The sequence below is a fragment of the Pseudomonas sp. AC463 genome (assembly GCF_979253585.1).
This window is the reverse complement of record NZ_CEEDDZ010000010.1, coordinates 169,026-224,547: the sequence shown is the minus strand read 5'-3', so window position 1 is coordinate 224,547 and position 55,522 is coordinate 169,026. Positions and strand designations below refer to the sequence as shown.

Sequence of the window (55,522 nt, the reverse complement as noted above, 5' to 3'; positions counted from 1 at the left end):
AGCTCCATCGAGCCATAGAGCTTGATGATATCGACCTGGCGGCCTTGTTCGGCGTAGTAGCGTTTGGCGACGTTGACGAACTTGGTGGCCACGCGCAGGCGGCCTTTGGGCTCGACATCACCGACACGGCCGGCGGTCATCAGCTTGCACAGGGCAATACGCAGGTCCAATGGCTCGTACAGGCCCTGGCCACCGTATTCCATCAGCACGTCTTTACCGGCAACGCCGAGGTCGGCCGCGCCATGCTCAACGTAGGTCGGCACGTCGGTAGCCCGCACGATCAACAGGCGAACGTCGTCCTGGGTCGTAGGGATGATCAGCTTGCGGCTCTTGTCCGGATTCTCGGTCGGCACGATGCCCGCTTCAGCCAGAAGCGGCAAAGTGTCGTCAAGGATGCGGCCCTTGGACAGTGCGATGGTCAACATGGGAAACGTCAGTCCTTCATCAGGCTATTGCGGTCCGGTCGCAAACGGCGCCAGACACAGATCGAGGCCATTACAGCCTCGATTTGAAACAAATTCGTCACAGCAAACACAGCTTTGCGGAGAGGGCACAAGCCCCCTCCACATCTGCAACCCGGAGACTAGCCCGGTACGCGGCGGATTTTCGCGCCGAGCATCTGCAGTTTTTCTTCGATGCACTCGTAACCACGGTCGATGTGGTAGATGCGGTCGATCAGCGTGTCGCCTTCGGCACACAGCGCCGAGATCACCAGGCTGGCAGAAGCACGCAAGTCGGTGGCCATCACTGGCGCGCCCTTGAGCTTCTCGATGCCGGTGACGATGGCAGTGTTGCCTTCGACCTGGATCTTGGCGCCCATGCGGTGCAGTTCATACACGTGCATGAAGCGGTTTTCGAAGATGGTCTCGATTACCGCACCGGTGCCTTCGGCAATCGCGTTCAAGGAAATGAACTGCGCCTGCATGTCGGTCGGGAATGCCGGGTAAGGAGCGGTACGCACGTTAACGGCTTTTGGCCGCTTGCCGTGCATGTTCAGCTCGATCCAGTCTTCACCGGTAGTGATTTCGGCACCGGCTTCGCGGAGTTTTTCCAGCACGGCTTCGAGGATGGTCGGATCGGTGTCCTTGACCTTGACGCGGCCACCGGTAACGGCAGCGGCAACCAGGTAGGTGCCGGTCTCGATGCGGTCCGGCATCACTTTGTAGGTGGCCGGGTGCAGGCGCTTCACACCGTCGATGGTGATGGTGTCGGTGCCGGCGCCGGTAATGTTGGCACCCATGGCGATCAGGAAGTTGGCCAGGTCGACCACTTCAGGCTCGCGCGCAGCGTTTTGCAGGACGCTGCGGCCGTTGGCCAGGGCAGCAGCCATCATGATGTTCTCGGTACCAGTCACGCTGACGGTATCGAAGAAGAAGTTGGCGCCACGCAAACCGCCTTCCGGCGCCTTGGCCTTGATGTAGCCGCCTTCAACGTCGATGACCGCGCCCATGGCTTCAAGACCACGGATGTGCAGGTCCACCGGACGCGAGCCGATGGCGCAACCGCCAGGCAGGGCCACTTCGGCTTCGCCGAAACGGGCAACCATTGGGCCGAGTACCAGGATCGACGCACGCATGGTTTTCACCAGCTCGTACGGAGCGATCAGGGTCTTGATGGTGCGTGGGTCGATTTCGACGGCCAGTTTCTCGTCGATAACCGGCTCAATGCCCATGCGACCGAACAGCTCGATCATAGTGGTAATGTCGTGCAGGTGCGGCAGGTTGGCCACGGTCACAGGGCCATCGCACAGCAGGGTCGCCGCCAGGATCGGCAGGGCGGAGTTTTTCGCACCGGAAATGCGGATCTCGCCATCAAGGCGGCCACCGCCGGTAATAATCAATTTATCCATAAGAATCTCGACGCCTTGGGGGCTCAGGTGCGCTCGGCCCAGGCCGCGCGGCTGAAAAATTTCATAGTGACCGCATGGATGCTGCCATCGGTGATCCACGGGTTCAAATGGGCATAGATCTGCTGCTGACGCTTGACCGGGCTCAGTGCCGCCAGTTCATCGCTAATCACGTTCAGCTGGAAATTGCAGCCTTCGCCTTCAACTTCTACAGTCGTTTCCGGCAGCTTTCCTTCAAGGAAGCTCTTAACTTCTAGGGCCTGCATGCTCAACCTCTATCGGCGCCCAGTGCGCACGGGTCGCACATCATACAAAAAAGCCCCGCGCCTGCGAACCCCGCATAGCAGGACTCTGACGGGGGGCCTCTCAATAATGTGTATTAAGGATGCGCCAACAGCTCGGTCAAACCGGATACCTGGGCAATTTCGCGCATGTCTTCGGGCAATGCACGGATGCTGACGGGCTTTCTGGCCGCCTGGGCATCGCGCATGAAGCACAGCAACAACGACAAGCCAACGCTGCTGGACTTGGTCACCGCCGAACAATCCAGCACCAGTGCAGGTGCGGTGCTGGTCTTGATCAGCGCCTGGCCCCGCTTGCGCAGGTCAGGCCCGGTGCGGTAATCCAGCACGCCGCTGATCAGCAACTCGCCGGCATCGCCGAGACGAACAGCCGACTCGGTCATTGCGCGGGCTTCCCGGCAGCTTTATCGGTTTCTTCCTTGGCCTTGGCCACTTCACCGGCCCAACCATTGATGGTTTTGTCCAGGTCGTTGCCATTGCGTTGCATTGCATCAGCAAACTGGTCACGGAACAGCTTGCCGATGTTGATGCCGTTGATGATCACGTTGCGCAGTTTCCACTCGCCGTTGATCTTCTCCAGGGTGTACTGCACAGGGTAAACCGCGCCGTTGTTGCCCTTGACGCTCATGTTGACGCTGGTGCGATCCCCCGACTCATCCCCGGCAGGAGCGACGGTGATGCCCTGGTTGTTGTACTCAAGCAAAGCATTCCCGTAGAACTGGAACAGGCCGCGCTTGAAGTTTTCCTGGAAGGTCTGCATTTGCGCAGGTGTGGCTTTACGCGAATATTTGACCGTCATGATGCTGCGGGAAATGCCTTCGGCATCAACCACCGGCCCCACAATGGTGTTCAGTGCGTCATAGAACTTGGTCGGATCTTGCTTGTACTGCTCTTTATTGGCAGTCAGGTCAGCCAACATCTTGTTGGTAGTGTCCTGCACCAGTTCGTGGGCAGAACCTGCCGCGTTGGCCATCAACGGCAGCGCTGCCAGCAGTACCAGGAGGCCACGTCGCAAGGTAGAGATCATGTACAGATTCCTCATTTAGCGTCTTTATTGACCGTATTGAGCAGGAATTTACCGATCAGGTCTTCAAGTACCAACGACGACTGTGTGTCGTGGATTGTCGAACCATCCTTGAGCAGGGCTGTTTCCCCACCCACGCTGACACCGATGTACTTCTCACCCAGCAGACCCGCAGTGAGGATAGATGCAGTGGAGTCGGTCGGCAGATTATCTACCTTCTTGTCCAGTTGCATGGTCACTCGCCCGGTGAAGCTGTCGCGATCCAGATCGATTGCCGTGACCTTGCCGATGGTCACACCGGCCATGGTCACTTTAGCTCTGACAGTCAAACCGGCGATATTGTCGAAGTACGCGTAAAGTTTATAAGTATCGGCGGTGGGGCTGGCCGACAGGCCACTGACTCGCAGGGCCAGCAACAATAAAGCCAGGATGCCAGCCAGCAAGAAAAGGCCGACACCGATTTCCACAGTGCGGTTTTGCATCAGAAATCTCCAAACATCAAGGCGGTCAAAATGAAGTCAAGGCCCAGTACCGCCAGCGAGGCGTACACAACGGTCTTGGTGGTGGCGCGACTGATCCCTTCTGAAGTGGGCTCACAGTCGTAGCCTTGGAATACGGCGATCCAGGTCACTACAAAGGCGAAGACGATGCTCTTTATGATGCCGTTGAGCACGTCACCCGTGAAGGTCACGCTGTTCTGCATGTTGGCCCAGTAGGAGCCGTCATAGACGCCCAGCCAGTCCACCGCCACCCACGAACCGCCCCAGATACCCACCACGCTGAAGATCATCGCCAGCAGCGGCAGGGAAATGAAGCCGGCCCACAGGCGCGGGGCAACAATGTATTTGAGCGGGTCCACGCCGATCATTTCCAGGCTGGACAACTGCTCGGTGGACTTCATGTTGCCGATTTCGGCGGTCAGCGCGGAACCCGCACGCCCGGCGAACAACAACGCAGTGACCACCGGCCCCAGCTCACGCAGCAGCGTCAGGGCGACCATCTGCCCCACCGCCTGCTCCGAACCGTAGCTGGACAGGATATTGAAGCCCTGCAACGCCAGCACCATGCCGATGAACACCCCGGAGACCACGATGATCACCAGGGACATCACGCCCACCGAATGCAGTTGCTTGATCAGCAGGCCAAAGCCGCCGCCAATGCCGCCGCGACCGAGCAGGGCGTGGAACAGGAAAATCGTCGAACGGCCCAGCACTTCGACGATGTCGATGCCGGAGCGACCGAAAAGGCGGACCTTTTCGATTAGAGATGTCTTGCGCATCAGCGCTTCCCCAGAAGATCTGAGCGGTAATCCGCTGCCGGAAAGTGAAAAGGCACAGGGCCATCGGGATCGCCGGTCATGAATTGGCGAATACGCGGGTTGTCGGCGTTCATCAGTTCTTCAGGCGTGCCTTGCCCCAGTACCTGGCCATCGCCTACTACATAGAGGTAATCGGCAATGCTCGCGGTTTCTGCAAGGTCGTGGGAAACAACGATGCTGGTGATGCCCAACGCATCGTTGAGCAGGCGGATCAGGCGTACCAGCACGCCCATGGCAATGGGGTCCTGGCCAACGAAGGGCTCATCGTACATGAGGATCTGCGGGTCGAGGGCAATCGCACGGGCCAGGGCCACACGGCGCTTCATGCCGCCAGAGAGTTCGTCGGGCATCAGGTCGATGGCACCGCGAAGGCCCACGGCCTGGAGTTTCAGCAACACGATGTCACGAATCATTTCATCGGACAGCTGGGTATGCACCCGCAGCGGAAACGCTACGTTCTCGAATACATCCAGGTCGGTGAACAGCGCACCGCTCTGGAACAGCACGCCCATGTGCTTGCGCGCATCGAACAGATCGCTGCGCGACAACGTCGGCAGGTTCTGGCCGTTGACCCACACTTCGCCGGCGGTGGGGCGCAATTGCATGCCCATCAGACGCAACAGGGTGGTCTTACCGCAACCGGAAGGCCCCATGATGCCCGTGACCTTGCCGCGGGGAATGCGAATATCGACGTTATTGAAGATGCTGCGCGTCCCGCGCTTGAAGGTCAGTCCCTTCAGCTCGACCGCGTAGGCGTTATCGGCACTCATCTAAACTCCTTGGGATGCAGCCTCTCACTCAGACACCACGCTTGCGACAAACGTTTGCAACGCCTGCGCAATAAATAGCCATATGGGCTGGGCGGACCGGGCTGGCGGCGAACTATATCACTGCTGGTACAACGCGCCCAAGGCCGGAACAGCGCTTGTTCAGATCCAGGACAGGGAAAAAACGTTGCTGGCTGTGTTAATGAGAATGGAATCTCGGGCAGTCGGTAAATAAAGCCTGACGAACTTGCGTGAGGGAATCGATCATTACCGCTATAATCGCCGACTTTTCGTCAGGCTATACGATTTCAGACATGAGCCAATCCAGCGACCTTATTCAATCCGCACAACGCACCATCCGCCTAGAGCTTGAAGCCGTAGAAGGCTTGCTGGCCCATATCGACGCGGATTTCGTACGCGCCTGCGAGATGATTCTGGCCAGCAAAGGCCGCGTTGTCGTAGTCGGCATGGGCAAGTCGGGCCACGTCGGCAACAAGATCGCCGCCACCCTGGCGAGCACCGGGACCACCGCTTTTTTTGTGCACCCGGCCGAAGCCAGCCATGGCGACATGGGCATGATCACCAAGGATGACATCATCCTGGCCCTGTCCAACTCCGGCACCACCAACGAAATCGTAACCCTGCTGCCGCTGATCAAGCGCCTGGGCATCAAGATGATCAGCGTCACCGGCAACCCGGAATCGACACTGGCCAGGGCCGCCGAAGTGAACCTGAATGTTCACGTGGCCCACGAAGCCTGCCCGCTGAACCTTGCACCGACCTCCTCCACCACCGCCGCCCTGGTCATGGGCGACGCCCTGGCCGTGGCGCTGCTGGAAGCCCGTGGTTTTACCGCCGAAGATTTCGCGTTTTCCCACCCAGGCGGCGCACTGGGTCGCCGCTTGCTGCTTAAAGTGGAAAACGTCATGCACTCGGGCGATGAATTGCCCCACGTCCAACGCGGCACGTTGCTGAAGGACGCGCTGATGGAAATGACCCGCAAGGGCCTGGGCATGACCGTCATCCTGGAAACCGACGGCAGACTGGCCGGGGTCTTCACCGACGGCGACTTGCGCCGCACCCTGGACCGCACCATCGACATCCATACGGCCACCATCGACGCGGTGATGACCCCTCACGGCAAGACTGCACGCCCCGAGATGCTGGCGGCCGAAGCCTTGAAGATCATGGAAGACCACAAGATTGGCGCGCTGGTGGTGGTTGATGCCAACGACCACCCGATTGGCGCCCTGAATATGCACGACTTGCTGCGTGCGGGAGTGATGTAAATGACCAGCGACCTGATGCAACGCGGCAAAAACATCAAGCTGGCGATTTTCGACGTCGACGGCGTGCTGACCGATGGCCGCCTGTACTTCCTCGAAGACGGCAGCGAATTCAAGACGTTCAACACCCTCGACGGCCAAGGCATCAAGATGCTGATGGCTTCGGGCGTGCAAACAGCGATTATCAGCGGCAGAAAAACCCCCGTTGTGGAACGCCGCGCACAAAACCTGGGGATTCCTCACCTGTATCAGGGCCGCGAGGATAAACTGGTGGTTCTGGACGAGCTTCTTGGCCAACTCAACCTAAGCTATGAGCAGGTCGCCTATTTGGGTGATGATCTGCCTGACCTGCCGGTCATTCGCCGAGTCGGCCTGGGCATGGCCGTCGCCAATGCGGCGTCGTTCGTGCGTGAGCATGCCCACGGTATCACCACCGCGCGGGGTGGCGAAGGTGCCGCACGCGAGTTCTGCGAGCTGATTCTGCGCGCCCAGGGCAGCCTTGATGCAGCCCACGCCGCCTACTTATAGAGCGTTTTATGCTGAGTAAAAAGATTCGTAACATCCTGCTATTCGGGGTCATCGCCGCGCTGTTTCTCGCAGTGGGCTACTGGAATATCAGCCCGGAGCGCTTCCTCGACCAGCCTGCGGCGCAGGTTGACGAAGGGGCTATCGATTACTACGCCATCAACGCCAAGAGCGTGCAGTTCCTGCCTGATGGCAAGGTTCAGTACGAGATGACGTCGGACAAGGTCGAGCATTTGAAGGCTACCGAAGTCACCCTGCTGACCAACCCGGACATGAACATTTACCGCGGCACCGAATTCCCATGGCACGTCACCAGCAAGCGTGGCGAGGTCAACCCGGACGGTACCGAGGTGGAACTGATCGACTCGGTACGCGTTGCGCGCACCGACGATAAAAAACGTGAGACCGTGATTACCAGCAGTCGCATGACCGTATTCCCGCAGAAGCAATATGCGCAGACCGAGCAAGACGTTAGAATCGACGGCGCTGGCGGTGTATCGACTGGCAAGGGAATGAAAGCGTATTTGAAAGAAAGCAGGATACACCTGCTATCGAACGTAAGAGGACAGTATGAGGCTCGTTAAAACTCTCCCTATTTTGCTCGGTCTGGGCGCAGCACTGGGAAGCGTGAGCGCCTGGGCTCTGCCGAACGATAGCCAGCAACCGATCCACATCTCGGCTGACGATGCGCAGTTGGATGACAAGCAAGGTGTTGCCACCTACACCGGCGGCGTCATCATCACCCAAGGGTCGATGAAGATCACCGGTAACACCGTGACACTGACGCGCACCCAGAGCGGTGATATCGACGTCGTGACCTCGGTAGGCAACCTGGCTTACTTCGAACAGAAGCAGTCCGCTGCCGACACCGGCCCGATGAAGGGCTACGGCAAGACCATTCAGTACCACGCCCAGCAGAACCGCATCGTGCTGATCGACCAGGCTAAAGTACTCAGCCCCGACGGCAACTCCACGGAAGGTGAGAAAATCACCTATGACACCGTGAAACAGATCGCTAACGCCGGTCGTGCCAATGGCTCCAAGGTGACTGCACCACGCCCACGCATCGACATGGTTATCCAGCCGAAGAAGAAGGCCGAGTAATGGCAACCCTGAAAGCCCAGCATCTGGCCAAGGCCTATAAAAGCCGTCAGGTCGTGCGCGACGTCAGCCTGTCGATCGACAGCGGCCAGATCGTCGGCTTGCTCGGCCCCAACGGCGCCGGCAAGACCACCTGCTTCTACATGATCGTCGGCCTGGTCCAGGCGGACCAGGGTCGCGTGCTGATCGACGACTTGGACGTCAGCCACCAGCCCATGCACGGCCGCGCCCGTGCCGGTATCGGCTATCTCCCACAAGAGGCGTCGATCTTCCGCAAGCTGTCGGTAGCCGACAACATCATGGCGATCCTCGAGACCCGAAAGGAACTCGACCGTGACGGCCGCCGCAAGGAGCTGGAAAGCCTGCTGCAGGAATTCCACATCAACCACATTCGCGACAACCTCGGCATGAGCCTGTCCGGTGGTGAACGCCGCCGCGTGGAGATCGCCCGCGCCCTGGCCACGGCGCCCAAGTTCATCCTGCTGGACGAACCGTTTGCCGGCGTCGACCCGATCTCGGTCGGCGACATCAAGCAGATCATCCATCATCTCAAGGCCAAGGGTATCGGTGTGCTGATCACCGACCACAACGTGCGTGAGACCCTCGATATCTGCGAGACCGCGTATATCGTGAACGATGGCCAGCTGATCGCCGAAGGCGATTCCGCCACTATCCTGGCCAATGAACTGGTCAAGGAAGTGTACCTGGGTCACGAGTTCCGCCTGTAAAGCTGCCTGTTACAACTGGCGGTGGCAGGTCGTTTGCCCGAAGCGCGGGCGTCAATGAAAACCTCCATATTTTTATTGTTACCGCGCTCTAGGCAAAGCCCCCGATATCAGGCATATAATTTGCTTATGTTTGGCGCTCACGCGCCCTGTCGTGGATGGCGCATTGCGCCGGCGAATAAGGTGTTAAGCCCCTGCCATGAAACCATCGCTAGTCCTGAGAATGGGCCAGCAGCTGACGATGACACCGCAGCTGCAACAGGCCATCCGCCTACTCCAATTGTCGACCCTGGACCTGCAACAGGAAATCCAGGAGGCCCTGGAGTCCAATCCGATGCTCGAACGCCAGGAAGAAGGCGACGACTTCGATAATGCAGACCCGCTGGCCGACAACATAGAGCAAAAACCCAACTCCGACGTGCAGGAACCCTCCTACCAGGAAACCGCCCCTACGGTGGATAACCTTGAGGAAGGCGACTGGAACGAACGCATTCCCAACGAACTCCCGGTGGACACCGCCTGGGAGGACGTCTACCAGACCAGCGCCAGCAGCCTGCCCAGCAATGACGATGACGAGTGGGACTTCACCACCCGCACCTCCGTCGGCGAAAGCCTGCAGAGCCATTTGCTGTGGCAACTGAACCTGGCGCCGATGTCGGATACTGATCGCCTGATCGCCGTAACCCTGATCGACTGCATCAACAACCAGGGTTATCTGGACGAAACACTCGAAGAGATCCTTGAAGCCTTCGACCCGGAGCTGGACATCGAGCTGGACGAGATCGAGGCCGTCCTGCACCGTATCCAGCAGTTCGAGCCCGCCGGCATCGGCGCGCGCTCCCTCAGCGAATGCCTGCTGCTGCAACTGCGCCAGCTGCCCGCCAAAACTCCTTGGCTCGCCGAGGCACAGCGCCTGGTCACCGACTACATCGACTTGCTCGGCGCCCGCGACTACAGCCAGCTGATGCGCCGCATGAAGCTCAAGGAAGACGACCTGCGCCAGATCATCGAGCTGGTACAGAGCCTCAACCCGCGCCCAGGCTCGCAGATCGAGTCCAGCGAAGCCGAATACGTCGTGCCTGACGTTATCGTGCGCAAGGACAACGAGCGCTGGCTGGTGGAGCTGAACCAGGAGTCGGTGCCACGCCTGCGGGTCAACCCGCAATACGCAGGCTTTGTACGCCGCGCCGACACCAGCGCCGACAACACCTTCATGCGCAACCAGTTGCAGGAAGCGCGCTGGTTCATCAAGAGCCTGCAAAGCCGTAACGAAACCCTGATGAAAGTCGCCACGCAGATCGTCGAGCACCAGCGCGGCTTCCTGGAATACGGCGACGAAGCAATGAAACCGCTGGTGCTGCACGATATCGCCGAGGCGGTAGGCATGCACGAATCGACGATTTCCCGGGTGACCACGCAAAAATTCATGCATACCCCACGGGGTATTTATGAACTGAAATACTTTTTCTCCAGCCACGTCAGCACCTCCGAAGGCGGTGAATGCTCGTCCACGGCGATCCGCGCGATCATCAAAAAACTGGTTGCCGCGGAAAATCAGAAAAAGCCGTTGAGTGACAGCAAGATCGCTGGTTTACTGGAGGCACAAGGCATTCAGGTCGCCCGTCGAACCGTCGCCAAGTACCGCGAGTCCCTTGGGATCGCGCCTTCCAGCGAGCGTAAGCGTTTGATGTGACGGGCGGGCCACAGCGTTCCAGTGGTGGGTATTCCTGCCCACCGCTTTATGCACTGGCAACGAAGGAGAAGCTGTATGCAAGTCAACATCAGTGGACACCAGCTGGAAGTCACCAAACCCCTGCGTGAATACACCGAGAGCAAGTTGAACAAGCTTGCGGGGCATTTTGACAAGATCACCAACGTGCAGGTCATCATGGAGGTCGATAAGCTCAAGCAGAAAATCGAGGCCACCCTGCACGTACCGAATGCCAAGCTCGTCGCCAATGCGGAACATGAGGACATGTACGCGGCGATTGACTCGCTCTACGACAAGCTGGACCGCCAACTCATAAAGCATAAGGAAAAGAATCTGCACCTGATGCAAGGTACAGGTCGTTAACTCTCCCCCCATGATCCGACTTGAAACCATCCTGACCCCCGGCCGTTCCCTTGTGAACGCGCCGGGCGGCAGCAAGAAGAAAGCCCTCGAACAGATTGCCAACCTGATCAGCCGCGAAGTGCCTGAGCTGGAGATGCAAGATGTCTACGAGGCTCTGATTGCCCGTGAAAAACTCGGCTCCACGGGTTTTGGCAACGGCATCGCCATCCCTCACTGCCGCCTCAAAGGCTGCGATACACCGGTCAGCGCCCTGCTGCACCTGGACGCTCCCATCGATTTCGACGCCATCGACGGTGCACCGGTTGACCTGCTGTTTGTACTGCTGGTCCCGCAGGCCGCCACCGATGCGCACCTGGAACTGCTTCGGCAGATCGCCAGCATGCTCGACCGCAAGGAAGTACGCGACAAACTGCGAGGTGCCAGCAGCAACGAGGCGCTGTACCAGGTTGTCCTGGATGAACAAAGCGGGCAGTAACCATGCGTTTGATCATCGTCAGCGGCCGCTCCGGCTCGGGTAAAAGCACCGCCCTCAATGTTCTTGAGGACAACGGTTTCTATTGCATCGACAACCTGCCCGCCGGCCTGCTGCCGGAACTTGCCGAACGCGCCTTGATCCACACCGAACTGGCGCAGCCGCTGGTTGCCGTTTCGATTGATGCCCGCAACCTACCCAGCCACCTTGAGCGATTCCCGCAATTGCTCGAAGAAGTGCGGGCCAAGCACATTCACTGTGATGTGCTGTACCTGGATGCCGACGAAGAAACGCTGCTCAAGCGCTTCTCCGAAACCCGTCGACGCCACCCCCTCAGCAGCCCCCATCGCTCACTGGCCGAGGCCATCGAAGACGAAACCAAGCTGCTCGGGCCGATCATTGACCTCGCCGACCTCAAGATCAACACCACCAGCCTCAACCTGTATCAGCTGCGCGATGCCATCAAGTTGCGCCTGCTGAACCAGCCCGAGCCCGGCACGGCGTTCCTGGTGGAGTCTTTTGGCTTCAAGCGTGGCATGCCGGTGGACGCCGACCTGGTGTTTGACGTGCGCTGCCTGCCCAACCCCTATTGGAAGCCGGAACTGCGTGAGCAATCCGGGCTGGATCAACCGGTGGCCGAGTACCTGGCCGCACAGCCGGATGTGGAGGAGATGTTCCAGGACATCTCCAGCTACCTGCTCAAATGGTTGCCGCGCTTTGCCGCAAGTAACCGCGCTTATGTGACCATTGCCATCGGCTGCACCGGCGGCCACCACCGCTCTGTCTACCTGACAGAGCGCCTGGGCCAGGTGCTGCAACGAACCCTCAAGAACGTCCAGGTTCGCCACCGCGACCTTAGCTGAAAGGAACACCCCCGCGATGCCCGCTCTGGAAATTGAAATCATCAACAAGCTGGGCTTGCACGCCCGCGCCTCGGCAAAATTCGTCGGCGTCGCCGGGCAGTTTCCCTGCCAGATCCGCGCCGGACGCACCGCAGAGTCCATGGTCGATGGCAAAAGCATCATGGCCATGATGATGTTGGCAGCCGGCAAGGGCACCAAGATTCACCTGAAGACGGAAGGTGAGCAGGAGCAGGAAGCGATGGACGCCTTGGTGGCGTTGATCAATAACTTCTTTGATGAGGGTGAGTAAACCCACCCTTTGAGACAGGTGTGAAGCCCAAGCGCTTCACCCCAACGCTGTATCCATCACCATCATCAAGCAGAACCCGATGCACAACCCGAGGCTGGCGAGCTTTTCGTGACCGTTGCGGCGCGACTCAGGGATCACTTCGTGGGTCACCACCAACAGCATCGCACCAGCGGCCAGCGCCAGGCCCAAAGGCAACAACACCTCGGCCAGGCTCACCAGCCAGGCACAGAGCACGGCGAATACCGGCTCTACCAGGCCTGATGCTGCCCCGATCAGGAAGGCCTTGACCCGCGACATTCCCGCCCCGGCCAATACCAACGCAATCACCAGGCCTTCGGGCACGTCCTGCAAGGCAATGCCCATGGCCAGGCTGTCGGCGTCCGGCATGCCACCGCCGGCGGAGACGCCCACGGCCATGCCTTCCGGTATGTTGTGGGCGATGATGGCAAACACGAACAGCCAGATGCGCGGAGGGATCACCGGTTTGTCCGGCGTACCGACCAGCATTTCCGGGCTGGCGCCGGAGACCTTGCGATCCACCAGATACAGCCCGAACGCCCCCAGCATGATGCCGAAACTGATCAGGCCACTGGCCCCCCAAGGCGACAGCCCCAGGCTTTCAGCGGCAGCAATGCCCGGCACAATCAGCGAAAACGCCGTCGCCGCCAGCATCACCCCGGCACCAAACCCCAGCAATGTATCGCTCAGCGCCACCGGCATCCGCCGGATCACCAGCACGGGCACGGCGCCAAGCGCCGTACCGAGCGCGCAAATTGCCCCGCCCTGCAAGGCGCGCAGGATGCGCGGTTCGAGGTTCAGCCAGGCCAGCCCGTGGGCCACCAGCAATGCAGTACCTGCCAATAGCAGCAGCGAGCCAAACGCATAACGAAACATTCGCCCGCTGCTGATCGCCAGTGTTTCAGTGCCCATAGTCGGCCTTAGATCTTGTTATGGAGATAGATATCAGGCCAAAGCGGCCTGATAGCGCGCGGCAACTTCCGGCCAGTTGATAACACTGTAGAAGGCGTTGATGTATTCCGGACGACGATTCTGGTAGCGCAGGTAGTAAGCGTGCTCCCAGACGTCCAGGCCGAGGATCGGCGTATTGCCGTTCATCAGCGGGCTGTCCTGGTTGCCGCTGCTTTCCACCACCAGGGTCTTTTGCGGAGTAACGCTCAGCCACGCCCAACCGCTGCCGAAACGGGTCAGTGCAGCCTTGGTGAACGCTTCTTTAAAGCTGTCGAAACCACCCACTTGCTCGTCGATGGCCTTGCCCAGCGCGCCCTCTGGCTTGCCGCCGCCTTTAGGCGACATCACCGCCCAGAACAGCGAGTGGTTGGCATGGCCGCCGCCCTGGTTGATCACCGCAGCACGCAGTTTTTCCGGCAATTGCTGGACGCTGGAGACCAGCTTTTCCACCGGCCAGCCGGCGAACTCAGTGCCCTCGACCGCGGCATTGAGGTTGTTGATGTAGGTCTGGTGGTGCTTGGTGTAGTGAATCTCCATGGTTTGCGCATCGATATGCGGTTCCAGGGCATCGTAGGCGTAAGGCAATGCAGGCAAGGTGTAGGTCATATCAGTGTGCTCCGTATTGAGACGTGGTCGGTTGCGTCGCAGTACCGCCCAACAAGCGATGGGTGCGTGGGTACTCACCGTGATCGCTGATGAAGTTCAACAATTCAACGTAGGTCTTGCTGCTCTGGCGCAGGGCCGCCTCACGCAATTGCGGGCTGAGGCGCGGGTCCTGCATGGTCTGCAGCAAGCGCTGGTGAATCGCGCAGAGGTACTCCGCGCTTTCTTCCGGCTGGTTAAGCCGCAGGTGCAGATCCGCCAGGTTGTGATGGGAAATGACGCAAGCCGCCACTGCTTCGTCGGCATCCGCCCAGCGTTCGAACAACACCTGGGCCAGGGCCAGGGCTTGCAAGTAAGCCTCGCGAGCGTCAACCAGCTCGCCCGCCATAAAGCAGCGATTGGCCCGTTCGATCGTGCGTTTCCAGTGCTCCATGGTGAGCCTCCAAAGCAGGGTCGGTGATTACACGCCGCCGGCCGTGAGCTTTTCCGGGTCCAGCAGGATCTCCAGTTGGCTACGGGGCAAGTCGGTGTGCTCGAGTGCCACATCAATCACCGGACGGCCTTGCTGATAGGCCTTCTTGGCGATTTCAGCAGCCTTTTGGTAACCAATGATCGGGTTGAGCGCGGTCACCAGGATCGGGTTGCGCGACAGCGCTTCCTTGAGCTTGGCTTCGTTGACCTTGAAGCTGGCAATTGCCTTGTCCGCCAGCAGGCGGCTGGAGTTGGCCAGCAGTTCAAGGCTGCTGAGCAGATTCTGAGCGATGATCGGCAGCATCACGTTCAGTTCGAAGTTGCCCGATTGACCGGCAACGGTGATCACCGTGTCATTGCCGATAACCTGCGCGGCCACCATGGCGGTGGCTTCCGGGATGACCGGGTTGACCTTGCCCGGCATGATCGATGAGCCAGGCTGCAGGCCTTCCAGCTCGATTTCGCCGAGGCCGGCCAAGGGGCCGGAGTTCATCCAGCGCAGGTCGTTGGCGATTTTCATCAGCGATACGGCGGTGGCCTTCAATTGGCCGGAGACCGCTACGGCGGTGTCCTGGGAACCAATCAGTGCGAACAGATTCTTGCCCGGCGTGAATTTCACGTCGGTCAGGCTGCTCAGCTGCTGGCTGAAACGCGCGGCGAATTCGGGATGTGCGTTGATCCCGGTACCTACCGCCGTGCCGCCCTGGGCCAGGGCTTGCAGGCTTGGCAGCAAGTCTTGCAGATGGCCAATGTTGGCCTTGAGCTGCTGCGCCCAGCCATTGAGTACCTGGCTCATGCGTACCGGCATCGCGTCCATCAGGTGGGTGCGGCCGGTCTTGATGAACGGGTGAACCTCTTCGGCCTTTTGCTCGATCACCTGCACCAGGTGCAGCAGCGCCGGCAGTGTCTGCTCATGCAGCACCAGTGCGGCGCTGACGTGGATGGTGGTCGGGATGATGTCGTTGCTGCTTTGACCACAGTTGACGTGGTCGTTAGGGTTGACCGCCTCACCCAGCAAGCGGCTGGCGAGGGTCGCAATCACTTCGTTGGCATTCATGTTGGAGCTGGTGCCGGAACCGGTCTGGAAGATATCCACCGGGAAGTGCTGCATGAAATCACCTTCCAGCAAGCCTTGGGCGGCATCGACAATCGCCTTGCCCTGCCCTGCGCTGATTTGCTTGAGGTCGACGTTGACCTTGGCGGCGGCAGCCTTGGCCAGGATCAGGGCGCGAATGAATTGCGCCGGCATGCGTTGGTGGCTGATCGGGAAATTGTTCACCGCGCGCTGGGTCTGGGCGCCATACAGGGCCTCGGCAGGTACTTGCAGTTCGCCCATGCTGTCGCGTTCGATACGGGTGTTAGGGTCTGCCATCACTTATTTCCTGTGTCGCGTTGAGGTCTGAAAGCGGGCCAGGCAAGGCGCAGTCCGCTGGTAATGGTTGTTCCCTTGCCAAGGACTGCAACGCAGCCTTGCCCTGCGCGATTGCAGGCCCGGCGCGGCACAGGAAATAAGTGATGGCAGACCCTAATCATCGTTAGATCCTTGCACCAGGTCAGAAACAGAAATGGAGGGCAGCAATTCGCAGGTCGCCAATTGCCAGGCAAAGGTCTGCCAGCGCTTGAGGCGGCAGGCACAGTGAGAGAGTTTTTCCAGGTCGCGCAGGGGGCGCCAGGCCTGGTCGAGGCAGGTGGATCGCCAGTGCCACGGCAGCGCAATATCGCTGGCGGTGTCGATGAGCAGGCGAAATGCCGTTTCGGCGATCGTCCACGGGTGGGTGGCCGTGCAACACGCCAGGTATCGACCCTCATTGAGGTAATGTTCGATCAGGCGAGGTTCATTGGGATCGAGGCCACAGCGAATCTGACGACTCATCCAGCGCCAGCTCTCCAGGTAGGGATCCTCATGCAGGACAGAACTCATGATCCACACTCATTCGGTAATGATATTTATTATTAAATGATATTGAGAATCAACGCAATGGCGGCAATGTGATCAGCCTGAAACTCAGGCATAAAAAAAACGCGCTATCCCAGGGATAGCGCGTCTTTTTTTTGTGCCGTGGAGCGGATCAGCTACCGGCTACGGTCATCCGCTCGATCAGCACCGACCCGGTGCGAATGTTGCTGCGCAGTTCCAGGTCATTACCGACGGCAACAATTTGCTTGAACATATCGCGCATATTACCGGCGATGGTGACTTCCTGGACGGCGAATTGAATTTCGCCGTTTTCCACCCAGAAGCCTGCGGCGCCACGGGAATAATCCCCCGTGACCATGTTCAGGCCATGGCCCATCAATTCGGTTACCAGCAGGCCACGGCCCATGCGACGCAACAGCGCCGCCTGATCTTCATCGCCATGGGTCACAAACAGGTTATGCACGCCACCGGCGTTGGCAGTGCTGGGCAGACCGAGCTTGCGACCGGAGTAAGTACCGAGCACGTAGGACACCAGCTCGCCCTTCTCGACAAACGGCTTGGCATAGGTCGCCAAGCCATCGCCGTCGAAAGACGAGCTGCCCATGGCGCGCATCAGGTGCGGTCGCTCATCGATGGTCAGCCACTGCGGAAACAGCTGCTGGCCGATTGCCCCTTCCAGGAACGACGACTTGCGATACAGGTTGCCGCCGGAAATCGCGCCGAGGAAGCTGCCGAACAAACCGCCGGCCAGTTCGGCCGAGAACAACACCGGCACTTCGCAGGTCGGCACCGGGCGCGCGCCCAGGCGGCTTGCGGCACGTTGCGCAGCACGCCGGCCAATGCTGGCCGGGTCTGCCAGCAGGTCGCCCTGACGGTTCACGTCGTACCAGTAGTCACGTTGCATCTGGCCATTGGCCTCGGCAATCATCACGCAGCTCAAGCTATGGCGGGTGGAGGCGTAACCGCCGATAAAACCATGGCTGTTGCCATATACACGGCAACCTTGATGCGTGCTCAACGTGGTGCCATCGGCGTTCTTGATGCGGGCATCGGCGTCGAACGCCGCCGCTTCACAGGTCAGTGCCTGTTCGATGGCCTGCTCAGGCGTGATGTCCCAGGCGTGGTAGAGGTCAAAGTCCTTGAGGTCCTTGGCCATCAGCGCCTTGTCGGCCAGGCCCGAGCTTTCATCCTCGGAGGTGTGCTTGGCAATCGCCAATGCGGCGGCGACCGTTTCGCGAATCGCGTCCGGGCCACTGGCCGAGGTACTCGCCGAGCCCTTGCGCTGGCCTACGTACAAGGTGATGCCAAAGCCCTGGTCGCGGTTGAATTCGACGGTTTCCACTTCCCGCTGGCGCACCGACGTCGACAGCCCCTGCTCGAGAGAAACCGCGACTTCGCAGGCACTGGCCCCCTGGCGCTTGGCCTCGGCGATGATCTGCTCGACTTGTTCCTGCAGTGCCGGTAACGCTTGCGGACCGACGCTTTGGGCTGCACTCATGGTTTTCTCCACTCAAATTCTGCTTTCGGTTAAGGCCATCGAGCGACCGGGCCGGACAAGCGGCCCCCGACTGGTTATCATGGCGGCGTTTCTTTGCGGACTGCCACCATGGTTGATTCTTACGACGACTCCCTCGATGGGGAGAAAAGCAAAACCCAGGTCAAACGCGAGCTGCATGCTCTGGTTGACCTCGGCGAGCGCCTTACAACGCTCAAGAAAGATTTGATTGCAAAACTGCCACTGACCGACGAAATGCGCCGGGCGCTTGCGGATGCTCCCAAGCACACCGCGAATATCGCGCGTAAACGGCACATCATGTTCATCGGCAAGCTGATGCGCGATCAGGACACTGACGCCATTCTGGCCTTGCTTGATCAAACCGATGCCTCCACTCGCCAGTACAACGAACGCTTCCATAACCTGGAGCGTTGGCGTGACCGCCTGATCGCGGGCGATGACGCGGTGCTGGAGAAATTCGTGCTGGACTACCCGGATGCGGACCGCCAGCAACTGCGCTCCCTGATCCGTCAGGCCCAGCACGAGCAGGCGCATAACAAGGCGCCGGCCACCAGCCGTAAAATCTTCAAGTACATCCGTGAGCTGGACGAGACTCAACGCGGCCTGCGTTGATGCCCTTCCCCGGGTGGCGATCTTCGCCACCCGAAGCTCCACCGCTTACGACCCCGTGCCACCCACGGTGATCGCATCAATTTTCAGCGTTGGCTGGCCGACACCCACCGGCACCGACTGCCCATCTTTCCCGCATGTGCCCACGCCGCTGTCCAGCGACAGATCGTTACCGACCATCGAAACCTTGCTCATGGCTTCCGGCCCGTTACCAATCAACGTCGCCCCTTTGACCGGCGCGGTAATCTTGCCGTCTTCGATCAGGTAGGCCTCGCTGGTGGAAAACACGAACTTGCCGCTGGTGATATCCACCTGGCCGCCGCCGAGGTTGGCGCAGTAGATACCGCGCTTCACCGAGGCGATGATTTCTGCCGGGTCGCTTTCGCCACCAAGCATGTAGGTGTTGGTCATGCGCGGCATCGGCAGGTGCGCGTAGGATTCGCGACGGCCGTTACCGGTGCGCGCAACCCCCATCAGGCGGGCGTTGAGCTTGTCTTGCATGTAGCCCTTGAGCACGCCGTTTTCGATCAGGGTGGTGCACTCGGTCGGCGTACCTTCGTCATCCACGCTCAACGAACCACGGCGACCGGCCAGGGTGCCGTCATCGACAATGGTGCAGAGCTTGGACGCAACCATCTCGCCCATGCGCCCGCTGTAGGCGGAACTGCCCTTGCGGTTGAAGTCGCCTTCCAGGCCGTGGCCCACAGCTTCGTGGAGCAACACGCCGGACCAACCCGACCCCAGCACCACCGGCAATGTACCGGCCGGCGCCGGGATAGCTTCCAGGTTCACCAGCGCCTGGCGCAGTGCCTCGCGGGCATAGCCCATGGCACGGTCTTCAGCCAGGAAATAGCGGTAGTCGGTACGCCCGCCGCCGCCATGGCCACCACGTTCGCGACGACCGTTCTGCTCGACGATCACACTGACATTGAAACGCACCAACGGCCGCACATCCGCCGCCAGCCCACCGTCGGTGGACGCCACCAGGATGCGCTCCCACACGCCGGCCATGCTCACGGTGACCTGCTGGATACGTGGGTCCAGGGCCCGTGTGGCGGCGTCGATACGCTTGAGCAGGTCGACCTTTTCCGCACGGCTGATCACTTCCAGGGGGTTATCCGGCGCGTACAACTGAGCCACATCCTGGGTGCTGAACGCCTGCACGGTACCATTTTGCCCGGCCCGCGAGATCGAGCGCGCGGCACGTGCAGCCAGACCCAGGGCCTCAAGGGTGATTGCGTTGCTGTAGGCAAAACCGGTTTTCTCACCGGACTGCGCACGCACGCCCACGCCCTGGTCCAGGTTGAAGCTGCCTTCCTTGACGATGCCGTCTTCGAGGGCCCAGGACTCGGAAATCTGCCCCTGGAAATACAGGTCGGCGGCGTCGATGCCCGGCCCGGCCAGATCGCCGAGCACGGTTTGCAAACTTTCGATGGTCACGCCACCGGGTGCCAGGAGGTGTTCACTGACTGAGGACAACAACTCGCTCATAGGTTTGGCCTTAAATTCATCGTTCTGAAGCAGGTCGCTGCGCGCCCTGCGAGAAAAAGCGCCGATGGTTGACCACCGGCATGCGCGCCCGTATCGACGCCTGTTCACTGCTGTCGCGTTCGGCCAGTAACACCGCTTCGCCTTGATCCTGTTGTGTGAGCACACGCCCCCACGGGTCGACAATCGCCGCATGCCCGAAGGTTTCCCGTGGCCCCGGGTGCACGCCGCCCTGGGCCGCTGCCAGCAGGTAGCACTGGGTCTCGATGGCCCGGGCGCGAATCAGCACGTCCCAATGCGCGGCGCCGGTCACGGCGGTAAAGGCCGAGGGCGCGGTAATCAATTCAGCCCCCGCTGCGCGTAACTCGCTGTACAGCTCCGGGAAGCGCAGGTCGTAACACACCGTCAGGCCCAACCGCCCCACCGGCGTATCCGCCACCACCACATTGCTACCGAAAGCATAGTCGTCGGATTCACGATAACGACCGCGCGCATCGGCGACATCGACATCAAACAGATGCAGCTTGTCGTAACGGGCTACCACTTCGCCGCGATCATCGACCAGCAGCGAGCAGGCGTTGGGTTTGGCGTTCGGTTGATCCTTGGGCGGCAGCGGCACGGTGCCGGCCACTATCCATAAGGTGAGGTCGCGGGCGGTCTGTTTCAACCATGGCAGGATCGGCCCTTCACCCAACGCCTCGGCGCGACCGATATCCACCGCATCGCGACGGCCCATGGCAGCGAAGTTTTCCGGCAGTACTGCCAGCTTCGCCCCCTTCGCTGCCGCCTGCTCCAGCAAACGCCGGGCCTGGGCCAGGTTAGCCAGCACGTCACTCTGGCTGACCATTTGAATTACCGCAAAGGACATGGGCCGACACTCCGTAATGGGCATGCGGCCATGCTACTCCACAGGCTCTCAGTTTGGTTTTTCAAATGGCTTGTCGAAGGTGATTTTCGGGTCCTTCCACGGGCCTTCCACTTTGTATTGCACGCTGGCAAAGCGCGAAACACGATCGCCGATCAGCTTGTCGATCAGAAACAGCGCGCCACCAATGGCCGGTGCGCCGACGAGCAACGCGGCGATCGGCAGGTTGTTGGTCACCGGCAACGTCACCAACAGCTTGGCATCGACACGGTCCGCCACCAGATCCAGGGTGCCGTTCAGTTCGAGGTTGCTCGACGGCCCGGTGAGGGTGATCGGATCACGGGTCACGAACACACCATTGCTGGCAGCCAACAAACCTTTGACCCGGTCATAGCTCAAGCCTTTGCCGAGCAGATCCGAGAAGTCCAGGCGCAAACGCCGGCCGATGGAGTTGAAGTTAAGCAGGCCGAACACCCGCAGCGCCTGGGCGCCACCTTCCACTTCAACGAACTGGCCTTTACGGAACGCAGCATCCAGGCTTCCGGAAAACCGCTTGGGCCCAACCCAGGCCGGCGAGCCGGGCCAGCGACCGTCCACGTCCACGTGAAACTCTTCACTGGTCACGCTTGGCGCAAACCCCCACCCCTTGAGCACATCGCCGATGTTCTTGCCGTCCAGACGCCCTTTGTACCAGCTGCTGCTGTCGCCGGCAGCGCCTTCCCAGCCACCGGCGCCCTTGAGCTGCATACCCTTGAGGCCCAGGTCCAGGTCATTGAAGGTCAGGCCTTTGGTGGTCGGGCGGATTTTCAGCGACCAGCCGCCCACCAGGTCCGGCCCCTGGAACAGCTGATCAATGCTGATATCCAGCGCCGGGATGTCCTTGGGATCAATGCTGGCAAGCGGGTCCGGGGCGTTTTCGTCAGCCTGCACCGTCGGGTCCACCGCCGGCAGCTTCACGTATTGCAGGTTGATTGCAATCGGCGCGCCCTTGGCGTCCGGCAGGTTCACGCTGCCCTTGGCTTGCAGGCTGTCGAGCTTCACGCCCCAGGCGGCGGGCTTACGGTCCAGTTGCAGGTTGACCTGATCGAACTGCGTGCCCAGGCCGGTAAGCTTTCCGATCTTGAAGTCGGCGCTGCTCAGCAGTTGCTTGGCGCTGCCGCCCGGGTCATTGCCGGCGTATTGATTCACCAGCTTGCGCCACGGGTCGATGTCCAGCTCCGAGAGCACGCCGCGAATACGCAGGCCCTTGGCAGCCGGCAGCACGGCATCGCCGTCGCCGAGGAACAACTCGCCGCGGCCATCGTTGAATTTGTCCGCAGGTGCCGCAAAGGTGAAGTTCGCCAGCTCGCCATAGTCGAACCAGTAACGCCGCTCGGCGCCCTGCAAGGTCATGCGGAATGTGCTGTCGCGCCCCTGGCTCGCCGGCATGCCGAACGGTGCCGGCAGGTCCACCGCCACACCCTTGAGGCTGGAGTTGACCATCAACTGGCTGTCGGCGCCGTCCAGAGTGACTTGCAGCTGGTACGGGATATCCCCGGAAACCGGCAGTGGCTGGCTGATTTTTAACCAGTCGGTCAGGCGTTTGACCGTGACCTGGCCCTTGGCGGTGATGCGCGTGCTGATATTGCCCGGCTTGCCATCGGCAACAATCTGCGCGGTGATCGGCCGGTCGAACGCCTGGGCCGTAATGTTCTGCCCGCTCAGGCCCTTGGCACTGTCGAAGCGGAAATTGCCCTTGAGCTGGCTCAGGTCCAGGGTCGGCTCGGCCAATTGCAGGCGCGCCTTGTCGGTCTGGAAGTCCACCACGATTTTCGGCTCGGCGTCCTTGGCCAGCGGAATGTCCAGGTCGAGCTTGCCTTGCAGGTCGCCCTCGCCTTTCCAGCCGGCAAAAGTCGAGGCGGTGCCGATCGGCGCTTCCTGCAGGATCTTCAAGCCATCGCCCAACCCGCCGGCAAACCCACCGGTGAGCAGCAAATGGCTGTCCTTACCCGCCGGGGCGTGGGGAATATTGACGTAGATATCCTTGACCCTGGTGTCGAGCAACTGACCCTTGCTGGCCAGGATGCGTACGCCAGTTTCCTCGACAAACACTTCGCCATTGACCTTGCTTACATGAGGCCAGCCCGGCTGGAACGCCAGCTCGGCGTCATGCACTTTGAAGAACAGGCTGATATTGCGCGCCGCCGGCAGCGCGTCGTGGTTCAACGAGCCCTGGTACTGGAAAAAACCCTGGTCGACCGCGCCCTTGAGGATCGCCGTACGCAGCCACTCATCCAGCGCCGGGCTGAGTACCGCAGGCAGGTACTTGGGCGTAAAACGCCCATCGCCATCGACCATGCCGACCCGCAGGTCCATGTAGTCTTCCTGGCTGTGGTCGAAATGCAGGCGAATCAGGAAGTCGGCGGCGATCTTGCCTTCCTCGCCCAGCACCTTGATATACGGGGCAATCAGGGTGAAGCCTTCTTTATCCAGCTTCCAGGTCAGCCGCGCGTTGGCCTGGAGGTACTGCCAGGGCTTGGCGAAGATCGGATCGAGGTGCAGGGAAAAATCCTTGCTGTCCATGCGCAATTCGCCATGGCCCAGGTCGCCACTGATGCTGCCGGAAACATTGCGCGCAGCCGGCGCACCGAAATACGCATCAAAGCCCACGCGCTCAAGGTTGGCGGCGAAGCTGACTTTCTGGTCGGTGCTGTCCTGGGGACGGAAATCCACCAGCACATTGCGCAGCAGGCCGGTGGCCTTGAGGTGCTCAACAGTTTTGGCGAAGCCTTCCGGCAAAGGTGCCAGCGCATTCAGCAGCGGCGTGATGGGCGTGAGGTCCAGACGGTCAGCCTGCAGCTTCCAGACTTCCTGGGCCTTGTCGGTTGCCAGCGTTTGCTGCACTTGCAGGCGCGATTCCCAGCGGGTCTCGCCCAGGTTCATCGCCAGCGAATCGAACAGCACCCTGAGGCCGGTTTCACCGCGTTGCAGATAGGCCGTCAGGGCCAGGTTTTCGATATGCACAGGTTTGCGGTCGGCGTAGCTGCCCTTCACCTGTGGTGAGTTGAGGCGCACCACCGCGCTTTGCACAGTGCCTTTGGCCCAGCTCAGCCAGAATTCGCCGCCGGCCTTGAACTGCGTGAGCTTCCACTGCTGGGTCAGCTTGGCTGGAACCCACTTGGCCCAGTCGCTCTGGGGCAGGCTCAGGTAGGCCTCGACCTCGCCATCCTTCCATTGGCTCGCGCGAATACGGCTGCGCAGGCTCAGGGCCAGGGGTTGGCCGTCGGGCAGGGTTACACGGGCGTCCAGGCGTTGGCGCGTGAGGCCGGTGTGCAAGCTCAAGCCCACGTAGGTCAGGGTTCTTGGCGGCTGGTCGAAGGGTTGCAAGGTGACCTGGCTGTCGAGCAGCGACACGCGCTTGACCACCTGCATGCGCTTGAGCACCTGCTCCGGGTCCAGCGGCTGATCATTTTGCACCGGCAAGCCTTGCAGCGCCCAGTGGCCGTCCTGATCTTCCTTGACGCTCAGTTGCAGGCCGCTGACCTGCAGGTGCGCGATGCGCACTTCACGCGCCATCAGGCTGGCCCACAGGTCCGGCACCACTTCGACCTGGTCCAGACGCAAGGCACTGCTGCCCTCGCCGACCATCACGTCGTGGGCCAGCAACACCGGGGCAAAACCGCTCCAGCGGCCTTCCAGGCTGCCGATGTGCACCGGCATATCCACCGCCGCCTGGGCCTTGGCCTCGATTTCAGCGCGGTATTCGGCCACCAGCGGGCTCAGCTCACGCCCCAGGCTCACATACACCGCAGCCAACACCAGCACCAAGGCGCACAGGCCCAGGCCCCAACGGGTCAAAGCGGCAAAAAAGCGTATTAGACGCTCCATGTCAGGCGACCCTCAGGGCAATAGGCGGACGGCGGATCAAGGTCAGCCGAAATCAACAAAGCAAAGCGAATGGGGATCAGAGCAGCACCACGTCGTATTGTTCCTGGGAATACATGGTTTCGACCTGGAAGCGAATCGTGCGCCCGATAAACCCCTCCAGCTCAGCGACGTTGCCGGACTCTTCGTCCAGCAACCGGTCGACCACTTTCTGGTTGGCAAGCACTCTATAACCTTCGGCCTGGTAGGCCCGCGCCTCTCGTAAGATTTCGCGGAAAATCTCGTAGCAAACCGTTTCCGGAGTCTTCAACTTGCCGCGCCCCTGGCAGCTGCTGCACGGCTCGCACAGCACCTGCTCGAGGCTTTCGCGGGTGCGCTTGCGGGTCATCTGCACCAGGCCCAGCTCGGTGATGCCGATGATGTTGGTCTTGGCGTGATCGCGCTCCAGCTGTTTTTCCAACGTGCGCAACACTTGGCGCTGGTGCTCTTCATCTTCCATGTCGATGAAGTCGATGATAATGATGCCGCCCAGGTTGCGCAGGCGCAGCTGACGGGCAATCGCGGTGGCCGCTTCGAGGTTGGTCTTGAAGATAGTTTCTTCAAGGTTGCGATGGCCAACGAACGCCCCGGTGTTGACGTCGATGGTGGTCATGGCTTCCGCCGGGTCCACCACCAGGTAGCCGCCGGACTTGAGCGGCACCTTGCGCTCCAGGGCTTTCTGGATTTCGTCTTCGACGCCGTACAGATCGAAGATCGGCCGCTCGCCGGGGTAGTGCTCCAGGCGGTCGGCAATTTCCGGCATCAGCTCGGCAACAAATTGCGTGGTGCGCTGGAAGGTTTCCCGCGAGTCGATGCGAATTTTCTCGATCTTGGGGCTGACCAAATCGCGCAAGGTGCGCAGCGCCAGGCCCAGGTCTTCATAGATGACGCTCGGCGCGCCGATGGTCTTGATCTGCGCGCCGATCTGGTCCCAGAGGCGGCGCAGGTAGCGGATGTCCATGAGGATTTCGTCGGCGCCGGCGCCTTCAGCGGCGGTGCGCAGGATAAAACCGCCGGCTTCCTTGATGCCTTCGGCGGCCACGCAATCGCTGACCACCTTTTTCAGGCGCTCACGCTCGGCTTCGTCTTCAATCTTGAGGGAGATACCGACGTGGGCGGTACGCGGCATGTACACCAGGTACCGCGACGGAATCGACAACTGGGTGGTCAGGCGCGCGCCTTTGGAGCCGATGGGGTCCTTGGTGACTTGCACCACCAGGCTCTGCCCTTCGTGCACCAGGGCACTGATGCTTTCCACCGCATTGCCTTCACGCAGGGAAATTTCCGAAGCATGAATAAACGCGGCACGGTCCAGGCCGATGTCGACGAAGGCGGCCTGCATGCCCGGCAAAACGCGCACCACCTTGCCTTTATAGATATTGCCGACAATCCCGCGTTTCTGCGTACGCTCGACGTGCACTTCTTGCAGAACACCGTTCTCTACCACCGCCACGCGCGATTCCATCGGCGTGATATTGATCAGAATCTCTTCACTCATGGCTGGGTCTCGTTCAGGCGTTTTCACAATAGTGACCGGTCGCTTAAGGCTGGGCGCTGGAGTAACGCGTTCAGCGCGCGGTAAGGTTTTGCCAACAGGGTATGCCGAATTGATCGAGCAGTTGCGCGGTTTCGCACACCGGCAGGCCTACCACGGCGGAATAACTGCCATTGAGACCGGCGACAAACACCGAACCCAGGCCTTGAATAGCATAGCCGCCTGCCTTGTCCTGGGGTTCGCCACTGTGCCAGTAGGTTGTGGCCTCTTCGACAGAAACCTCGCGAAAACGTACACGACTACTTACACATTGGGTTTCGCTACGCTGCCCATCCGTGAGCGCGATGGCCGTCAGGACTTCGTGTTCTCGCCCGGCCAAGGCCATCAACATCGCCAGGGCATCGGCTTGGTCGACCGGTTTGCCGAGGATCTTTCCCTCCACGATCACGGCCGTGTCGGCACCCAGCACGCAAGCGCCCAAGGTTTGCTCAAGCGCAGCAAAACCCGCCGCTGCCTTGCCGCGAGCGAGACGCTCGACGTAGGCAACAGCTGATTCATTGGTAAGAGGAGTTTCATCAATGGCGGCGCTGACCACGGTGAACGGCACACCGATCTGCGTCAGCAACTCACGTCGCCTCGGAGAGCCCGAGGCCAGATAAAGCGAATTCATTGCAGACTCTCCCTGTTGAGTTCGATAACCAGGCAGAGCCTCGCAATCCATTCAATTGATTTTATAGCGACGACGTAACCCACGCAGACCGAAACTGATCCATGGCCACAACAACGCACTGACCAGGGCCGGCAGCACCAACGCCAGGGTTGGCTGGCGGTTGCCGGTCAAGGCACTGAGCCACAGCTGAACCAGCTGCGCCAGGCCGAAGATCACCAGGATCACCAGGCATTGCTGCCACATCGGGAACATGCGCAAACGCTGCTGCAGCGACAATACCAGGAAGGTTATCAGGGTCAGGATCAACGCGTTCTGGCCCAGCAAGGTGCCATACAGCACATCTTCCGCCAAGCCCAGGAACATGGCCGTGACCATGCCGACCTTGTGCGGCAGGTTCAGCGCCCAGAACGCCAGCAACAACGCCAGCCAGAGCGGGCGCAGGATTTCCATGAATTGCGGCAGTGGCGAAACGCTGAGCAGCAGGCCAATGGCAAAGGTCAGCCATACGATCCAGCCATTGCGTGAATGAGTACCGGCCATTATTCCTCCCTCTGCCGTGTGGTTGCCGGCGCGGTGGCCGCAGGCTTCACAACGGGCGCCGTGGTAGCTGGCGTGGTGGCCGGAGGCTTGGCTGCCGCTGGCTTGGCTGGGCGTGCGTTATGCGCGGCGGGTTTTACCGGTGTTGCCACTGGCGCTGCCGGGGCAGCCACCGGTGCTGGCGGCCCGACGAACGCAGGCTTGGGCACCGTACTTGGAACCACTGGCGTGGTGCCGTTTTGCTTGTCTTCCGCTTCCTGGGCTTGCGCGGCGTCATTGGCGCGCTCTTCCGGGGTGCGGTTGTCGCTGAACACCAGCAGCAGGTAGCGGCTGCGGTTCAGGGCGGCCGTCGGCACGGCGCGCACAATGGCGAAGGGCTGGCCGGAATCGTGGATCACTTCCTTGACCGTCGCCACCGGATAGCCCGCCGGGAAGCGCTGACCCAGGCCGGAGCTGACCAGCAGGTCGCCTTCCTTGATGTCGGCGGTATCGGCCACGTGGCGCAACTCCAGGCGCTCGGGGTTGCCGGTGCCGCTGGCAATCGCACGCAGGCCGTTGCGGTTGACCTGCACCGGAATGCTGTGGGTGGTGTCCGTCAGCAGCAACACCCGCGAGGTGTAGGGCATCAGCTCAACCACCTGGCCCATCAGGCCACGGGCATCCAGCACCGGCTGCCCAAGCACCACACCGTCGCGCTCACCCTTGTTGATGATGATGCGATGGGTGAACGGGTTTGGGTCCATGCCGATCAACTCGGCCACTTCGACCTTTTCATTGACCAACGCGGAGGAATTGAGCAACTCACGCAGCCGAACGTTCTGCTCGGTGAGGGCCGCGAGCTTTTGCATGCGCCCCTGCAACAGCAGGTTTTCGGTCTTGAGTTTTTCGTTTTCGGCGACCAGCTCAGTGCGGCTGCCAAATTGGCTGGCCACGCCCTGGTACAGACGTTGCGGCAGGTCGGTGATCCAGTAGGTCTGCATCAACACCAGCGACATCTGGCTACGCACGGGCTTGAGCAGTGCAAAGCGGGCATCGACCACCATCAGCGCGACCGAAAGCACGACCAGCACCAATAAGCGCACGCCCAATGAGGGGCCTTTGGCGAAAAGCGGTTTAATAAGCCGCTCCTCCCAGGCAAATGTTCTCTTTATTCATACGGCATCTAACCGGCCTGGATGCAGATTGAAGAAGATAAACGCCAACAGGCAGCACTGCAAAGTGCTGCCTGCGGGCGAAACATGGGCTAAACAGCAAAGACTTATTCGCTGGAGAGCAGGTCCATGGTGTGTTTATCCATCATTTCCAGTGCACGGCCACCGCCACGGGCGACGCAGGTCAGCGGGTCTTCGGCGACGATCACCGGCAGGCCGGTTTCCTGGGCCAGCAGCTTGTCGAGGTCGCGCAACAGGGCGCCACCACCGGTCAGCACCAGGCCACGCTCGGCGATGTCGGAAGCCAGCTCCGGCGGCGATTGCTCCAGGGCGCTCTTCACAGCCTGAACGATGGTGGCCAGGGACTCTTGCAGAGCCTCCAGCACTTCATTGGAGTTCAGGGTAAAGGCACGTGGCACGCCTTCGGCCAGGTTGCGACCGCGCACATCGACTTCGCGCACTTCGCCGCCCGGGTAAGCGGTACCGATTTCCTGCTTGATGCGCTCGGCGGTGGATTCGCCGATCAGGCTGCCGTAGTTACGACGCACATAAGTGATGATCGCTTCGTCGAAGCGGTCGCCGCCTACACGTACGGATTCGGCATACACCACACCGTTCAGGGAAATCAGCGCGATTTCAGTGGTACCACCACCGATATCCACCACCATCGAACCGCGGGCCTCTTCAACCGGCAGGCCGGCACCGATCGCAGCAGCCATCGGCTCTTCGATCAGGAACACTTCGCGGGCACCGGCACCGAGGGCCGATTCACGGATGGCACGACGCTCCACCTGGGTGGATTTGCAGGGGACGCAGATCAGCACACGAGGGCTGGGCTGCAGGAAACTGTTTTCGTGAACCTTGTTGATGAAGTACTGCAGCATCTTCTCGCAGACACTGAAGTCGGCGATCACGCCGTCTTTCATCGGACGAATGGCAGCAATATTGCCTGGTGTACGGCCGAGCATCCGCTTGGCCTCGGTGCCGACGGCAACGACACTTTTCTGATTACCATGGGTCCGAATGGCCACAACCGATGGCTCATTCAGGACGATACCGCGCTCGCGCACGTAAATAAGGGTGTTGGCAGTGCCCAGGTCAATGGAAAGATCGCTGGAAAACATGCCACGCAGTTTCTTGAACATGGGAAAGGGACCCTAGGCAACGCGTGGGTAAAAAAGTGCGGCAAACTCTAACAACGACAGGGATTTTGGGCAAGGCGCCAATGTGCTAAATTGGCCGACTTTCTGTGCACCTAACCCCACAATCGCGGCCGTAAGACCGTAGAAATGCGGTAGTGTTCCGACAATCTAACACACGGACAGCCTCCGTTCTGTTTTCCACTGGAGATTCCCATGGCGCTTGAACGCTCCGACGTGGAAAAAATCGCTCATCTGGCCTCGCTTGGCCTTAATGAAGCCGATCTTCCACAGACCACCGCAGCCCTGAACAGCATTCTCGGGCTGGTTGACCAAATGCAGGCCGTGAACACCGACGGCATCGAGCCCCTGGCTCACCCACTGGAAGCCAGCCAGCGCCTGCGCGCAGACGTCGTGACCGAGCAAAATAACCGCGAGGCCTACCAGTCCATCGCGCCAGCGGTCGAAAACGGCCTGTACCTGGTTCCGAAAGTCATCGACTAAAGGGAAAGAGCCTTTCATGCATCACATGACTCTGGCCGAGATCGCCCGCGGTCTCGCCGACAAAAAGTTTTCTTCCGAAGAGCTGACCAAGACCCTGCTGGCGCGTATCGCCGCGCTGGATCCCAAGGTCAACAGCTTCATCAGCCTCACCGAAGAACTGGCCCTGAGCCAGGCCAGGGCCGCCGATGTGCGTCGCGCCAACGGTGAGAACGGCGCCCTGCTGGGTGCGCCAATCGCCCACAAAGACCTGTTCTGCACCCAGGGCATTCGCACCAGCTGCGGCTCGAAGATGCTCGACAACTTTAAAGCACCCTACGACGCCACCGTGGTGTCCAAGCTGGCTGCCGCCGGGGCCGTGACCCTGGGCAAGACCAACATGGACGAATTCGCCATGGGTTCGGCCAACGAATCGAGCTACTACGGCGCGGTGAAAAACCCGTGGAACCTGGAGCACGTGCCCGGCGGTTCGTCCGGTGGCTCGGCTGCCGCGGTTGCCGCGCGCTTCCTGCCTGCGGCGACGGCCACCGACACCGGCGGTTCCATCCGCCAGCCGGCGGCCTTCACCAACCTCACCGGTTTGAAGCCGACCTACGGTCGCGTTTCCCGTTGGGGCATGATCGCCTACGCGTCCAGCCTCGATCAGGGCGGCCCTCTGGCACGCACCGCTGAAGACTGCGCGATTTTGTTACAAGGCATGGCAGGGTTCGATAAACAGGACTCCACCAGCATCGATGAGCCAGTGCCGGACTACAGCGCCAGCCTGAACACCTCGCTCAAAGGCCTGCGCATCGGCGTGCCGAAGGAATACTTCAGCGCCGGCCTCGACCCGCGTATCGCCGAGTTGGTGCACAACAGCGTCAAAGAGCTGGAGAAGCTCGGCGCGGTGATCAAGGAAATCAGCCTGCCGAACAACCAGCATGCGATTCCGGCCTACTACGTGATCGCCCCGGCAGAAGCCTCCTCGAACCTGTCGCGTTTCGACGGCGTGCGTTTCGGCTACCGCTGCGAAAACCCGAAAGACCTCACCGACCTGTACAAACGCTCGCGTGGCGAAGGCTTCGGTGCCGAAGTACAACGCCGCATCATGGTCGGCGCCTACGCACTGTCGGCCGGCTACTACGACGCGTACTACCTCAAGGCGCAAAAGATCCGTCGCCTGGTGAAGAACGACTTCATGGCGGCCTTTGAAGAAGTCGACGTGATCCTCGGCCCCACCACGCCGAACCCTGCCTGGAAACTCGGCGCCAAGAACGGCGACCCGGTGGCGGCGTACCTCGAAGACCTCTACACCATCACCGCCAACCTCGCGGGCCTGCCGGGCTTGTCCATGCCTGCCGGTTTCGTCGATGGCCTGCCGGTCGGCGTGCAATTGCTCGCCCCGTATTTCCAGGAAGGCCGCCTGCTCAATGTGGCGCACCAGTACCAGTTGCACACCGACTGGCACACCCGCACCCCTACCGGCTTCTGAGGAGAACACTATGCAATGGGAAGTTGTGATCGGGCTGGAGATTCATACCCAGCTCGCCACCCAATCGAAGATTTTCTCCGGTAGCGCCACCACGTTCGGCTCCGAGCCCAACACCCAGGCCAGCCTGGTAGACCTGGGCATGCCCGGCGTACTGCCGGTGCTGAACCAGGAAGCGGTGCGCATGGCGGTGATGTTCGGCCTGGCGATCGACGCCGAGATCGGCCAGCACAACGTGTTCGCGCGCAAGAACTACTTCTACCCGGACCTGCCCAAGGGCTACCAGATCAGCCAGATGGAATTGCCGATCGTCGGCAAGGGCTACCTGGACATCCCGCTGGAAGACGGCACGATCAAACGTGTCGGCGTGACCCGCGCGCACCTGGAAGAAGACGCCGGCAAGAGCCTGCACGAAGAATTCCCGGGCGCTACCGGCATCGACCTGAACCGCGCCGGCACGCCGCTGCTGGAGATCGTCTCCGAGCCGGACATGCGCAGCGCCAAGGAAGCCGTGGCCTACGTCAAGACCATCCACGCACTGGTGCGCTACCTGGGCATCTGCGACGGCAACATGGCCGAAGGCTCGCTGCGTTGCGACTGCAACGTGTCGATCCGTCCAAAAGGCCAGGTTGAGTTCGGCACGCGCTGCGAGATCAAGAACGTCAACTCGTTCCGCTTCATCGAGAAGGCGATCAACAGCGAAGTGCGTCGCCAGATCGAGCTGATCGAAGACGGCGGCAAGGTCATCCAGCAGACCCGCCTGTACGACCCGAACAAAGACGAAACCCGCGCCATGCGCAGCAAGGAGGAAGCCAACGACTACCGTTACTTCCCCGACCCGGACCTGTTGCCGGTGGTTATCGAGGACTCGTTCCTCACTGACATCCGCGCCACCCTGCCGGAATTGCCGCAGCAGAAACGCGAGCGCTTCCAGGCGCAGTTCGGCCTGTCGGTCTACGACGCCAGCGTGCTGGCTTCCAGCCGTGAGCAAGCCAACTACTTCGAAAAAGTCCTGAGCATCGCCGGTGACGCCAAGCTGGCGGCCAACTGGGTGATGGTCGAGCTGGGCAGCCTGTTGAACAAGCAAGGCCTGGAAATCGACGAAGCACCGGTGACCGCCGAGCAACTGGGCGGCATGCTGCTGCGCATCAAGGACAACACCATCTCCGGCAAAATCGCCAAGACCGTGTTCGAAGCCATGGCAGCCGGCGAAGGCAGCGCTGACGAGATCATCGAGAAGCGCGGCCTCAAGCAAGTCACCGACAGCGGCGCGATTTCGGCTGTATTGGATGAAATGCTCGCGGCCAACGCCGAGCAAGTCGAGCAATACCGCGCGGCAGACGAAGCCAAGCGCGGCAAAATGTTCGGCTTCTTTGTCGGCCAGGCCATGAAAGCCTCCAAGGGCAAGGCCAACCCGCAACAGGTGAACGAACTGCTCAAAAGCAAGCTCGAAGGCTGATTGCGGACCCTGTGGGAGGGGGCTGGCCTCCGATGAGGGCGGGGCAGTCGGCACATGTGCTGACTGGCCCACCGCCATCGGGGGCAAGCCCCCTCCCACATTTAATAAGGGGATACCTTGAATGAAGCGTCTACTTGGCCTTTTAGCCTTGTTCTCCCTGTTGGCCGGTTGCGCCAGCGGCGTTATCAACCCCAACGGCTACGACGAAACCGGCACCGCCTCCTATTACGGCGCCAAACACCACGGCAACAAGACCGCCAGCGGTGAACCCTTCAACCAGAACGCCCTGACCGCCGCCCACCGGCAATTGCCGTTCGGCACCCAGGTCAAGGTCACCAATCTCGACAACGACAGATCCGTCGTGGTCCGCATCAATGATCGCGGCCCGCATACCCGTGGGCGCCTGATTGATCTTTCCCGCAAGGCCGCCGAGCAGCTGGGCATGATCAGCAGCGGTACGGCACGGGTTCGCGTGCAAGCCTTGAGCAACTAAGGAGCCCTGGCCATTTTCGGATTAACCGCCCTCTCGCCCTGGAGCCTGCTCGAATTGGTCAGCGGCTTGTTGCTGCTGATCGTCGGCGCCGAAATCCTGGTGCGCGCCGCTGTGCGCCTGGCCGCCAGCCTCAAGGTGCGGCCGCTGATCATCGGCTTGACCATCGTCGCCTTCGGCAGCAGCGCGCCGCAGATGACCGTGAGCCTGCAGGCCACCCTGGCCGGCAATACCGACATCGCCGTGGGCAGCGTGATCGGCAGCAGTATTTTCAACATCCTGGTAACCCTGGGCCTGTCGGCGCTGATTATTCCGCTGCGGGTTTCGCGCCAGCTGGTGCGCCTGGATATCCCGGTGATGATCCTGGCCGGCCTGCTGGTGTTTACCCTGGCGGCGAATGAAGAACTCACCCCGGTCGACGGCCTGGTGTTGCTGGTTGCCCTTATCGCCTACCTCGGCGTGCTGCACTACCAGACCCGCCATTCGCGGCGCCCGCGCACGCTGGACACCGTGGCCCGTGCGCCGTGGCTGAGCAGTGTGCTGCTGATGCTCGCCGGGCTGCTGATCCTGGTGCTGGCCGGGCACTTGCTGCTGGGCGCAGCGGTGGATGTGGCCAGTGACCTGGGCCTGTCGGAGCGCATCATCGGCCTCACGCTGATCGGCGTCGGCACCTCGTTGCCATGCCTGGCCACCTCGCTGATTGCCGCCCTGCGCGGCCAGCGGGAAATCGCCGTGGGCAACGTGATCGGCAGCAACCTGTTCAACCTGCTGGGGGTGCTGGGCATCACCGCCCTGCTCGCGCCATCGCCGCTGTCGGTGTCGCCCAATGCGCTGGATTTCGACCTGCCGGTGATGCTCGGCGTGGTGGTGCTGTGCCTGCCGGTGTTTTACACCGGCTACCGCGTCACCCGCGCCGAAGGCCTGGTGCTGCTGGGCCTGTACCTGGCGTATGGGCTGCACGTGATGTCGTTCACCACCGGCATGCCGCTGGCCAACAAGCTTGAGCAACTGATGCTGTATTACGTCCTGCCAGTGCTGGTGGCTTTTCTGTTGTTCAGCACGCTGCGAGCCTGGCGCCGCCAACACAAGAGGGAATCGTTATGACTGATCAGAAAAAGCCCGGGGTTGAGATGCGTCGCCAGGTGATGGGGGATGTGTTCGTCGACCGCGCCCTGGGCAACGCCACCGAGTTCAGCCAGCCGCTGCAGGATTTCGTCAATGAACACGCCTGGGGCAGTGTGTGGAACCGCGAAGGCCTGCCGCTGAAGACCCGCAGCCTGATTACCCTCGCCGCGCTGACTGCGCTCAAGTGCCCGCAGGAACTCAAAGGCCACGTGCGTGGCGCGCTGAATAATGGCTGTACCGTGGAGGAGATCCGCGAAGCGCTTCTGCACTGCGCGGTGTATGCCGGGGTGCCGGCGGCAATCGACGCCTTTCGCGCGGCCCAGGAAGTAATCGACAGCTACCAGAAAGAAGCCTAGATCCAGCCGCCGGCCTGCAACACGAAGATCCCGATATTGGTGGTCACCGCCGCCATCAAGGTGGTGATCACGATAATCGCCGCCGCCAGCTCATGATTGCCCTCGGCCGCCCTGGCCATGACAAAGCTCGCCGCGGCGGTCGGCGCGCCGAAGTACAGAAACAGAATCCCCAGCTCCGGCCCGCGGAACCCCAGCAGCCAGGCGCCCAACGTGGCGAGCACGGGCAGCCAGACCATCTTCATCAGGCTCGCGCTCAGCGCCATATTGCCGCTCTTGCGCAACGCCGCCAGGGACAGGGTGCCGCCGATACAGATCAAGGCCAGCGGCAAGGTGGTGTCCGCCAGGTATTGCATGGATTTTTCCAGCCAGCCGGGCAAGCCGATCTGAAAGTAGGCGAACGGCGCCGCAACGATCACGCTGATGATCAGCGGGTTGGCCACCACACTTTTGCAGATGCTCCACGGGTCGGACTTGATCACCGGGCTGTACACCGCCAGCACGATGGTCGACAACGTGTTGTAGAACAGGATCACCAGCGCCGCGAGGATCGCGCCGAGGGAGATGCCGTAGTCGCCGTACATGCTGGCCGCCAGTGCCAGGCCGATCACGCCGTTATTGCCGCGAAACGCGCCCTGGGTATAGATGCCGCGATCCTCAGGCTTACAGCGAAAGATCGCCCAGCCCCAGGCCAGGGCAAAGCTCAGCAGGGTGGCGACGGAAAAGTAGATCAGCAAACCCGGCTTGAGCGCCGAGTGCAGGTCGGCATGCAGGATGCCCAGGAACAGCAACGCCGGCATGGTGACGTTGAACACCAGGGACGAAGCCGTGTGGATAAAGTTGTCGTTGATCCAGTTGATGCGCTTGAGCAGCACACCGAGGAACAGCATGGCAAACACCGGCGCGGTGATGGTGAGGGTAGTGAGGAAAATTGCCAGCATGCCGGGGAGAACCTTGGTGAGCGTCGTTAGGTGGCTAATGATAAGCCATACAGCTCGGTGGTGCCTGGGAGACCGCTCTCGGAGGCAAGCCTCCTCCCCCATTTGAAATGCATTCCAAGTGTGGGAGGGGGCTTGCCCCCGATTGCAGGCACCGCGGTCTCAGGTAATCGGCGCCGGGTTAAACAAGGTGATGTCGTTATGCAGCTTGTGATGCTCCGCCCACGTCTGCTTCTTGCCGCTGGCCACATCCAGGTAGAAGTGAAACAACTCCCAACCCAGCTCCTCGATGCTCGCGCGCCCGGTAGCAATACGCCCGGCGTCGATATCGATAAGGTCCGGCCAGCGCTGCGCCAGTTCCGTACGGGTCGACACCTTCACCACCGGCGCCATGGCCAGCCCGTAAGGCGTGCCCCGCCCGGTGGTGAACACGTGCAGGTTCATCCCCGCCGCCAGTTGCAAGGTGCCGCAGACAAAGTCGCTGGCCGGCGTGGCGCAAAAAATCAGGCCTTTGCTTTTGAAGCGCTCGCCCGGACCAAGCACGCCGTTGATCGCGCTGCTGCCGGACTTGACGATAGAGCCCAAGGACTTCTCGACAATGTTCGACAACCCGCCCTTCTTGTTGCCTGGCGTGGTGTTGGCGCTGCGATCCGCCTCGCCCTTGGCCAGGTAACGGTCGTACCAGTCCATTTCCCTGACCAACTCCTCGGCCACTTCCTTCGACTCTGCACGCGAAGTCAGCAGGTAAATGGCATCGCGGACTTCAGTGACTTCGGAAAACATCACCGTCGCCCCCGCCCGCAGCAGCAGATCCGAGGCATAACCCAGCGCCGGGTTGGCGGTGATGCCGGAAAACGCATCACTGCCGCCGCACTGCATGCCCAGGATCAACTCGGACGCCGGCACGGTTTCGCGGCGGCGCTGGTCGAGTTTTTTCAAACGGATCTCGGCCAGCTCCATGATCTGCTCGATCATCTCGGTGAAGCCGTGGCTGGAATCCTGCAACTTGTACAACCACGGCTCGCTGAGGTCGACGGAGCTGTCGTTGTCGTGCATCACCTGCCCGGCCTGCAATTTCTCGCAGCCCAGGCTGATCACCAACGCCTCGCCGCCCAGGTTCGGGTTGCGCGCCAGGTTGCGTACGGTACGGATCGGGATGTAGGCATCCGTCGCGGTAATCGCCACCCCACAGCCGTAGCTGTGGGTCAGTGCCACCACGTCATCGACGTGGGGGTACTTGGGCAGCAATTCGTCCTTGATGCGCTTGACCGCGTGGTCCAGCACACCCGTTACGCACTGCACCGTGGTGGTGATGCCGAGGATGTTGCGCGTACCGACAGTGCCGTCGGCATTGCGATAGCCCTCAAAGGTAAAACCTTCCAGCGGCGCCTGGGTTTGCGGCACTTCGGTGGACAGCGGCAAGCTGTCCAGCGGCGGCGCGGTGGGCATGCGCAGTTGATCTTCCTGGACCCAACTGCCGCGCGGAATCGGCGCCAGGGCGTAACCGATGGTCTGGCCGTAGCGAATAATCTGACCGCCTTCGGGGATATCTTCCAGGGTCACCTTGTGGCTCTGGGGGATGAATTCCACGGTGACCAGGCCGTCCGGGAACTCGGTCCCGGCCGGTACGCCCTGGTCATTGACCACGATCACCACATTGTCGCGCTCGTGCAAACGGATCGAGCGCGGCGAGTCGGCATGTTCAATCAACTGCATCACGGGGCCTCTCAGGAATGCGCTTCGGTTAGGTTGGTCAACTCTGGCCCCTTGCTTGGCGGCTCTTTGAGTACTACACGTTTGATCGGGCCAACAATGACCAGGTAGCTGAACACCGCCACCAGCGCGTTGGCGCCGACGAACACCAGGGCCCATTTGAACGAACCGGTGGTGCTGATGATGTAACCGATCACGATTGGTGTAGTGATCGACGCCAGGTTACCGAAGGTGTTGAACAGGCCGCCACTGAGGCCGGCGATTTGTTTCGGCGAGGTGTCGGACACCACCGCCCAACCCAGTGCGCCAACGCCTTTGCCGAAGAAGGCCAAAGCCATGAAGCCCACGACCATCCACTCAACGTCGACGTAGTTACACGCAATGATGCTGCTGGACACCAACAGGCCGGCAATGATCGGCGCCTTGCGTGCGAAGGTCAGCGAATGGCCTTTGCGTAGCAAGTAGTCGGAAATCACCCCGCCCAGCACGCCACCGATAAACCCGCAGATCGCCGGCAACGAGGCGATGAAACCGGCCTTGAGGATGGTCATGCCACGGTCCTGCACCAGGTACACCGGGAACCAGGTCAGGAAGAAGTAGGTGATGCCGTTGATGCAGTACTGGCCCAGGTAAACGCCGAGCATCATGCGGTTGGTGAGCAACTGGCGGATGTAATCCCACTTGGGGCCGTCAGTTTTCTTACCCTTGCCCTTGTCCTGGTCCATGTCGACCATCGCGCCGTTGGCGGCGATGTGGTTGAGCTCGGCTTCGTTGATCATCGGGTGCTGGCGCGGGCTGTGGATAACTTTCAGCCAGATCAGCGAGAACACGATGCCGATCAACCCCATCACGATGAACACGTGCTGCCAGCCGAAGCTGTAGACGATCCAGCCCATCAGCGGTGCAAACAACACGGTGGCGAAGTACTGCGCCGAGTTGAAGATCGCCGAGGCCGTACCGCGTTCGGCGGTAGGGAACCAGGCCGCCACAATGCGTGCGTTACCGGGGAAGGACGGCGCTTCGGCCAGGCCCACCATGAAGCGCAGCATAAACAGCGCAACCACTGCGGTGGAGACACCGAACTCACCGACATAGCCTTGCAGCACGGTGAACAGTGACCAGGTGAAGATGCTCAGTGCATAGACTTTTTTCGAGCCGAAACGGTCCAGCAGCCAGCCACCGGGAATTTGCCCGGCCACGTAGGCCCAACCGAATGCAGAGAAGATGTAACCGAGGGTGACCGCGTCGATGCCGAGGTCTTTTTGCAGGCTGGAGCCCGCGATGGCGATGGTGGCCCGGTCGGCATAGTTGATCGTGGTCACCAGAAAAAGCATGAGCAATATCAAATAGCGGACGTGGGTCGGCTTGGTCGCTTGCATGTAGAAGTACTCCCACTAATTATTTTTTTTGCGGGTAATTGTTTTCTGTTTTGGTTGTGGGAGCCGGCAGGCATCCGGCCCCCACAAGGTACTGCGTCTTACGAACCGATGTAGCTGGTTTTTACAACTGTGTAGAACTCTTGCGCATATCGACCTTGCTCACGCGAACCGTAGGACGAGCCCTTACGGCCACCGAACGGAACGTGATAGTCGACGCCAGCAGTCGGCAGGTTGACCATCACCATCCCGGCCTGGGAGTGGCGCTTGAAGTGGTTGGCGTACTTCAACGAAGTGGTGGCAATGCCCGCCGACAGGCCGAACTCGGTGTCGTTGGCCATGGCCAGTGCGGCCTCGTAGTCCGCTACACGCACCACGTTGGCCACCGGGCCGAAGATCTCTTCACGGCTGATACGCATCGCGGCTTCGCTGTCGGCAAACAGCGTCGGCGCCAGGTAGTAGCCTTCGGTGTCGCAGGTCACCAGGCCGCCACCGCTGACCAGCCGCGCACCTTCGCTTTGGCCGATGTCGATGTACTTCATGTCCTGGTCCAACTGGGCCTGGGAAACCACCGGGCCGATGTCGGTGCCGCTTTTAAGGGCGTGGCCGACCTTGATCGACTTCATGCGCTCGGCCATGGCCGCGACGAACTGGTCATGAATACCGGCGGTCACGATCAAACGGCTGGATGCGGTGCAACGCTGGCCGGTGGAGTAGAACGCGCTCTGTACCGACAGCTCGACGGCCTGCTTGAGGTCGGCGTCGTCGAGGATGATCTGCGGGTTCTTGCCGCCCATTTCCAATTGCACTTTGGCCTGGCGCGATACGCAGCTGACGGCGATCTGACGGCCCACACCGACGGAACCGGTGAAGCTGATGCCGTCGACTTTCGGGCTGTTGACCAGCACGTCGCCGACCACACGGCCGCTGCCCATCACCAGGTTGAACACACCGGCCGGGAAGCCGGCGCGGGAGATGATTTCGGCCAGGGCCCAGGCGCAGCCAGGTACCAGTTCGGCCGGTTTGATCACCACGCAGTTGCCGTAGGCCAGGGCCGGGGCGATTTTCCACGCCGGGATCGCGATCGGGAAGTTCCACGGAGTGATCAGGCCGACCACTCCGAGGGCTTCGCGGGTGACTTCGACGTTGACGCCCGGGCGTACCGACGGCACGTAGTCGCCGGACAGACGCAGGCATTCGCCGGCGAAGAACTTGAAGATGTTACCGGCGCGGGTCACTTCGCCGATGGCTTCGGGCAGGGTCTTGCCCTCTTCCCGGGCCAGCAGGGTGCCGAGTTCTTCGCGGCGGGCGAGGATTTCGCTGCCGACTTTATCCAGGGCGTCGTGGCGCGCCTGGATACCCGAGGTCGACCAGGCCGGGAAAGCGGCGCGGGCAGCATCGATGGCGGCGTTGACTTGGGCTACATCAGCCTTGGCGTATTCGCCAATGACATCAGACAACTCCGACGGGTTGATATTGGTGCAGTAGTCAGCACCGGTTACCCATTCGCCATTGATGTAGTTTTCAAAACGCTTTGCTTGGGACACGAATCTTCTCCTGACGCAAAAGGCCGCTGATTGCTCAGCGGCCTTATTGATGTGTTATTGCGGACCTTGCTTGTCGATCAGCGCGGCCAGGGCTTCGTATTCTTCCGGCAGCAGGTCGGTCAGCGGCGTGCGCACCGGGCCTGCGTCATAGCCGGCGATTTTTGCACCCGCCTTGACGATGCTCACCGCGTAGCCGGCTTTGCGGTTACGGATGTCCAGGTACGGCAGGAAGAAGTTGTCGATGATCTTGGCAACGGTGGCGTGATCGTCCTGGGCAATCGCGTGGTAGAAGTCCATCGCGGTTTTCGGGATGAAGTTGAACACCGCCGAGGAGTACACCGGCACGCCCAGGGCCTTGTAGGCAGCGGCGTAAACCTCTGCAGTCGGCAAGCCGCCGAGGTAGCTGAAACGATCACCGAGGCGGCGACGAATCGACACCATCAACTCGATGTCGCCCAGGCCGTCTTTGTAGCCGATCAGGTTCGGGCAGCGCTCGGCCAGGCGTTCCAGCAATGGCGCGGTCAGGCGGCAAACGTTGCGGTTGTAGACCACTACGCCGATTTTTACCGATTTACACACCGCTTCAACGTGGGCGGCAACCCCGTCCTGGCTGGCTTCGGTGAGGTAGTGCGGCAGCAGCAGCAGGCCTTTGGCGCCCAGGCGCTCGGCTTCCTGAGCGTATTCGATGGCCTGGCGGGTCGAACCGCCGACACCGGCGAGGATCGGCACGCTGGTGGCGCAGGTATCAACGGCGGTTTTCACCACCTGGGAATATTCGCTGGCAGCGAGGGAGAAAAACTCACCGGTACCGCCGGCCGCGAACAAGGCGGTGGCGCCGTAAGGGGCCAGCCATTCCAGACGCTTGATGTAGCCCGCCTGGTGGAAGTCACCCTGGGCATTGAAATCGGTCACCGGGAAAGACAGCAGACCGTGGGAGAGGATGGACTTCAGTTCTTGTGGATTCATTATTCGAACACCCTGGGTGAAAACTTTCCGTGGAAAGATTGTTGTTGGTTTTGTTGATGTCGTACGTCATCGTACAACTATAAATAATTTCGTCAACTGCAATTCATCGCGGTTGTGCACTTGCAGGCCGGGAACGTGTCAGGAGCGGCGTTCTTGACGTAGGAAATTATTCCTCTATGCTCGAAATATCTGTATATGCATACAGTTATTAAGGAAGATTCCTACGGCATAGCAAGGAGCTAACATGTCCGGTATTGAACTCGCAGCACCCGAAAGAAAACCGCCAACCCTGCGCTTCGAAGGCGGCGAGCACACCGCCATCGGCGACGACACCCTGTTGCGTTTTGCCAAGGACGCAGCCGCGATTCCCGCGCGACAAGTCGAATTGCACCTGCCCAATGGGCTGGCACTCACCTACGGCCAAGTGATCGCCCTGGGTGGTGATTTCTATGGCATTCCAGGCAAACCCATCAGCGACGGCACCTCCCCTGCCGAGCGCGTGCAACGTTTCAACGCCGCCTTCAACTCGCTGGCGGTACTGCCCGCCTCGCGGGAGGAAGCGCACAAGATCCTCGCGGTGATGCAAAAGGAGATCAACGCGGTCAACCAGGCCATAAAGGACGGCAAGCAGGCCCATGAAGCCTACGACGCCCTGGGCGATAGCCTGTCAGAGGAATGGAACCGCATTACCGGCGGTGGCAGTGCGGTCTCGGCGCTGATCCCACTGGGGCGCTATTTAAAGCTGGCCGCGGACAACGCCGACCACTTCGGCGAGTGGGCGCTGTCGGCCTACCTGGCAGGCCATACGGCGGCGCTGCAACAGGCGGTGGTGGCGCATCAGACCGGCACCGACCAGGCCCTGGAACTGGCGTATGCGATGAACAGCTTTGCTGATCACTTTTTGACCGACCTGTTTTCCGCCGGCCACCTGCGCGTGCCGCGCAAGCAACTGGCGGCGGTGGTAACGCCAGGGGAATTGGGCTCGCTGATCAGTCGCTTCATGCACGATGAAGACAGCAAGTTCGGGCTCAAGGTACGCAACGCCATGGGGGAGCAGTGGCATGCGTATGGGGACAAGCGCTATTTCGACAGCATCGACGCCGCCAACCGCGCCATGGTCAAACGCGCCGTGCAGGCCTCGGCCGATGAGATTTTCGAGACTTTCATCAGCGGCGTGGCGCCCTCCCCGGCCGGCTTCAAGGCTGCGCTGTATGTGCCGGACCTGAACGCCGCACAGAACCCGGCGAATAACTTCTCGCCGCTGTTCAAGGTGGAGGGTGACAAGGTGTTGCGCCGCAAGGATGTGAATGACCTGAACGACAGGCACTGGACTAATGATTGGTGGGGCTGGAGTACTTACCTGTTGCTCAAGGACTACAAGCCGAATCAGCCTGCCAATTAACGAAGGTCAAATGTGGGAGGGGCTTGCTCCCGATAGCAGTGTGTCAGTCAACACTCCTGCTGAATGAAATTTGCTATCGGGGGCAAGCCCCCTCCCACACTCAATCCGCTTAGCTTTTAGCCGCGCTGTGCTTCTGCTTCTTCATGGGCATGGCGCAGCCGCTCACGGCTGTTGGTCAGGTGCAGGCGCATGGCCGCTCGCGCCGCGTCGGAATCCTTGCGGGCAATTGCCTCATAAATCTCTTCGTGTTCGCGGCTCAGGCGGCTCATGTAATGCTGCTGGTCGTCATGAGCCAGGCGCGCCGAATTCAGGCGGGTACGCGGGATGATGCTGGTACCCAGATGGGTCATGATGTCGGTGAAGTAGCGGTTGCCGGTGGACAGCGCGATTTCCAAGTGGAAGGCAAAGTCCGATGCCACCGCGTCGCCGGCGTGCGCGGCGCTCTCATTCAGCGCATCGAGTGCCGCGCGCATGGCCGCCAGTTGTTCATCACTGCGACGCAAGGCAGCCAGGCCGGCGGACTCCACTTCCAGGCTGATACGCAGCTCCAGAATCGCCAGCACATCACGCAGGGTCACCACCGTGGCCGGGTCGATGCGAAAGCCGCTGGGGCTTGGCGTGTCCAATACGAACGTGCCGATACCGTGGCGGGTTTCTACCTGCCCGGCCGCCTGCAAACGTGAAATGGCTTCACGCACCACCGTGCGGCTGACCCCATGGGCATCCATGATCGCCGACTCGGTGGGCAGCTTGTCGCCACGCTTGAGTTGGCCGTCGCGGATCTGCTCGGACAACACCGTGACCAGTTCCTGGGCAAGGCTGCGGCGCTTGCGGGGAAGACGAGGGGCGGTGTTGGCGTTTTCCATGATGGATCATCTTTCTCGGTGAACTTGAGGACGCATGATAGCCCATGGCGGTTGTACGATCACCGTTCTATCACGACTTTCATTTATATCCTGCGCGCAAAAAAATGCCCCGGCACAGGCCGAGGCATCTTTACAGCTCACCCGAAGGTGAAAGCCGCTTATTTCACCACTTTCAGGCTTGGCCGACCGCTTGGGCGCGGCGGCTCGGCATCCGGCGGCGGCAGATCGTCGCCGTCTTCGCCTTCGATCGCTTCGTCGTCCTCGAAAGGCGACTCCAGATCAAACACCATGCCCTGGCCATTTTCCCGGGCATAGATCCCGAGGATGGCACCGATCGGCACGAACAGCGTATGTGGCACACCGCCGAAACGCCCTTCGAAGCTGACCGCTTCATTGTCCATGTGCAGGTGGCGCACGGCGCTCGGCGATACGTTCAGCACGATCTGGCCATCGCTGGCGAAACCCTGCGGTACATCAACCTTGGGAAACTCGGAATTGACCAGCATGTGCGGGGTGCAATCGTTGTCCACAATCCACTCATAGAGCGCGCGAACCAAATAGGGTCGACTGGAGTTCATCAGCGGCTCCTTAAGCCTTAGCGCATATCGCGTTCGACACCAGACAGACTCGCCTGGAAAGCCTCACGCGCAAACTGGCGCTCCATGTAATCAAGCAGCGGCTTGGCAGGCCGCGGCAGTTCAATACCCAAAATCGGCAAACGCCAGAGTATGGGCAATAGGCAGCAATCCACCAGGCTTTGTTCCTCGCTGAGGAAAAAAGGCTTGTCGGCGAACAGCGGCGAAACACCGGTCAGGCTCTCACGCAATTCCTTGCGTGCCTGCACCCGAGCGGCTTCTTTGCTGCGTGAATCCAGAATCACATCCACCAGCCCGCACCAGTCACGCTGGATCCGATGGATCAGCAGGCGGCTGTTGGCACGCGCCACCGGGTACACCGGCAGCAAAGGCGGATGAGGGTAACGCTCATCCAGGTATTCCATCACCACGGTTGACTCCCACAACGCCAGGTCACGATCGACCAGGGTGGGCAAGCTGCCGTAAGGGTTCACTTCGATCAGCTTCGGCGGATGACGGCCCGCCTCCACACTGATGATCTCGGCGCTGACACCCTTCTCTGCGAGCACGATGCGTACTCGGTGGGAATAGTGGTCGGCGGGGTCGGAGTAACAGGCCAACCGATTGGTCACGCCCATGGCGGTCCTCCTCGCTTGTTGAAATTATCGAAAGCTCAAAAACGAGCGCGCCCAGAGAGCATCCCTGTAGTGCCTGGTACAACCAGACCGCTACGTATTCAGAGATGCCGCTGGGCGCGCAAGATTAACAGCAATTGCTTACGGTTGGATCAATGCACATCCTTCCAGTATTCGCGTTTGAGCAGATAGGCGAATACGAAGAAGAAAGCCAGGTAAAGCAAGACGTATGTACCGATGCGCTGGTGCTGCAATTTGACCGGGTTGGCCGAGTAGGCCAGGAAGGTCACGAGATTTTTTACCTTCTCGTCGAACTGCTCTTCATTCAGCGTACCGGTCTTGGGCACGATGGTCAGTTGATCACACGCTTCATGGGTGAGCGGCGTGCCGGTCAACGGATCATATTGCTTCTTGCCGTCTTCAACGACCTGAACCTGCTTGCATCCTACCACTTGGCGACCCTGCAGGCCGACCAGAACGTTAGGCATGCCGACGTTCGGGAAGACTTTGTTGTTCACGCCGTACGGGCGCGCCGGGTCTTCGTAAAAGGACTTGAGGTAACCGTAGAGCCAATCGGTACCGCGTACACGGGCCACCAGCGTCAGGTCGGGCGGCGCCGCGCCGAACCAGGTCTTGGCGTCGGCGGGCTGCATGCCGATGCTCATGTGGTCGCCGATTTTCGCACCGGTGAACACCGAATGGCTGAGCATCACCTCATGCGGGATACCCAAGTCGTCGGCCACCCGCTCGTAACGCTGGAACTTGGCGCTGTGGCAGCCCATGCAGTAGTTGGTGAAGGTCCGCAGACCGTCCTGCATGGCGGCCTTGTCGGACACGTCGATATCGACTTTTTCCAGCTCCGGGCCGCCGTGCTCGGCAGCGAAGGACAGTAGCGGCAGCGCCGCAAGCATCAATGCAACGAATAATTTTTTCATCAGCCAGTCACCCTATCCGGAACCGGTTTGGTCTTCTCGAGCCGGGTATAGAACGGCATCAGAATGAAGTAGGCGAAGTACAGGAAGGTGCAGACCTGCGACAGCAACGTACGCTCGGGGGTTGGCGCCAATACGCCCAACACGCCCAGGATCACGAACGAAATGCAGAACACCCACAGCCAGATCTTGCTCAGCCAGCCCTTGTAGCGCATGGACTTGACCGGGCTACGGTCGAGCCAGGGCAACACGAACAGCACCGCGATGGCCGCGCCCATGGCGATTACGCCCATGAGCTTGTCGGGAATCGCCCGCAAGATCGCGTAGAACGGCGTGAAGTACCAAACCGGTGCAATGTGCTCAGGTGTCTTGAAGGCGTTGGCCTGCTCGAAGTTAGGCTTCTCCAGGAAATACCCACCCATCTCCGGGAAAAAGAACACGATCGAGCAGAACACGAACAGGAACACGACCACGCCGACAATGTCCTTCACGGTGTAGTACGGGTGGAACGGAATGCCATCCAGCGGGATGCCGTTCTCGTCCTTGTGCTTCTTGATATCTACGCCATCCGGGTTGTTGGAACCCACTTCGTGCAGCGCCAGGATATGCAGCACCACCAGGCCCAGGATCACGATCGGCAGCGCGACGACGTGCAAGGCGAAGAAGCGGTTCAGGGTGATGCCGGAAATCAGGTAGTCACCACGGATCCACTGCGTCAGGTCGTTGCCGATCACCGGGATCGCACCAAACAGCGAGATGATCACCTGGGCGCCCCAGTACGACATCTGGCCCCATGGCAGCAGATAGCCCATGAAGGCCTCGGCCATCAGTGCCAGGTAGATCAACATGCCGAACACCCACACCAGCTCGCGCGGCTTCTGGTACGAGCCGTAAAGCAGGCCACGGAACATGTGCATATAGACGACGATAAAGAACGCCGACGCGCCGGTGGAGTGCAGCAGGCGCAGGATCGAGCCGTACTCGACGTCACGCATGATGTACTCGACGGAGGCGAACGCCTCTTCCGCCGACGGCGTATAGCTCATCGTCAGCCACACGCCGGTGACGATCTGATTGACCAGCACCAACAGGGCCAGCGAGCCGAAGAAGTAGAAAAAGTTGAAGTTTTTTGGTGCGTAATATTTGCTGAGATGGTCTTCCCACATTTTGGTGGCGGGGAAGCGCGCATCCACCCAATCCATGAACTTGCTCATCAGGCTTTCTCCCCCTGGTCGACACCGATAATCACGATACTGTCAGTCTCGTATTGATGCGGCGGAACCGGCAGGTTCAAGGGTGCGGGCTGAGACTTGTAGACGCGGCCGGCCAGGTCGTAGTGCGAACCGTGGCAAGGGCAGAAATAGCCACCGACCCAGTCCTTGCCAAGGTCGGCAGGAGCCACTTCCGGGCGGAAGGTGGGCGAGCAGCCCAGGTGGGTGCAGATACCGATCAGCAGCAGAATCTCTGGCTTGATCGAGCGAACTTCCTTATCGACGTAGGCGGGTTGGTCGGAATTCTTCGAGTCGGGGTCAGACAGTTGACCTTCGATTTTCTTCAGATTCCCCAGGATTTCCTCGGTACGGCGAACAATGAAAACCGGCTGTCCGCGCCACTCAGCAATCATCTGCTGGCCTGGCTCGATCTTGCTGATATTCACCTTCACCGGTGCACCTGCGGCTTTCGCCTTGGCACTGGGAAACCATGACCCCACGAACGGGACCGCAGCCCCCACCGCTCCTGCAGCACCCACCACGGATGTGGCTGCTACCAAGAAGCGACGCCGGCCTGCATTCACGCCGTCATTGCTCATTCAGTCCTCTCCCATCAGCTTTTTGGCCTGTTAAATCAGGCGTCTACTAAGTGTTGAATCTTTTACTTATAAAAATTTTGTCGGATGGTAATGAAAAGCCCCACGTATGACAAGGGAATTGCCCGGGCCTCCGCCTCCAGGCCTTGTAGTATAGGGGGTCTACGGATGTGGCAAGTTGTCACGGCGTTTTTTTGCATAAATCGCAGGCAATAAAAAACGCCCAGCTCCGTGAGGAGGCTGGGCGTTTTTGTGGAACGTAAAGCGAATTAACGCTTCGAGTACTGCGGACGCTTACGCGCTTTACGCAGACCGACTTTCTTACGTTCAACTTCACGAGCATCGCGAGTAACGAAGCCAGCTTTGCGCAGAGCGCCACGCAGGGTTTCGTCGTACTGCATCAGAGCGCGAGTGATACCGTGGCGGATTGCGCCAGCTTGACCACTTACACCGCCACCGATAACGGTGACGTAGATGTCGAACTTTTCAACTGTCTCGGTCAGTTCCAGCGGCTGACGAACTACCATGCGGGCAGTTTCGCGACCGAAGAAGTTTTCCAGAGTGCGGTTGTTGATCGAGATGTTACCAGTACCCGGACGCAGGAAAACGCGAGCGGTAGCGGTTTTGCGACGGCCAGTGCCGTAATTTTGAGTCGCCGACATAATGAACTATTCCGTTAAAACTTCAGTTCTTGGGGCTGCTGAGCAGCATGAGGGTGTACAGCGCCCGCATAGACTTTCAGCTTGCGAAACATATCGCGACCCAGTGGGCCCTTAGGCAGCATACCTTTGACCGCGATTTCGATCGGGGCTTCAGGCTTCTTGGAGATCAGGCCTTCGAAGTTCGAAGACTTGATACCGCCTGGGAAACCGGAGTGACGGTAGTACATTTTGTCTTGCGCTTTGTTGCCGGTAACACGTACCTGCTCAGCGTTGATGATCACGATGTAGTCACCGGTGTCAACGTGAGGGGTGTACTCAGGCTTGTGCTTGCCACGCAGACGGCTGGCGACTTCAGTGGCCAGACGACCCAGGGTCTGACCAGCGGCGTCGACGACAAACCAGTCGCGCTGAACTGTTTCCGGTTTTGCAGTAAAAGTTGTCATTCTTTAATAGCCTCAGGGGCCGCCCTGTAAATTAGACGGCGGATCTTACTGAATAGTGCGTACTTTGACAAGTCAAAGGCAGCCGGATACAGACGCTATCGGGGGCTCGGGTCGGCGCGTCCGTTCAACGGCAAGATTCTTCGGCAGGCGGCGCATCACTTCCACTGCAGAAAGAGGTGGGCAATTATGCAGATTGCGAAAAAAATTTCAACCTGCTTTTATGATTGTTTTCCCGAAGGAGTACCCGATGGATTATCGACAGCTGGGCCGTACGGATCTGAACGTGAGCGCGATAGCCTTGGGCACCATGACCTGGGGCGAGCAGAACAGCGAGGCAGAGGCCTTCGCACAGATCGAGCGGGCCAAGGCCGCGGGGATCAACTTCCTCGATACGGCCGAAATGTACCCGGTGCCGCCCAAGGCCGACACCTACGCCACCACCGAACGCTACATCGGCAATTACTTCAAAAGCCGCGGCGACCGTGCCGACTGGATCCTCGCCAGCAAGATCGCCGGCCCCGGCAACACCATCGACTACATCCGCGATGGCCACCTGCGCCACAACCGCAAGCACATCGTCGATGCCCTGGATGCCAGCCTCAAGCGCCTGCAAACCGACTGGATCGACCTCTACCAGTTGCACTGGCCGGAACGCAGCACTAATTTCTTCGGCCAACTGAGCTACAAGCACAAGGACGAAGACGACCTCACCCCGCTGGAGGAAACCCTCGAAGCGCTGGACGAACAGGTCAAGGCCGGCAAGATCCGCCACATCGGCCTGTCCAACGAAACCCCGTGGGGCACCATGAAATTCCTTGCCCTGGCCGAAGCCCGTGGCTGGACCCGCGCGGTGTCGATCCAGAACCCCTACAACCTGCTCAACCGCAGCTTTGAAGTCGGCCTGGCAGAAGTCGCGATTCGTGAACAATGCGGCCTGCTGGCCTACTCGCCGCTGGCGTTCGGCATGCTCAGTGGCAAATACGAAAATGGCGCACGCCCGGCCAAGGCACGCCTGACCGAATACAGCCGCTTCAGCCGCTACTTCAACCCGCAGTCGGAAGCGGCGTGCAGCCGGTATGTGGCGCTGGCGCGCGAGCATGGCCTGGACCCGGCGCAGATGGCGTTGGCGTTCGTGACGCAGCAGCCGTTTGTGACCAGCAATATCATTGGCGCCACGTCGCTTGAGCAGCTGGATAGCAACATTGCCAGTGCTGATCTGAAGCTGTCCAAGGAAGTGCTGGAGGGGATTGAGGCGATTCAGAAGGATCATCCGAATCCGGCGCCTTGATTGACCTGTAGGCCGCTATCGGGGGGCAAGTCGAATCGTCGCACCGCCCCTCCCACACTTTGATTTGTGAATACCTTCAAATGTGGGAGGGGGCTTGCCCCCGGTGAGGCCCTCAGCAGCACCACACACTCAAAGCGCCCGCGCAATAATCTCCTTCATGATCTCGTTGGTCCCTGCGTAAATCCGCTGCACCCGCGCATCCGCCCAGGCCCGCGCAATCGGGTATTCCCACATAAAGCCGTAACCGCCGTGCAGCTGCACGCACTCGTCGAGCACCTTGCATTGCAGGTCCGTGGCCCAATACTTGGCCATCGCCGCCGTGGGCACGTCCAGCTTGCCCTCCAGGTGCAACGCCATGCACTGGTCGACGAACACCCGACCGATCTGAATCTCGGTGGCCATCTCCGCCAGCTTGAAGCGAGTGTTCTGAAAATCGGCGATTGCCTTGCCGAACGCCTTGCGCTCGCGGGTGTAGTCGAGGGTCCATTGCAGCGCCGCCTCGGCCGACGATATCGCGCCAATCGCAACCGTCAGCCGCTCCTGGGGCAACTCCTGCATCAGGTAGGCGAAACCCATGCCCGCTTGGCCCAGCAAGTTGTCCTTGGGCACACGCACATCCTGGAAGAACAGCTCCGAGGTGTCCTGGGCCTTCATGCCTACCTTCTCCAGGCGCTTGCCCTTGGCGAAGCCCGGCGTGTCGGCTTCCACCAGAAACAGGCTGGTGCCCTTGGCGCCGGCCTTGGGGTCGGTCTTCGCGACCACGATCACCAGCTCGGCCAGATAGCCGTTGGTGATAAACGTCTTGGAGCCATTGATCACATACTCATCGCCTTCCAGCACGGCGGTGGTCTTGACCCCTTGCAGGTCGGACCCGGCCCCCGGCTCGGTCATGGCGATGGCCGTGACCATCTCGCCGGAGATCAACCTGGGCAGGTATTTGTGCTTCAGCGCCTCACTGCCGTAATGCAGGATATACGGCGCAACAATGTCCGAATGCAGCGAAAAACCGATGCCGGTGAGGCCCAGCCGGCTGATCTCCTCGATCACCACCGCGCTGTATAAAAAGTCTGCGCCCAGGCCGCCGTATTCCTCCGGCAGGTGAGAGCACAACATCCCCGCCTCCCCCGCCTTGCTCCACAGGCCACGGTCGATATAGCCCTGCTTCTCCCATTGCGCGTGGAACGGCGCGGCGTCTTTCTCGAGAAAGGTGCGCACGCTGTCGCGAAAGAGTTCGTGCTCGGGGCTGAACAAGGTTCTGGGGATCATGGCTCACCTGCGTGGATTGTCGGACAAAAACCAGCCCACAGAGCCTATGCCGCGAAGACGTCACGGGACACTGGACACATGCGACAAAAAATAAGACGATCCAGCCGTCTGGTGACCACTTTCCCCTATAAGAATAAATGAAATTATGTCTAACCAAATCTCCACGCCGTTGCGGCGCGTCAGCATTTTGGCCATTGATCGGGTATTCGCTTCAACCCTCATGCAAGCCAAGGATTTCTTCCACCTCGCCAGCCTGCGTTACGGCAAACAGCAAGGCCTGGGCCTGACCCCGGCATTCGAAACGCGCCTGGTCAGCCCTGACGGGCAATCGGTGCGCAGCTTCAGTGATGTGATCATGCCGGTGGACGGCGGCCTCGAAGACGCCGACATCATCGTGCTCCCGGCCTTCTGGGATGACTTCGACGCCCTGTGCACGCGTTACCCGCAAGTGCTGCCCTGGCTGCGCGAACAACACGCACGCGGCGCCGTGCTCTGCGGCGAAGCCACCGGCGTGTTCTGGCTGGCCGAAGCCGGGCTGCTGGATGGCAAGGAGGCGACCACCTACTGGCGCTTCTTCAATGCCTTCAGCGAACGCTTCCCCAACGTGCAGCTCAACCAGGACAAGCACCTCACCGACGCCGACAACCTGTATTGCGCCGGCGGCACCACCTCGGCGTGCGACCTGTATATCTACCTGATCGAACGCTTCTGCGGCGCCAACATCGCCCAGGCCGTGGCCCGCGACATTCTGTATGAAGTGCAGCGCAGCTATTCACCGGGGCGCATTGGTTTTGGTGGGCAGAAGCTGCACCAGGACGTGATCATCCTGCAGATCCAGCATTGGCTCGAAGAGCACTTCGCCGACAAGTTCCGCTTTGAAGATGTCGCCCGCGAACACGGCATGAGCATTCGCAACTTCATGCGCCGCTTCCAGACTGCCACCGGCGACAAGCCGCTGCATTACCTGCAACGGCTGCGGATCGAGACAGCAAAAGGATTGCTCTCGGGCAGCCGCAAGAGCATCAAGACCATCAGTTATGAGGTGGGTTACGACGATGCGAGTTTCTTTGCGCGGTTGTTCAGGCAGCACACTGAGTTGTCACCGAACCAGTACCGGCAGCAGTTTCAGCAGGCCGCTTAAATAAGGATGTACACAAAGCAAATGTGGGAGGGGGCTTGCCCCCGATGGCGGTGTGTCAGTCAACATCTTCAGTGACTGACACTCAGCTATCGGGGGCAAGCCCCCTCCCACATTTTGATCCGCAGTGTTCTTACGGCTTGTGCCCGCGCGACAGGAATTCATGGGACTGCATCTCGAGCAAACGGCTCAGGGTGCGCTGGAACTCGAAGTTCAAACGCCCACCGGTGTAGAGGTCCTTGAGTTCAACCTCAGCCGAGATGATCAGCTTCACGTTGCGGTCGTAGAACTCGTCGACCATGTTGATGAAACGGCGCGCGATGTCGTCGGTGGTGACGCCCATCTGCTCCACGCCGCTGAGGATCACCGCGTGGAAGATCTTGCCCAGTTCGATGTAGTCGTTCTGGCTGCGCGGGCCGTCGCACAGGGCGCGGAAGTCGAACCAGGCCACGTCATCGCAAGTACGCAGCGCGACGATTTCGCGGTTCTCGATCATCAGCTTGTCGTTTTCCACCGCCTGGGTGCATTCCGGCGTCAGCGCGCGGAAGCTTTTCTTCAGGCTTTCGTGGGCGGCTTCGTTCAGCGGGAAGTGGAACAGCTCTGCTTGCTCAAGGTGACGCAGGCGGTAGTCGACGCCGCTGTCGACGTTGACGATTTCGGTGTTCTGCTTGATCAGCGCGATGGCCGGCAGGAAACGCGCGCGTTGCAGGCCGTCCTTGTAGAGGCCGTCGGGCACGATGTTCGAGGTGGCTACCAGGGTCACGCCATTCTTGAACAGCTCTTCCATCAGGGTGCCGAGGATCATGGCGTCGGTGATGTCGGAGACGAAGAATTCATCGAAGCAGATCACCCGCGCTTCATCGGAGAAACGCTTGGCGATGATGGTCAGCGGGTTTTTCTCGCCCGGCAGGGTTTTCATCTCTTCGTGCACGCGCTTCATGAAGCGGTGGAAGTGAGTGCGAACCTTTTCCTTGAACGGCAGCGCTTCGAAGAAGGTGTCTACCAGGTAGGTTTTGCCACGGCCGACGCCGCCCCAGAAGTACAGGCCCTTGACCGGCGTGTGGTCTTTCTTGCCAAACAGCTTGCTGAACATCCCTGGCTTGCTCTGCGAGGCTGCGACCAGGTCGTCGTACAGGCGCTGCAAATGACGCACCGCCGTTTCCTGGGCCGCGTCATGGAAGAATTCAGGGCGTTTCAGATCAGCTTGATATCGTTCTAGGGGCGTCATAATTTCGTTAGCAAGGCAACAAAAACGGGCCGTCACTGTAACGACGGCCCCGGATAATGGCAATCAACCCTTGGTCGGGTTAATCCTCGGTTGGGGTCAACGCGATGCGCAGCGCGGCGATAGCCGCATCGCGGGAGGCCGCGTCGGCGAACTCGGCGCTGTCGGCGACTGCCGCGCCGTCCAGCCACACGCTGAAGCCCAGGGCCTCAGGGCGCACGTCGAGCATCACGCCGCTTTGCAGTTGCTTGGTCACCGCGCCAGCGGCTTTACCGTCGGCAAAGTTACGCGACAGCAGCAGTTGCTCGCCGTCGGCGGCCAACAGGCGGAAGCGGAAGCTGTCGTCTTCGCGGAAGCTCACAAAGCGCGCGGCTTTCGCAGCTTTCTTCTTGGTAGCGACCGGCGCCGCAGCCTGGTTGACGAACGAACGCAGGCCAACCGCTTCACGCAGTTCAGCCAGGAAGGGTGCCGCCACGGCGCGGGCCTTCTTGGCGCCGACCAGCAGCAGATCTTCCATGTCCGAAGGGCGCGACATCAGTTGGTGATAACGCTCGCGCGCCTCGCCCAGTTGGCCGTCGAGCAGTTGGAACAGACGGTTCTTCGCCTCGCCCCAACCCAAACCTTGCAGCAGTTCGGCGCGGAACTCTTGTTCCTGAGCCTTGCTGGCAAACGCCTGGTACAGGGTGAACAGGTGCGAGTTGTCCGGGTCCTTGGCAACGCCTGGCTCGCGGGAATCGGTGACGATCCGCGAGATCGCGTCTTTCATGTCCTTGGCGCTGGTGAACAACGGGATGGTGTTGTCGTAGCTCTTGGACATCTTGCGGCCGTCCAGGCCCGGCAAGGTGGCGACGCTTTCTTCGATCAGCGCTTCAGGCATGGTGAAGAATTCTTTACCGTTGCCGAACAGGTGGTTGAAACGCTGGCCGATATCACGGGCCATTTCCACGTGCTGGATCTGGTCGCGACCGACCGGCACCTTGTGCGCGTTGAACATCAGGATGTCCGCCGCCATCAGCACCGGATAGCTGTACAGGCCCATGGTGATGCCCGCGTCCGGGTCTTCGCCGGCTTCGACATTCTTGTCCACCGAGGCCTTGTAGGCGTGGGCGCGGTTGAGCAGGCCCTTGGCCGCCACGCAGGTCAGCAGCCAGGTCAGCTCGGGAATTTCCGGGATGTCCGACTGGCGATAAAACGTCACGCGGTTCACATCCAGGCCACCGGCCAGCCAGGTCGCGGCGATTTCCATACGCGAGCGCTGGATGCGCTGCGGGTCATCGCATTTGATCAGGGCGTGGTAGTCGGCCAGGAAGTAGAAGGAGTCGGCATTGGCATCCTGGCTGGCGAGGATTGCCGGGCGGATCGCACCGGCGTAGTTGCCCAGGTGCGGCGTGCCGGTGGTGGTGATGCCGGTGAGGATACGG

58 protein-coding genes (2 of these 58 only partly in view) are annotated in these 55,522 nt (G+C 60.5%); 20 read left to right on the top strand and 38 right to left on the bottom strand.

Annotation, left to right across the window (positions count from 1 at the left end; all coding sequences use genetic code 11):
* The 8 genes from hisG to AC0IYH_RS15120 form a co-directional block, all read right to left on the bottom strand.
* Positions 1 to 425: the 5' portion of an ATP phosphoribosyltransferase gene (hisG, locus tag AC0IYH_RS15155; RefSeq protein ID WP_003171824.1), read on the bottom strand. It extends 211 nt beyond the left edge of the window; only the first 425 of its 636 coding nucleotides appear in the window; the start codon lies at positions 423 to 425; the stop codon falls past the left edge of the window.
* A 158-nt stretch (positions 426 to 583) separates the two neighbouring features.
* Positions 584 to 1,849, bottom strand: coding sequence for a UDP-N-acetylglucosamine 1-carboxyvinyltransferase (gene murA / locus AC0IYH_RS15150; protein WP_116629087.1), 1,266 nt, complete (start codon positions 1,847 to 1,849; stop codon positions 584 to 586).
* Between the two features lie 23 nt (positions 1,850 to 1,872).
* Positions 1,873 to 2,112 carry a BolA family protein gene (locus tag AC0IYH_RS15145; protein WP_003188597.1) on the bottom strand — a complete coding sequence of 80 codons (240 nt, stop codon included), beginning with the start codon at positions 2,110 to 2,112 and terminating at the stop codon, positions 1,873 to 1,875.
* A 113-nt stretch (positions 2,113 to 2,225) separates the two neighbouring features.
* Positions 2,226 to 2,531 (bottom strand): STAS domain-containing protein, encoded by a 306-nt coding sequence (locus tag AC0IYH_RS15140; RefSeq protein ID WP_471834957.1) that lies wholly within the window; start codon positions 2,529 to 2,531, stop codon positions 2,226 to 2,228.
* Entirely contained in the window at positions 2,528 to 3,175 is a 648-nt protein-coding gene (locus AC0IYH_RS15135) for a Tgt2/MlaC family protein (protein WP_116629089.1), read from the bottom strand. Before AC0IYH_RS15135 ends, AC0IYH_RS15140 begins: the two co-directional genes overlap by 4 nt.
* Positions 3,176 to 3,186: 11 nt before the next feature.
* Positions 3,187 to 3,654, bottom strand: a complete 468-nt coding sequence (gene mlaD / locus AC0IYH_RS15130; RefSeq protein ID WP_003171814.1) for an outer membrane lipid asymmetry maintenance protein MlaD — start codon at positions 3,652 to 3,654, stop codon at positions 3,187 to 3,189.
* The gene (gene mlaE, locus AC0IYH_RS15125; protein ID WP_116629090.1) at positions 3,654 to 4,451 is read right to left on the bottom strand and encodes a lipid asymmetry maintenance ABC transporter permease subunit MlaE; all 798 of its coding nucleotides are present in this window, start codon (positions 4,449 to 4,451) and stop codon (positions 3,654 to 3,656) included. The genes mlaD and mlaE overlap by 1 nt, the downstream gene beginning before the upstream one ends.
* Entirely contained in the window at positions 4,451 to 5,260 is an 810-nt protein-coding gene (locus AC0IYH_RS15120) for an ATP-binding cassette domain-containing protein (RefSeq protein WP_017738751.1), read from the bottom strand. The genes mlaE and AC0IYH_RS15120 overlap by 1 nt, the downstream gene beginning before the upstream one ends.
* A 311-nt stretch (positions 5,261 to 5,571) precedes the next feature.
* On the opposite strand from AC0IYH_RS15120, the gene AC0IYH_RS15115 reads away from it, so the two are divergent.
* From AC0IYH_RS15115 to AC0IYH_RS15070, 10 genes are all read left to right on the top strand, one after another.
* On the top strand, positions 5,572 to 6,546 hold the full coding sequence (locus AC0IYH_RS15115; protein WP_471834953.1) for a KpsF/GutQ family sugar-phosphate isomerase: 975 nt from the start codon (positions 5,572 to 5,574) through the stop codon (positions 6,544 to 6,546).
* Positions 6,547 to 7,071 carry a KdsC family phosphatase gene (locus tag AC0IYH_RS15110; RefSeq protein ID WP_116629092.1) on the top strand — a complete coding sequence of 175 codons (525 nt, stop codon included), beginning with the start codon at positions 6,547 to 6,549 and terminating at the stop codon, positions 7,069 to 7,071.
* A gap of 8 nt (positions 7,072 to 7,079) precedes the next feature.
* A complete protein-coding gene (gene lptC / locus AC0IYH_RS15105; RefSeq protein WP_122773701.1) occupies positions 7,080 to 7,652 on the top strand; it encodes an LPS export ABC transporter periplasmic protein LptC in 573 nt (190 codons plus the stop codon).
* Complete coding sequence (gene lptA, locus AC0IYH_RS15100; RefSeq protein WP_116629094.1) at positions 7,639 to 8,172, top strand: lipopolysaccharide transport periplasmic protein LptA; 534 nt, start codon at positions 7,639 to 7,641, stop codon at positions 8,170 to 8,172. Before lptC ends, lptA begins: the two co-directional genes overlap by 14 nt.
* Positions 8,172 to 8,897: an LPS export ABC transporter ATP-binding protein gene (gene lptB / locus AC0IYH_RS15095; protein WP_003171806.1), complete on the top strand. Its 726-nt coding sequence runs from the start codon at positions 8,172 to 8,174 to the stop codon at positions 8,895 to 8,897. Before lptA ends, lptB begins: the two co-directional genes overlap by 1 nt.
* A 196-nt stretch (positions 8,898 to 9,093) precedes the next feature.
* Positions 9,094 to 10,587 (top strand): RNA polymerase factor sigma-54, encoded by a 1,494-nt coding sequence (locus tag AC0IYH_RS15090; RefSeq protein ID WP_122773700.1) that lies wholly within the window; start codon positions 9,094 to 9,096, stop codon positions 10,585 to 10,587.
* Positions 10,588 to 10,662: 75 nt separating this feature from the next.
* Positions 10,663 to 10,968, top strand: a complete 306-nt coding sequence (gene hpf, locus AC0IYH_RS15085; RefSeq protein ID WP_003171804.1) for a ribosome hibernation-promoting factor, HPF/YfiA family — start codon at positions 10,663 to 10,665, stop codon at positions 10,966 to 10,968.
* Positions 10,969 to 10,978: 10 nt separating this feature from the next.
* Positions 10,979 to 11,443 (top strand): PTS IIA-like nitrogen regulatory protein PtsN, encoded by a 465-nt coding sequence (gene ptsN / locus AC0IYH_RS15080; RefSeq protein ID WP_471834949.1) that lies wholly within the window; start codon positions 10,979 to 10,981, stop codon positions 11,441 to 11,443.
* Between the two features lie 2 nt (positions 11,444 to 11,445).
* Positions 11,446 to 12,303 (top strand): RNase adapter RapZ, encoded by an 858-nt coding sequence (gene rapZ, locus AC0IYH_RS15075; protein ID WP_116629097.1) that lies wholly within the window; start codon positions 11,446 to 11,448, stop codon positions 12,301 to 12,303.
* A gap of 16 nt (positions 12,304 to 12,319) precedes the next feature.
* Positions 12,320 to 12,592, top strand: coding sequence for an HPr family phosphocarrier protein (locus AC0IYH_RS15070; protein WP_116629098.1), 273 nt, complete (start codon positions 12,320 to 12,322; stop codon positions 12,590 to 12,592).
* A gap of 36 nt (positions 12,593 to 12,628) precedes the next feature.
* Here the strand turns inward: AC0IYH_RS15070 and AC0IYH_RS15065 are convergent, their stop codons facing one another.
* The 6 genes from AC0IYH_RS15065 to pmbA all read right to left on the bottom strand — a co-directional run bounded on the left by AC0IYH_RS15065 (position 12,629) and on the right by pmbA (position 18,051).
* Entirely contained in the window at positions 12,629 to 13,522 is an 894-nt protein-coding gene (locus AC0IYH_RS15065) for a ZIP family metal transporter (protein WP_016974293.1), read from the bottom strand.
* A gap of 33 nt (positions 13,523 to 13,555) precedes the next feature.
* Complete coding sequence (locus AC0IYH_RS15060) at positions 13,556 to 14,167, bottom strand: superoxide dismutase (RefSeq protein WP_122773699.1); 612 nt, start codon at positions 14,165 to 14,167, stop codon at positions 13,556 to 13,558.
* A gap of 1 nt (position 14,168) precedes the next feature.
* The gene (locus AC0IYH_RS15055; protein ID WP_116629100.1) at positions 14,169 to 14,597 is read right to left on the bottom strand and encodes a hypothetical protein; all 429 of its coding nucleotides are present in this window, start codon (positions 14,595 to 14,597) and stop codon (positions 14,169 to 14,171) included.
* A gap of 27 nt (positions 14,598 to 14,624) precedes the next feature.
* Positions 14,625 to 16,007 carry a class II fumarate hydratase gene (locus AC0IYH_RS15050; protein ID WP_122773698.1) on the bottom strand — a complete coding sequence of 461 codons (1,383 nt, stop codon included), beginning with the start codon at positions 16,005 to 16,007 and terminating at the stop codon, positions 14,625 to 14,627.
* A gap of 153 nt (positions 16,008 to 16,160) precedes the next feature.
* A complete protein-coding gene (locus AC0IYH_RS15045; protein ID WP_122773697.1) occupies positions 16,161 to 16,556 on the bottom strand; it encodes a FagA protein in 396 nt (131 codons plus the stop codon).
* 148 nt (positions 16,557 to 16,704) lie between these two features.
* Positions 16,705 to 18,051: a metalloprotease PmbA gene (gene pmbA, locus AC0IYH_RS15040; protein WP_122773696.1), complete on the bottom strand. Its 1,347-nt coding sequence runs from the start codon at positions 18,049 to 18,051 to the stop codon at positions 16,705 to 16,707.
* A 108-nt stretch (positions 18,052 to 18,159) separates the two neighbouring features.
* Between pmbA and yjgA the strand changes: the two genes are divergently transcribed.
* Positions 18,160 to 18,681 carry a ribosome biogenesis factor YjgA gene (gene yjgA / locus AC0IYH_RS15035; RefSeq protein ID WP_017738766.1) on the top strand — a complete coding sequence of 174 codons (522 nt, stop codon included), beginning with the start codon at positions 18,160 to 18,162 and terminating at the stop codon, positions 18,679 to 18,681.
* Positions 18,682 to 18,726: 45 nt separating this feature from the next.
* Here the strand turns inward: yjgA and tldD are convergent, their stop codons facing one another.
* From tldD to mreB, 8 genes are all read right to left on the bottom strand, one after another.
* Positions 18,727 to 20,169: a metalloprotease TldD gene (gene tldD, locus AC0IYH_RS15030; RefSeq protein WP_064450712.1), complete on the bottom strand. Its 1,443-nt coding sequence runs from the start codon at positions 20,167 to 20,169 to the stop codon at positions 18,727 to 18,729.
* Between the two features lie 16 nt (positions 20,170 to 20,185).
* Complete coding sequence (locus AC0IYH_RS15025; protein WP_116629105.1) at positions 20,186 to 21,034, bottom strand: carbon-nitrogen hydrolase family protein; 849 nt, start codon at positions 21,032 to 21,034, stop codon at positions 20,186 to 20,188.
* 48 nt (positions 21,035 to 21,082) lie between these two features.
* Positions 21,083 to 24,898 carry a YhdP family protein gene (locus tag AC0IYH_RS15020; protein WP_471834943.1) on the bottom strand — a complete coding sequence of 1,272 codons (3,816 nt, stop codon included), beginning with the start codon at positions 24,896 to 24,898 and terminating at the stop codon, positions 21,083 to 21,085.
* Positions 24,899 to 24,974: 76 nt separating this feature from the next.
* Complete coding sequence (rng, locus tag AC0IYH_RS15015) at positions 24,975 to 26,432, bottom strand: ribonuclease G (RefSeq protein WP_116629107.1); 1,458 nt, start codon at positions 26,430 to 26,432, stop codon at positions 24,975 to 24,977.
* Positions 26,433 to 26,502: 70 nt separating this feature from the next.
* A complete protein-coding gene (locus AC0IYH_RS15010; RefSeq protein ID WP_122773692.1) occupies positions 26,503 to 27,099 on the bottom strand; it encodes a Maf family protein in 597 nt (198 codons plus the stop codon).
* A gap of 51 nt (positions 27,100 to 27,150) precedes the next feature.
* Entirely contained in the window at positions 27,151 to 27,639 is a 489-nt protein-coding gene (gene mreD / locus AC0IYH_RS15005) for a rod shape-determining protein MreD (RefSeq protein WP_058423006.1), read from the bottom strand.
* On the bottom strand, positions 27,639 to 28,754 hold the full coding sequence (mreC, locus tag AC0IYH_RS15000) for a rod shape-determining protein MreC (RefSeq protein ID WP_116629109.1): 1,116 nt from the start codon (positions 28,752 to 28,754) through the stop codon (positions 27,639 to 27,641). Before mreC ends, mreD begins: the two co-directional genes overlap by 1 nt.
* A 140-nt stretch (positions 28,755 to 28,894) precedes the next feature.
* A complete protein-coding gene (gene mreB, locus AC0IYH_RS14995) occupies positions 28,895 to 29,932 on the bottom strand; it encodes a rod shape-determining protein MreB (RefSeq protein ID WP_002555108.1) in 1,038 nt (345 codons plus the stop codon).
* Between the two features lie 210 nt (positions 29,933 to 30,142).
* On the opposite strand from mreB, the gene gatC reads away from it, so the two are divergent.
* The 6 genes from gatC (at position 30,143) to AC0IYH_RS14965 (ending at position 35,325) form a co-directional block, all read left to right on the top strand.
* The gene (gene gatC, locus AC0IYH_RS14990) at positions 30,143 to 30,430 is read left to right on the top strand and encodes an Asp-tRNA(Asn)/Glu-tRNA(Gln) amidotransferase subunit GatC (RefSeq protein ID WP_116629110.1); all 288 of its coding nucleotides are present in this window, start codon (positions 30,143 to 30,145) and stop codon (positions 30,428 to 30,430) included.
* Positions 30,431 to 30,446: 16 nt separating this feature from the next.
* Positions 30,447 to 31,898, top strand: coding sequence for an Asp-tRNA(Asn)/Glu-tRNA(Gln) amidotransferase subunit GatA (gene gatA / locus AC0IYH_RS14985; RefSeq protein ID WP_122773691.1), 1,452 nt, complete (start codon positions 30,447 to 30,449; stop codon positions 31,896 to 31,898).
* Between the two features lie 10 nt (positions 31,899 to 31,908).
* Positions 31,909 to 33,354: an Asp-tRNA(Asn)/Glu-tRNA(Gln) amidotransferase subunit GatB gene (gatB, locus tag AC0IYH_RS14980; protein WP_116629112.1), complete on the top strand. Its 1,446-nt coding sequence runs from the start codon at positions 31,909 to 31,911 to the stop codon at positions 33,352 to 33,354.
* Positions 33,355 to 33,475: 121 nt separating this feature from the next.
* On the top strand, positions 33,476 to 33,847 hold the full coding sequence (locus AC0IYH_RS14975; protein ID WP_122773690.1) for a septal ring lytic transglycosylase RlpA family protein: 372 nt from the start codon (positions 33,476 to 33,478) through the stop codon (positions 33,845 to 33,847).
* Positions 33,848 to 33,901: 54 nt separating this feature from the next.
* Complete coding sequence (locus AC0IYH_RS14970; RefSeq protein ID WP_116629114.1) at positions 33,902 to 34,948, top strand: calcium/sodium antiporter; 1,047 nt, start codon at positions 33,902 to 33,904, stop codon at positions 34,946 to 34,948.
* Positions 34,945 to 35,325 (top strand): carboxymuconolactone decarboxylase family protein, encoded by a 381-nt coding sequence (locus AC0IYH_RS14965; RefSeq protein WP_116629115.1) that lies wholly within the window; start codon positions 34,945 to 34,947, stop codon positions 35,323 to 35,325. Before AC0IYH_RS14970 ends, AC0IYH_RS14965 begins: the two co-directional genes overlap by 4 nt.
* Here AC0IYH_RS14965 and AC0IYH_RS14960 read toward each other — a convergent pair.
* The 5 genes from AC0IYH_RS14960 to kdgD all read right to left on the bottom strand — a co-directional run bounded on the left by AC0IYH_RS14960 (position 35,322) and on the right by kdgD (position 41,862).
* Positions 35,322 to 36,263, bottom strand: a complete 942-nt coding sequence (locus AC0IYH_RS14960) for an AEC family transporter (RefSeq protein ID WP_116629116.1) — start codon at positions 36,261 to 36,263, stop codon at positions 35,322 to 35,324. The genes AC0IYH_RS14965 and AC0IYH_RS14960 overlap by 4 nt on opposite strands.
* Before the next feature lie 159 nt (positions 36,264 to 36,422).
* On the bottom strand, positions 36,423 to 37,976 hold the full coding sequence (gene garD / locus AC0IYH_RS14955; protein ID WP_116629117.1) for a galactarate dehydratase: 1,554 nt from the start codon (positions 37,974 to 37,976) through the stop codon (positions 36,423 to 36,425).
* Between the two features lie 11 nt (positions 37,977 to 37,987).
* A complete protein-coding gene (locus tag AC0IYH_RS14950) occupies positions 37,988 to 39,352 on the bottom strand; it encodes an MFS transporter (RefSeq protein WP_116629118.1) in 1,365 nt (454 codons plus the stop codon).
* Between the two features lie 98 nt (positions 39,353 to 39,450).
* A complete protein-coding gene (locus tag AC0IYH_RS14945) occupies positions 39,451 to 40,896 on the bottom strand; it encodes an aldehyde dehydrogenase family protein (RefSeq protein WP_116629119.1) in 1,446 nt (481 codons plus the stop codon).
* Positions 40,897 to 40,950: 54 nt separating this feature from the next.
* Positions 40,951 to 41,862, bottom strand: coding sequence for a 5-dehydro-4-deoxyglucarate dehydratase (kdgD, locus tag AC0IYH_RS14940; protein ID WP_017138261.1), 912 nt, complete (start codon positions 41,860 to 41,862; stop codon positions 40,951 to 40,953).
* 244 nt (positions 41,863 to 42,106) lie between these two features.
* Here kdgD and AC0IYH_RS14935 point away from each other — a divergent pair, with 244 nt between their 5' ends.
* Entirely contained in the window at positions 42,107 to 43,264 is a 1,158-nt protein-coding gene (locus AC0IYH_RS14935; protein WP_471834937.1) for a phospholipase, read from the top strand.
* 116 nt (positions 43,265 to 43,380) lie between these two features.
* On the opposite strand, the gene AC0IYH_RS14930 is transcribed toward AC0IYH_RS14935, so the two are convergent.
* The 8 genes from AC0IYH_RS14930 to rplM all read right to left on the bottom strand — a co-directional run bounded on the left by AC0IYH_RS14930 (position 43,381) and on the right by rplM (position 49,184).
* Positions 43,381 to 44,130: a FadR/GntR family transcriptional regulator gene (locus AC0IYH_RS14930; RefSeq protein ID WP_116629121.1), complete on the bottom strand. Its 750-nt coding sequence runs from the start codon at positions 44,128 to 44,130 to the stop codon at positions 43,381 to 43,383.
* 158 nt (positions 44,131 to 44,288) lie between these two features.
* Positions 44,289 to 44,708 carry a ClpXP protease specificity-enhancing factor gene (locus AC0IYH_RS14925; RefSeq protein ID WP_116629122.1) on the bottom strand — a complete coding sequence of 140 codons (420 nt, stop codon included), beginning with the start codon at positions 44,706 to 44,708 and terminating at the stop codon, positions 44,289 to 44,291.
* A 17-nt stretch (positions 44,709 to 44,725) separates the two neighbouring features.
* Positions 44,726 to 45,343, bottom strand: coding sequence for a glutathione S-transferase N-terminal domain-containing protein (locus AC0IYH_RS14920; RefSeq protein ID WP_005784778.1), 618 nt, complete (start codon positions 45,341 to 45,343; stop codon positions 44,726 to 44,728).
* 149 nt (positions 45,344 to 45,492) lie between these two features.
* A complete protein-coding gene (locus AC0IYH_RS14915; RefSeq protein ID WP_116629123.1) occupies positions 45,493 to 46,275 on the bottom strand; it encodes a cytochrome c1 in 783 nt (260 codons plus the stop codon).
* Entirely contained in the window at positions 46,275 to 47,486 is a 1,212-nt protein-coding gene (locus AC0IYH_RS14910; RefSeq protein WP_116629124.1) for a cytochrome b, read from the bottom strand. The genes AC0IYH_RS14915 and AC0IYH_RS14910 overlap by 1 nt, the downstream gene beginning before the upstream one ends.
* Positions 47,486 to 48,082 carry a ubiquinol-cytochrome c reductase iron-sulfur subunit gene (gene petA, locus AC0IYH_RS14905; protein WP_101266502.1) on the bottom strand — a complete coding sequence of 199 codons (597 nt, stop codon included), beginning with the start codon at positions 48,080 to 48,082 and terminating at the stop codon, positions 47,486 to 47,488. Before petA ends, AC0IYH_RS14910 begins: the two co-directional genes overlap by 1 nt.
* A gap of 266 nt (positions 48,083 to 48,348) precedes the next feature.
* The gene (gene rpsI / locus AC0IYH_RS14900; protein WP_003216038.1) at positions 48,349 to 48,741 is read right to left on the bottom strand and encodes a 30S ribosomal protein S9; all 393 of its coding nucleotides are present in this window, start codon (positions 48,739 to 48,741) and stop codon (positions 48,349 to 48,351) included.
* A 14-nt stretch (positions 48,742 to 48,755) separates the two neighbouring features.
* Positions 48,756 to 49,184: a 50S ribosomal protein L13 gene (gene rplM / locus AC0IYH_RS14895; protein ID WP_003171742.1), complete on the bottom strand. Its 429-nt coding sequence runs from the start codon at positions 49,182 to 49,184 to the stop codon at positions 48,756 to 48,758.
* A gap of 247 nt (positions 49,185 to 49,431) precedes the next feature.
* Here rplM and AC0IYH_RS14890 point away from each other — a divergent pair, with 247 nt between their 5' ends.
* A complete protein-coding gene (locus AC0IYH_RS14890; protein WP_017138269.1) occupies positions 49,432 to 50,472 on the top strand; it encodes an NADP(H)-dependent aldo-keto reductase in 1,041 nt (346 codons plus the stop codon).
* Positions 50,473 to 50,601: 129 nt separating this feature from the next.
* Here the strand turns inward: AC0IYH_RS14890 and AC0IYH_RS14885 are convergent, their stop codons facing one another.
* Positions 50,602 to 51,738 carry an acyl-CoA dehydrogenase family protein gene (locus AC0IYH_RS14885; protein WP_122773688.1) on the bottom strand — a complete coding sequence of 379 codons (1,137 nt, stop codon included), beginning with the start codon at positions 51,736 to 51,738 and terminating at the stop codon, positions 50,602 to 50,604.
* Between the two features lie 220 nt (positions 51,739 to 51,958).
* Between AC0IYH_RS14885 and AC0IYH_RS14880 the strand changes: the two genes are divergently transcribed.
* Positions 51,959 to 52,879: a GlxA family transcriptional regulator gene (locus AC0IYH_RS14880; RefSeq protein WP_206222710.1), complete on the top strand. Its 921-nt coding sequence runs from the start codon at positions 51,959 to 51,961 to the stop codon at positions 52,877 to 52,879.
* A gap of 130 nt (positions 52,880 to 53,009) precedes the next feature.
* Here the strand turns inward: AC0IYH_RS14880 and zapE are convergent, their stop codons facing one another.
* Complete coding sequence (zapE, locus tag AC0IYH_RS14875) at positions 53,010 to 54,104, bottom strand: cell division protein ZapE (RefSeq protein ID WP_116629128.1); 1,095 nt, start codon at positions 54,102 to 54,104, stop codon at positions 53,010 to 53,012.
* Between the two features lie 79 nt (positions 54,105 to 54,183).
* Positions 54,184 to 55,522, bottom strand: the 3' portion of a protein-coding gene (locus AC0IYH_RS14870; protein ID WP_116629129.1) for a tryptophan--tRNA ligase. The gene runs 14 nt beyond the window's last position; 1,339 of the gene's 1,353 nt are visible here — the last part of the coding sequence; its start codon lies beyond the right edge, outside the window — the gene reads right to left on this strand; its stop codon occupies positions 54,184 to 54,186.

Bases quoted from the DNA above. Each gene is read 5' to 3' on its own strand.
- gatA (WP_122773691.1), top strand. From the start codon at position 30,447: ATGCATCACATGACTCTGGCCGAGATCGCCCGCGGTCTCGCCGACAAA.
- AC0IYH_RS15115 (WP_471834953.1), top strand. From the start codon at position 5,572: ATGAGCCAATCCAGCGACCTTATTCAATCCGCACAACGCACCATCCGC.
- AC0IYH_RS14965 (WP_116629115.1), top strand. From the start codon at position 34,945: ATGACTGATCAGAAAAAGCCCGGGGTTGAGATGCGTCGCCAGGTGATG.
- gatB (WP_116629112.1), top strand. From the start codon at position 31,909: ATGCAATGGGAAGTTGTGATCGGGCTGGAGATTCATACCCAGCTCGCC.
- AC0IYH_RS14920 (WP_005784778.1), bottom strand. From the start codon at position 45,343: ATGGGCGTGACCAATCGGTTGGCCTGTTACTCCGACCCCGCCGACCAC.
- AC0IYH_RS15065 (WP_016974293.1), bottom strand. From the start codon at position 13,522: ATGGGCACTGAAACACTGGCGATCAGCAGCGGGCGAATGTTTCGTTAT.
- tldD (WP_064450712.1), bottom strand. From the start codon at position 20,169: ATGAGCGAGTTGTTGTCCTCAGTCAGTGAACACCTCCTGGCACCCGGT.
- lptA (WP_116629094.1), top strand. From the start codon at position 7,639: ATGAGGCTCGTTAAAACTCTCCCTATTTTGCTCGGTCTGGGCGCAGCA.
- AC0IYH_RS15145 (WP_003188597.1), bottom strand. From the start codon at position 2,112: ATGCAGGCCCTAGAAGTTAAGAGCTTCCTTGAAGGAAAGCTGCCGGAA.
- AC0IYH_RS14910 (WP_116629124.1), bottom strand. From the start codon at position 47,486: ATGAGCAAGTTCATGGATTGGGTGGATGCGCGCTTCCCCGCCACCAAA.
- kdgD (WP_017138261.1), bottom strand. From the start codon at position 41,862: ATGAATCCACAAGAACTGAAGTCCATCCTCTCCCACGGTCTGCTGTCT.
- AC0IYH_RS15020 (WP_471834943.1), bottom strand. From the start codon at position 24,898: ATGGAGCGTCTAATACGCTTTTTTGCCGCTTTGACCCGTTGGGGCCTG.
- zapE (WP_116629128.1), bottom strand. From the start codon at position 54,104: ATGACGCCCCTAGAACGATATCAAGCTGATCTGAAACGCCCTGAATTC.
- AC0IYH_RS14960 (WP_116629116.1), bottom strand. From the start codon at position 36,263: ATGCTGGCAATTTTCCTCACTACCCTCACCATCACCGCGCCGGTGTTT.
- AC0IYH_RS15110 (WP_116629092.1), top strand. From the start codon at position 6,547: ATGACCAGCGACCTGATGCAACGCGGCAAAAACATCAAGCTGGCGATT.
- mreB (WP_002555108.1), bottom strand. From the start codon at position 29,932: ATGTTCAAGAAACTGCGTGGCATGTTTTCCAGCGATCTTTCCATTGAC.
- rpsI (WP_003216038.1), bottom strand. From the start codon at position 48,741: ATGTCGGCGACTCAAAATTACGGCACTGGCCGTCGCAAAACCGCTACC.
- AC0IYH_RS15010 (WP_122773692.1), bottom strand. From the start codon at position 27,099: ATGAATTCGCTTTATCTGGCCTCGGGCTCTCCGAGGCGACGTGAGTTG.
- lptB (WP_003171806.1), top strand. From the start codon at position 8,172: ATGGCAACCCTGAAAGCCCAGCATCTGGCCAAGGCCTATAAAAGCCGT.
- AC0IYH_RS14880 (WP_206222710.1), top strand. From the start codon at position 51,959: ATGCAAGCCAAGGATTTCTTCCACCTCGCCAGCCTGCGTTACGGCAAA.
- AC0IYH_RS14975 (WP_122773690.1), top strand. From the start codon at position 33,476: ATGAAGCGTCTACTTGGCCTTTTAGCCTTGTTCTCCCTGTTGGCCGGT.
- AC0IYH_RS15070 (WP_116629098.1), top strand. From the start codon at position 12,320: ATGCCCGCTCTGGAAATTGAAATCATCAACAAGCTGGGCTTGCACGCC.
- gatC (WP_116629110.1), top strand. From the start codon at position 30,143: ATGGCGCTTGAACGCTCCGACGTGGAAAAAATCGCTCATCTGGCCTCG.
- rplM (WP_003171742.1), bottom strand. From the start codon at position 49,184: ATGACAACTTTTACTGCAAAACCGGAAACAGTTCAGCGCGACTGGTTT.
- AC0IYH_RS15050 (WP_122773698.1), bottom strand. From the start codon at position 16,007: ATGGCAGACCCTAACACCCGTATCGAACGCGACAGCATGGGCGAACTG.
- AC0IYH_RS14950 (WP_116629118.1), bottom strand. From the start codon at position 39,352: ATGCAAGCGACCAAGCCGACCCACGTCCGCTATTTGATATTGCTCATG.
- yjgA (WP_017738766.1), top strand. From the start codon at position 18,160: ATGGTTGATTCTTACGACGACTCCCTCGATGGGGAGAAAAGCAAAACC.
- petA (WP_101266502.1), bottom strand. From the start codon at position 48,082: ATGAGCAATGACGGCGTGAATGCAGGCCGGCGTCGCTTCTTGGTAGCA.
- murA (WP_116629087.1), bottom strand. From the start codon at position 1,849: ATGGATAAATTGATTATTACCGGCGGTGGCCGCCTTGATGGCGAGATC.
- AC0IYH_RS14930 (WP_116629121.1), bottom strand. From the start codon at position 44,130: ATGGAAAACGCCAACACCGCCCCTCGTCTTCCCCGCAAGCGCCGCAGC.
- AC0IYH_RS14885 (WP_122773688.1), bottom strand. From the start codon at position 51,738: ATGATCCCCAGAACCTTGTTCAGCCCCGAGCACGAACTCTTTCGCGAC.
- mlaE (WP_116629090.1), bottom strand. From the start codon at position 4,451: ATGCGCAAGACATCTCTAATCGAAAAGGTCCGCCTTTTCGGTCGCTCC.
- AC0IYH_RS15025 (WP_116629105.1), bottom strand. From the start codon at position 21,034: ATGTCCTTTGCGGTAATTCAAATGGTCAGCCAGAGTGACGTGCTGGCT.
- mreD (WP_058423006.1), bottom strand. From the start codon at position 27,639: ATGGCCGGTACTCATTCACGCAATGGCTGGATCGTATGGCTGACCTTT.
- AC0IYH_RS14935 (WP_471834937.1), top strand. From the start codon at position 42,107: ATGTCCGGTATTGAACTCGCAGCACCCGAAAGAAAACCGCCAACCCTG.
- AC0IYH_RS15090 (WP_122773700.1), top strand. From the start codon at position 9,094: ATGAAACCATCGCTAGTCCTGAGAATGGGCCAGCAGCTGACGATGACA.
- AC0IYH_RS14915 (WP_116629123.1), bottom strand. From the start codon at position 46,275: ATGAAAAAATTATTCGTTGCATTGATGCTTGCGGCGCTGCCGCTACTG.
- AC0IYH_RS15055 (WP_116629100.1), bottom strand. From the start codon at position 14,597: ATGGAGCACTGGAAACGCACGATCGAACGGGCCAATCGCTGCTTTATG.
- AC0IYH_RS15060 (WP_122773699.1), bottom strand. From the start codon at position 14,167: ATGACCTACACCTTGCCTGCATTGCCTTACGCCTACGATGCCCTGGAA.
- AC0IYH_RS14890 (WP_017138269.1), top strand. From the start codon at position 49,432: ATGGATTATCGACAGCTGGGCCGTACGGATCTGAACGTGAGCGCGATA.
- ptsN (WP_471834949.1), top strand. From the start codon at position 10,979: ATGATCCGACTTGAAACCATCCTGACCCCCGGCCGTTCCCTTGTGAAC.
- AC0IYH_RS14925 (WP_116629122.1), bottom strand. From the start codon at position 44,708: ATGAACTCCAGTCGACCCTATTTGGTTCGCGCGCTCTATGAGTGGATT.
- rng (WP_116629107.1), bottom strand. From the start codon at position 26,432: ATGAGTGAAGAGATTCTGATCAATATCACGCCGATGGAATCGCGCGTG.
- pmbA (WP_122773696.1), bottom strand. From the start codon at position 18,051: ATGAGTGCAGCCCAAAGCGTCGGTCCGCAAGCGTTACCGGCACTGCAG.
- mlaD (WP_003171814.1), bottom strand. From the start codon at position 3,654: ATGCAAAACCGCACTGTGGAAATCGGTGTCGGCCTTTTCTTGCTGGCT.
- rapZ (WP_116629097.1), top strand. From the start codon at position 11,446: ATGCGTTTGATCATCGTCAGCGGCCGCTCCGGCTCGGGTAAAAGCACC.
- hpf (WP_003171804.1), top strand. From the start codon at position 10,663: ATGCAAGTCAACATCAGTGGACACCAGCTGGAAGTCACCAAACCCCTG.
- AC0IYH_RS15120 (WP_017738751.1), bottom strand. From the start codon at position 5,260: ATGAGTGCCGATAACGCCTACGCGGTCGAGCTGAAGGGACTGACCTTC.
- AC0IYH_RS15140 (WP_471834957.1), bottom strand. From the start codon at position 2,531: ATGACCGAGTCGGCTGTTCGTCTCGGCGATGCCGGCGAGTTGCTGATC.
- AC0IYH_RS15045 (WP_122773697.1), bottom strand. From the start codon at position 16,556: ATGAGTTCTGTCCTGCATGAGGATCCCTACCTGGAGAGCTGGCGCTGG.
- garD (WP_116629117.1), bottom strand. From the start codon at position 37,976: ATGCAGTTGATTGAACATGCCGACTCGCCGCGCTCGATCCGTTTGCAC.
- lptC (WP_122773701.1), top strand. From the start codon at position 7,080: ATGCTGAGTAAAAAGATTCGTAACATCCTGCTATTCGGGGTCATCGCC.
- AC0IYH_RS15135 (WP_116629089.1), bottom strand. From the start codon at position 3,175: ATGATCTCTACCTTGCGACGTGGCCTCCTGGTACTGCTGGCAGCGCTG.